The sequence below is a fragment of the Microbacterium sp. MEC084 genome (genome assembly GCF_004514465.2).
Lineage (GTDB): Bacteria > Actinomycetota > Actinomycetes > Actinomycetales > Microbacteriaceae > Microbacterium.
Genome location: NZ_MYFP02000012.1, coordinates 1 through 55,403, shown reverse-complemented (window position 1 = coordinate 55,403; position 55,403 = coordinate 1). Strand labels below are relative to the sequence as shown.

Here is a 55,403-nt window from a genome sequence, read left to right as displayed (position 1 = left end):
GACCAGTCTCGTCGCCGAAGACCAGTCGAAGGGCGGATCGGGCGCCTCGGGGTCAGAACAGCCGCGGGGCGCCCGACTCGATGCCCTTCATGTCGTCGTAGTCGAGCACGAGGCAGCGGATGCCGCGGTCCTCGGCGAGCACGCGCGCCTGCGGCTTGATCTCCTGGGCGGCGAACACGCCCTGGATGCCCGTGAGCAGCGGATCGCGGCCGAGCAGGTCGAGGTAGCGGGTGAGCTGCTCCACGCCGTCGATGTCGCCGCGGCGCTTGACCTCGACCGCGATCGGCACGCCGCCCGCGTCGCGCACCAGGAGGTCGACCGGGCCGATGGCCGTGGGGTACTCGCGGCGCACGAGCGTCGCGCCCTCGGCGATCAGGTCGACCTGCTCGGCGAGCAGGCGCTGCAGGTCGGACTCCACGCCGTCCTTGATGAGGCCGGGGTCGACGCCGAGGTCGTGCTTCGACTCGTGGATCACCTCGTAGATGTGCACCGTGAGCGCATCGCCCGTCTTCTGGTGCGTCACGCGCCACAGCTCGGTCACGCCGGCCTCCGCCAGCTCCTCGCTCGGCTGCTCGACGTCGAGCCGGCACGGCGGGCTCATCCAGTTGAGCGGCTTGTACGAGCCGCCGTCGGAGTGCACGAGCAGGCTGCCGTCGCCCTTGTGCATCAGCACCCGGGTCGCGAGCGGCAGATGCGCGTTGAGACGGCCGGTGTAGTCCACGGAGCAGCGGGCGATGACGAGACGCACCGGATGAGCCTAGCCGTCTCCCGCGGATGCTCTTGCCGCCCGCCTTTGGTTGCTCTATGGTGACGGTTACCGAAGAGGAACCGAAGGGATGCCATGGATGCCGAAGCCGCGCTCGACGCGCTGGGGGACGCCACGCGGCGCCGGATCGTGGAGGCCCTGCGGGCGGGGCCCATGCCGGTGGGCGCCCTCGCCGCGGCGCTGCCGGTCGGCCGCCCTGCGGTCAGCAAGCACCTGCGCGTGCTCGAGGACGCCGGCCTCGTCGAGCACCGCTCCGTCGGCACCCGCAACCTCTACGCCCTCGCGCCCGACGGGCTCGCGGCGGTGCAGACCTGGCTTGCGGGCCAGTGGGACACCGCGCTCGCGGCTTTCGCCGAGCGCGCCGCCGAGGCGGCAGCGTCCGAGCGGAGCGCGTCGTGAGCGTCCCGCCGCTGCGGCGGCAGGTGCTCGTGGCGGCCGATCCCGCGACGGCGTACCGGGTCTTCGTCCACGACATCGGCGCGTGGTGGCCGATCGCGTCGCACGGGTGCTTCGGCGCGAGGCGACCATCGCGTTCGACGGCGAGCGGTTCGTCGAGACGGCCCCGGATGGCCGCACCGCCGTCTGGGGGACCGTCACCGAATCGCGTGAGCCGTCCCGTGTGGCGTTCACGTGGCATCCCGGACGCGACGCCGGCGCGGCCACCCACGTGGAGGTGACCTTCGCTCCCGCGGGCGAGGGGACGCTCGTGACGCTCGTCCACACGGGCTGGGAGGCCTACGCCGATCCCGAGGCGGCGCGGAGCGACTACGGCCGGGGCTGGCCGAAGGTGCTGGGGCGGTTCACGGCGGTGGTCAGCGGCGTGTGACGTCGCCGGCGGGACCGTCCGCGACGCCGGGAGCGGACGGGTCCGACGACAGCGGGCGAGCCGCGCCCGACGCGAGACCCGATGCGACCGTCAGGGCGACGATGATCCACAGCGTGTTGAGCAGGCCGATCGCCTCGCTGATCGCCCCCAGCACGGGCGGGCCCGCCAGGAACGCGACGTAGCCGATGGTCGCCGCCGCGCTCACGCGCGCCGCGGCCCGCGCGGGGTCGTCCGCGGCCGCCGACATCCCGAGAGGGAAGCCGAGCGACGCGCCGACGCCCCACAGCGCCGCGCCGACGAGGACGAGCGGCAGGTTCGGCGCGAGGATGAACAGCAGCAGGCCGACCGCCGCGGTCGCCGACAGCACGCGGAGCACCGTCACGCGGCCGACGCGGTCGACGAGCGGCCCGCCGAACACGCGAACCACGGTCATGGCGACCGAGAACACCGTGAGGCCGGCCGCGCCCAGCGCCTCGTCGCCGCCGTGTCCCTCCACGATGCCGAGCGCCAGCCAGTCGTTCGCGGCGCCCTCGGCGAACGCCATCCCGAGCATGATCACGCCGAGCGCGTAGGTGCGCGGCTCGCGCCAGACCTCCAGCGAGGCCATCAGGCGCTCCCGCCAGCCGCGGCCGTGCTCGGCCGGGTCCGGATCCACGGTCGCGCGGCGCGGGACGTTCGCGATCGCCGCGATCGCGATGGCGGCGATGAGCACCGCGATGAACGCTGTGTGCCACAGCACGTCGACGCCCCAGCTCACGGCCACGGTGCCGATGGCCGCGCCGATCACGGTGCCGAAGCTGAAGAACGCGTGGAACAGCGGCAGGATCGTCTTGCTCTGGAGCTGCTCGATGGCCGTGCCCTCGACGTTCATCATCACGTCGAGCGAGCCGTTGCCCAGGCCGAACAGGATGAGACCCACGAGCACGAGCGGGAAGGACGCGAGCACGTCGGTCCCGATCCCGATCAGGAGCACGCCGAGCGCGAAGACGAACATCGACGCGAGCATGCCGCGGCGGGCGCCGAACCTCGCCAGAACGGGCGTGGAGAGCGACAGGCCCAGGATGGACGCCACGCCGGCGCCCATGAGCAGCGCGCCGACGCCGATGTTGTCGACCCCGAGCGCGTCCTTGATCGCGGGCACGCGGGAGGCCCACGTCGCGATGCTCAGGCCGCTGGTGAGGAAGATCGCGAAGATCGCGATCTTCCAGCGCAGGACGCGGGCGGGCGGGAGGGCGGTCTCCGGGGCCGTCACTCCTCCACCTCGGTCGCCGGTGCGTCGGCCGTGGGCAGGAGCTCGGCGACCGACGAGAGCACCTCGTTCGGCCGGAACGGGTAGCGCTCGATCTCGCGCTGGTCGCTGATGCCGGTCATCACGAGCACGGTGTGCAGGCCGGCCTCGATGCCCGCCACGATGTCGGTGTCCATCCGGTCGCCGATCATGCCGGTGTTCTCGGAGTGCGCGCCGATCCGGTTCAGCGCCGAGCGGAACATCATCGGGTTCGGCTTTCCGACCACGTACGGCTCGCGACCCGTCGCCTTGGTGATGAGGGCGGCGATGGCGCCGGTGGCGGGCAGCGGGCCCTCGGCGCTCGGGCCGGTCGCGTCGGGGTTCGTGACGATGAAGCGGGCGCCGCGGCCGATCAGGCGGATCGCCTTGGTGATCGCCTCGAACGAGTAGTTGCGCGTCTCGCCGACGACCACGTAGTCGGGGTCGGTCTCGGTCATGATGAAGCCGGCCTCGTGCATGGCGGTCAGGATGCCGGCCTCGCCGATCACGAACGCGGACCCGCCGGGTGCCTGCGACTTGAGGAAGTCGGCGGTCGCGAGCGCGCTGGTCCAGATCCGGTCCTCGGGAACCTCGATGCCCGACGCGCGCAGCCGCGCGGACAGGTCGCGCGGCGTGAAGATCGAGTTGTTCGTCAGCACGAGGAACGGCGTGCCGTCATCCCGCCACTTCGCCAGCAGCTCCGGCGCTCCGGGGATCGGCAGGTTCTCGTGGACGAGCACCCCGTCCATGTCGGTCAGCCAGCACTCGATCTCGTCGCGTCGCATGGTCCCTATTCTCACGCCCCGCGATCGGCTCGGGCGGAGTTTCTTTCAGAAGCGTCTCGCACGCTCGCGCCGACGTTCCGCGCCGGACACTCGCGAGCGAGGAAATCGAAACGGGCTGCGCGGGCGGAGCGAGTCGAAGCCGGTCGAAACGTCGCCGAGCCGGGGCGGGACCTGCGCGTATGGCCGGACGGGGATATGTTCGGGGTGTGATCGCCCGAGCACCCTGGGATCCGGCCGCCCTGCCGGACCTGTCAGGACGGCAGTACCTGGTGACCGGGGCCAACGCCGGCCTCGGGTACTTCGCGAGCGAGCAGCTCGCGGGCGCGGGCGCGCACGTCATCCTGAGCGGTCGCAGCCCGAACCGGCTCGCCGCCGCGCACGACGCGCTCGAAGCGCGCGTGCCCGGCGCCTCGGTGGAGACGCTGCTGATGGACGTCAGCAACCCCGGATCCATCCGGGCGGCGGCGGCGTCGCTCCGCGGCGGCCTCTTCTCCCGCTCGCGCCTCGACGGCGTGCTGCTGAACGCGGGCATCGTGCACACGCCGCGCAACCGCGAGCTGACGCGCGACGGCCGCGAGCTCGTGTTCGCGACCAACGCCCTCGGGCACTTCGTGCTGGCGGCCGAGCTGCTCACGACCCTCGCGAAGACCGCGTCGCGCCGCGAGCACACCCGGATGGTGTGGCTCGGCAGCATCTCGACCCACCTCGGCGTCGCCGAGCCGATCGACATCCAGAGCGAGCGCCGCTACGACGCGTGGCACGCGTACGTGCAGTCGAAGCTCGTGGTGCACGCGCTCGGCATCGAGGCCGACGCCCGCCTGCGCGCGGCGGACGTGCCGGTCGACAGCGTCGTGGCGCACCCCGGCTACTCGATCGGCGGGCGGACGCCGACGGTGCACGGCGTCAACGAGCCCGGAGCCTGGAAGCGCCTGCGAGACCGGCTGCAGCCCTTCGCGCAGAGCAAGGAGGCCGGTGCCGCGTCGCTCGTGCGTGCGCTGGTGGATCCGGATGTGCGGGGCGGCGAGTACTGGGGGCCGAAGCTGCGCACGCGCGGCGCGCCCGTGCGCCAGCGCCCCTCTCGCTGGGCCGCCGACCCGGACGTGCGCCGCCGGGTCTGGGCGGAGTGCGAGCGCCTCACGGGCATGGAGTGGCCCTTCCAGCGCGCCGCGCGCGCGGCCCGCTGACACGGCATCCGGCCGTCGAGACCGCACGGGATCGGCGAGACCGCCGCCGTCGGCGCCGGTCTCGCCGGCCGACCGCGGTCTCGCGGATCAGGCCGTCAGCCAGATGACCTCGGCGGCGCCGGCCGGGAGGGCGATGACCGCGCCGCCCGCCTCCACGCCGCCGCGCGCGACCCGCACGTCGAGGCCCACCGAGATGCCGGCCCGCTCGATGTCGCGCAGCAGCGCGGGATCCTGGTCGCTGACCCGCAGCACCCGGCCGGCGTGGCCGACCGTCGCCTCGGCGAGACGGACGAAGCGCTCGCGCTCGACGCGGCCGGAGGCATCCGGGATCGGATCGCCGTGCGGATCGAAGCGCGGGCGCCCGAGCCGCTCGTCGATCTTCTCGAGCAGGCGGTCGCTGATCGTGTGCTCGAGGACCTCGGCCTCCTCGTGCACCTCGTCCCACGCGTACCCGAACTCCTCGACCAGCCACGTCTCGATCAGCCGATGCCGGCGCACCATCTCGAGCGCGCGGCGCTCGCCGAGGGGCGTCAGCCGCACGGCCCGGTACGGCTCGTGCGCCACCAGGCCCTGCGCGCCGAGCTTCTTGACCATCTCGGTGACGCTCGACGGGGCGATCCCGAGCTTCGCCGCCAGCACGCTCGGCGTGATCGGGGCGTCCTGCCACTCGGTGTGGGCGTAGACCACCTTCAGGTAGTCGTCGATCGCGGGCGAGGGCACGTCTCGATCGTAGGCGGGCGACGCCGCGAGATCCCGGGCTAGCCTTTCGGAGTGAGCGAACCGACCCCCGGCACCCCGATGGACGAGGTGCGCGGGCACGGCGTCGGGCCGTGGCCGGGGGAGTGGCCGACCGATCCCCGGTACGACCCCGAGCTGCTCGCCCACGGCGACACCCGCAACGTGATCGACCGTTACCGCTACTGGCGCATGGAGGCGATCGTCGCGGATCTCGACACGCGGCGGCACCCGTTCCACGTCGCGATCGAGAACTGGCAGCACGACATGAACATCGGATCCATCGTGCGCAGCGCCAACGCGTTCCTCGCCGACACCGTGCACATCATCGGGAGGCGTCGGTGGAACCGGCGCGGCGCCATGGTGACCGACCGGTACCAGCACGTCGTGCACCATCCGGACATCGCGTCGTTCACGGCGTGGGCCGCGGGGGAGGGCATCCCGGTCCTGGCGATCGACAACGTCGGCGACGCGGTGCCCGTCGACCGCGCCGAGCTGCCCGCGCGGTGCGTGCTGCTGTTCGGTCAGGAGGGTCCCGGGCTGTCCGACGAGGCGCTCGCCGCGGCGTCCGGCCACATCGAGATCACCCAGTACGGCTCGACGCGCTCGATCAACGCCTCGGCGGCCGCCGCCATCGTGATGTACGAGTGGTGCCGGAGGCACGCGGGCTGACGCGCGCTCAGCCCGTGGGCGTCGGCGTCGGCGTCGGGGTCGGTGAGGGCGCGGGCTCCGGGGCGACGGTCTGCTCGGAGAGCGGATCGGTCGTCGGCACCGGTTCCGGCGCGGTCGTCACGAGCGGGGCCGGGGCCGTGGTCTGGACGGGCTCGGGGGCCGTGGTCTGTGTGGGTTCGGGGGCCGTGGTCTCCGTCGGCTCCGGCGCGGGTTGCTGCGTCGGGGTCGGTGTGGGCGTCGGGGTCGGTGTGGGGGTCGGCGTCGGTGTGGGTGTGGGTGTGGGTGTCGGCGTCGGTGTGGGTGTGGGTGTGGGTGTGGGTGTCGGCGTCGGTGTGGGTGTGGGGGTCGGCGTTGGCGTCGGCGTCGGCGTCGGGGACGGAGTGGGCTTCGGCGCGGGGCTCGGCTCGGGCTCGGCCGCGGGCTGGGGCTTGGGCGCGGGCTCGACCGAGGCGGTCGCGGGCTTGGCGGGCTCGGACGGCGGCGCGACCGGTGTGAGGGGAACCGGCTTGATCGACACGCGCCCGGTGAGGAACGGCATCGGGTCGACCGCGCGCCCGTTCACCCGCACCTCGAAGTGCAGGTGGTTGCCGAAGCTGCGGCCCGTGTTGCCCACGTGGCCGATCACGTCGCCCGCCTCGACCCAGTCGCCGACCTCCACACGGCGGCTCCCATGGGACATGTGCCCGTAGAGGGTCTGGCGGCCGTCGGCGTGCTGGATGATCACGGCGACGCCGTAGCCGTAGTAGCCCTCGCTCGACAGGATGACGATCCCCGGGGCCGCGGCGCCGATCAGCGTGCCGGCCGGTGCGGCGAGGTCGATCCCCATGTGGCGCCCGCCGCGGGCGGCGAACAGGTCCGTCAGGGCGACGTTCGTGAGCGGCCAGGCGAGGCGGCCGGCCATGAGCCCGCGGTCTCCGAGCGCGGCGAGCTCGGAAACGTCCACCGGGATGCCGGCGGCCAGGGCCGCGCGCACCAGCTTCGCGCGCTCCGCGCGGCGTCGCTCCTGCAGCTCGGCGGGCGTGCTCGCGGCGTACGCGCGAGGCTCCAGGGCGCCGTCGGCCGAGTAGGCCTCCATCGCTGCGAGGATCCCCGCCTCGCCGTCCGGGCGCACGCGGGAGTCCGCGCGGTGGAACGTCGTGAAGACCGGCCGCTCCGCCACCGGCGCCTGCCGGGGCTGGTAGCCGTGACCCGGGTCGATCGGCATGTCGTACTGCGTCTGCGCCACGTACGCCGCGGCCTGCACCGCCGGCTGCGCCACGCTCAGGCTGACGGTCTCGGGCGCCGGGGCCCCGATCGCGGCCACCGCGCCCGTGCCGGCGGTCGTCGCCGCCAGCATCGCGAGCGCGACGCTCGCACGCACCGCGCCCCGTGCGACCGCGCGGGATCCTCGCGCCACGGCGGCGCGGGGTCCGCGATCGGGTGTCTTGGGCTGCATGGGTCCCTCGCGCCCATACTGGGACATCCGCCATGCCGGGCGGAAGGGGTCGGGCCGTCTTTCCCGGCCCGCGGGAGCCATCTCACCCCTCGTGTCACCCGGACCGCCGGCGTAGCGTGGCCAGCGAAAAGGAGGCCGCAATGATCACCGCACCCCTGATCCGCCCGTTCCTCTGGTTCGACGGCAACGCCCGGGAGGCCATGCAGTACTACTGCGAGGTGTTCCCCGAGAGCCGCATCGACCGGATCGACGAGTACCCGGACGAGAGCATCGACCCGCACTTCGAGGGCATGGCCGGCAAGGTCATCAACGGCGAGTTCACCCTGGCGGGGACCGCGTTCGGCTGCCTGGACGGCGGCCCGTACTTCACGTTCAACGAGTCGATCTCGTTCGTCGTCGCGTGCCGCGACCAGGCCGAGATCGACTACTACTGGGAGCGCCTGTCGTCGGTTCCCGAGGCCGAGCAGTGCGGATGGTGCAAGGACCGCTTCGGCGTGAGCTGGCAGATCGTGCCCGTGGACTTCGACCGGTTCATGCGCACGCCCGAGCAGATCCAGGCGTTCATGAAGATGAAGAAGATCGTGATCGCCGAGCTCGAGGCCGCGTAGACGCGGGGCGGAGCGCGTCGTGCGCCCCGCCCCGCGTCCGCCGATCAGAGCGCGGGCACCGCGTTCTCGATGAGCTCCCGCGCCATCTCCGGGAACCAGCCGCCCGCGGCCGGCGCGACCATGCCGCGCGCCGGATCCTCGGGGCCGGCGGTGCCGCGCAGGCACTGTCCGTCGGACTCGCCGGGCACCTTGATCCACAGATAGGCGTCGAGCAGGTCGTAGCCCGTGTCGGTCGAGGGGCGCAGGCCCAGACCCCGGTCGAGCGGGTTGCACCAGTCCTCGTAGCCGGCTGCGACCTGCCAGGGGCCCTGGCCGTTGCGGCTCGTGTCGATCACGAAGTGGGTGGACGGCTCGATGTCGCCGAGCTGCGACGCGTAGCGGGAGTCGACGCCCGACGTGTTCAGCGCCGGGTCCGCGGCGTCCGCCGACCACTCGCCGTACGGATCCATGGACACGCCGCTCCAGCCGTTGGCGGGCCCGCCGTTCCAGTACTGGCTGCCGCAGTCGCCGAACGCGCCGCCCGCCTCGGTCACGAGCGCGATGCACGACGAGATCCAGGTGCCGTACGCGGTGAGGTTGGCCGTGTACTGGTAGTTCGAGGCGTTGAGGAAGAAGCCGTCCGCCTGCTGCACCCCGGCCTTCAGGAGACGGTCGCTGATGTCGCCGACGCTGAGCCACGCGCTGTGCGTGCCGTCGAGGTAGACCGCCGTGTTCGGCAGCGCCGACAGGGTCTCGACCGCGTGGCGCAGCATCGTGAAGCGGTCCTCCGCGGCCGTGGCGGGGTCGAGCTCGGCCGGGCGGCACCACTCCTGTGTGCCCTCGATGGTCGTGTAGTGGGGGATGATCCCGAGTCCGTCGGGCTCGAGGACGACGACCGCGTCCTTGCCGCCGATCCCCTTGGCGAACCCGTCGATCCACGCGGTGTACTCGGCGACGCTGGTGGCTCCGCCCGCCGAGTACTGCGCGCAGTCGCGGAACGGCACGTTGTACGCGACGAGCACGGGGACCTCGCCCTCCGCGTGCGCGTGGACGACGACGTCCTTGACCTCCTGCTTCACCTCGACGGGCGATCCGCCCGTGAACCAGGAGGCCGTGGGGAAGGGCGCGAGCGCGAGCGCGTCCTCCCGCGCCTGGCCCGTGAGGCCCTCGGCGGCCCGGTACGTCGTGCTGTCGGGGTCGGAGTAGAGGGTGGTCGTCGGATCGATCACGTCGTTCGCGGCGAACGCCGGTGCGGCGCCGCCGAGGCAGACGAGGACGAGGGCGGAGGCGGCCGCCGTGGCCGCTCCGGCACGCCTCATCGAGGCAGGGGACATCTGGGCTCCTTACGGTGCCGTCGGACCCGCCGACGGCGCTGTCGTGATGGGTCTGTGCAGAGCTGATCCCGATGTGTGGGAGCGCTCCCACGCCCGGGGTCAGATACCAACCTGGCGGGCGCGACGCGGCATGTCAAGGGCGATCGGCGCGCCCGTGCGCCGCTCACAGGACGAGCGGCCCGCGCGCAGGCTCATCCGCCCCGGAACGCGACGGGAGCCACATCCGGCCTGTGTCAGCGGGCGCGCGCGGCGCGCCGAGAGGCCGGAGCCGTGGCTCGCTCGCGCCCGGCGGAGACCCAGGCCGGGCTGAACGACCGGTGTCCGTGCACGCGCGACGCGAGAGCGTCGAGGCGCGAGACCTGCGCGGGATCGAGCCGGATGTCGACGGCCGCGAGGTTCTCGTCGACCCGCTCCGGGAAGCGCGTCCCGGGGATCGGCACGACCGGCAGGCCGAGCGCGCGGCCCTTCTCGTACAGCCACGCGAGCGCGAGCTGGGCGGGCGTCACGCCGGCCTCGGCGGCGGCGGCGAGGACCTCGTCGAGCACCGGCTGGTTCGCGGCGAGCGTGTCCGGGGCGAAGCGCGGGAACTTCGGCCGCCCGTCCTCCTCGCCCACCGCCGCCGGGTCGAACGCCCCCGTGAGCCACTGGCGGCTGAGGGGGGAGTACGGGACGAAGCCGATGCCCAGCTCGCGCGCGGCCGGCACGACGTGCGCCTCGACGTCGCGGCTCACGATGCTCCACTCGCTCTGCACGGCCGCGATCGGGTGCACCGATGCGGCGCGGCGCAGCTCGTCGCCCGTGGCCTCGGAGATGCCGATGTGCCGGATCTTCCCCTCGGCCACGAGCTCGGCGAGGGCGCCGACGGTCTCCTCGATCGGCACGTCCGGGTCCACGCGGTGCTGGTAGTAGAGGTCTAGATGGTCCGTGCCGAGGCGCTTCAGGCTCAGCTCGAGCTGCTCGCGCACGTACGGGCCGTCGCCGCGGATCCCGCGGTTCCCGATCCCGCCGCCTCCGACGATCCCGAACTTCGACGCGAGCTGCACCTCGTCGCGGCGCGTGCGCAGCAGGCGCGAGATGATCCGCTCGCTGCGGCCGTCGCCGTAGATGTTCGCGGTGTCGATGAACGTCACGCCCGCATCGACCGCGTGCGTCAGCGTCCGCAGCGCGTCGTCGTCGGTCACCGGTCCGTAGATGTCGCTCAGCGACATCCCGCCGTAGCCCTGGGGCGGCACCTCGAGGCCGTCGCCGAGGGTGATCAGGTCGGCAGGGCTGGGGGAGGTCCGCGTCGCGCTCACGCGTTCGAGCCTAGGGCGCTCCCGGACGCCGGGGGCCGCCCGCGATCGCGTGCGTCACGCGTGAGCGTGCATCCACGCGCCGCCGCGGACCCGCGTGCCGAGCGTGACCAGCCGCGCTCCCATGAACACCAGGAAGAACGCGGCCGACAGCCACGCGAGGCCGCCCCCTCCGGCGGGCGCGAGCCACGCGATCGCGCCGAGCGCGGGCAGGAACGGCACGAGGTTGAGCGCGCCGGCGATCGCGAGGTAGCGGGCGTCGCCCGCGCCCATCAGCACGCCGTCGAGCACGTAGACCACGCCCGCCAGGGGCTGCGTCAGCGCCATCAGCAGGAGCGCCGGCTGGATGACCGCGGCCAGCTCGGGGTCGCCCGTGAACGCCAGGCCCAGCACGCCGGAGAGGGCCGCGAAGAGCAGTCCGATCGCGAGACCGAACCACGCGCCCCACGCGGTCGTGCGCCGCAGCACGAAGCGCACCGCGTCGGCGTCCCCGGCCCCGAGGCTCTTGCCGATCAGCGCCTGCGCCGCGATCGCGAGCGCATCCAGGGCGAACGCCGCGGTCGACGAGATCGTGAACACGATCTGCCAGCCGGCGAGCTCCTGCGTGCCCAGGGCCGTGGCGACCGCGACCGTGAGCAGCAGCGCCAGGCGCAGGCTCACCGTGCGCAGGAACAGCCAGCCGCCCGCCCGCGCCGATCCGCCGATGCCCGCGCGCTGCGGCCGCACCTGCGCGTCGTGGCGCCGCGCGAGCCGCCCCGCGACGACGGCGTAGGCCGCGACCATGCCCCACTGCGCGACCACGGTGCCGACGGCCGAGCCCGCGATGCCCCAGCCGAAGCCGTAGATGAACAGCGCGTTCAGCGCGGCGTTCGCGACGAAGCCGAGCCCCGCGATCCACAGCGGTGTCACGGTGTCCTGCAGGCCGCGCAGCAGCCCGGTCGCGGCGAACACGATCAGCATCGCGGGAAGGCCCCACATCGAGATGCCGAGGTAGACGCCGGCCTCCGCGGCGACGTCCGGGCTCGCGCCGAAGGCGGCCACGAGCGCGGGCGTCGCGAACCATCCGGCCACGGCGAGCACCGCGCCCATCCCGAGCGCCAGCCACATCCCGTCGATCCCGACCGAGACCGCGCCGCCGGCGTCCCCCGCGCCGAACCGCCGCGCGACGGCGGGAGTCGTGGCGTACGCCAGGAACACCATGAGCCCGACGATCGTGCTCAGCACGGCGCTCGCGATGCCGAGGCCCGCGAGCGGCACGACGCCGAGATGGCCCACGAGGGCCGCGTCCACCATGAGGAACAGCGGCTCGGCGACCAGCGACCCGAGCGCCGGGATCGCCAGCCGCAGGATGTCGCGGTTCAGCGTCGCCGTGCGGGTCGTCACCCCTCGAGCGTAGGACGGGCCGCCGACGCGCCGCGCGCCGCACGGCGCCGATGTCACATGCCGTGCGCCGAGATCACCCGCGCTCGGCGAGATCATATGCGGTTGCGGGTGATCTCGCCGCGCGGATGTGATGTCGGTTCAGGCGGGGCCGGAGCCTCGTCCACAGGGGCGGATCGGCGCGGGTTTGCGCGGGATGGCCGGGGGTGGCCGCGTGCGGGGGCGGCGGGGTGTCCAGAGTGGCGGGCATGGAGAAGGTCAGGCTGCTCACCCTCGCCGAGCTCGACGCGCGGGGGCGGGCCGAAGCCGCCGTGCGGGCGGATGTCGCAGCGGGGCGGCTCGTGCGCATCCGGCTCCGCCAGGAGCTCGCCGATCCGCGACCACACGGGCCGCGTGACCCACGGCCTGTCGATCTCGTCGATCGCGCTCGAGCACCCCGGCCGCTCGATCGAGGAGATGGCGCCGCAGGCGATCGCGGCCGCGAACGAGATCTCGCGCCTGCTCGGCGCCGCGGTCTGACCTCGCCCCCGTCCGTGTGGTCGTGGTTCATGACGCGCCACGGCTCCAGCCGCGACCCGCCGCGCGCCCGGCCGAACCCGGGATCGGAGAATCGGGTCCGGATCACCCGGTCCTCGCGCGCGCCGCGGCACCCCGTGCTTAGGGTGGAGCCATGACCGACGCCGCTCCCACGACCGCCCTCCGCTCCGGCATCGCCATCGAGGAGCTGAGCGACGAGATCCGCCCGCAGGACGACCTCTACCGCCACGTGAACGGCGCGTGGATCGAGCGCACCGAGATCCCCGGCGACAAGGCCCGGTGGGGCTCGTTCCACCTGCTCGCCGAGCAGGCAGAGAAGGACGTGCGCGCGATCATCGAGGAGTCGCAGCAGGCCGAGCCCGGCACCGAGGCCCGCAAGGTCGGCGACCTCTACGCCAGCTTCATGGACGAGCAGCGCATCGCCGAGCTCGGCGCCGCGCCCCTCGCGGAGCCCCTCGCCCAGGCCGACGCCGTGACCGACGTGGCCTCCTTCCTCGGCACGGTCGGATCGCTCGACCGCCAGGGCGTCGCGAACGTCATCGGCGTCTTCGTCGAGCCCGACCCCGGCAACCCCACCCGCTACGTCCCCTTCCTGGTGCAGTCCGGGCTGTCGCTCCCCGAGGAGAGCTACTACCGCCTCGAGTCCTTCGCCGAGGTGCGCACGCAGTTCCGCGCGCACGTCGAGCGGATGCTGGCGCTCGCCGGCATCGCGGACGCCGCCGGCCAGGCCGACCGGATCGTCGCGCTCGAGACCGAGATCGCCTCGCACCACTGGGACAACGTGCGCAGCCGCGACGCGGTCGCCACCTACAACCTGAAGACGTGGGACGAGATCCAGGCGCTCACCGGTCTGGACCTGACCCCGTGGCTCGAGGGCGTCGCGCCCGGCCGGCCCGAGGCGTTCGCCGAGGTCGTGGCGTACCAGCCGTCGTTCCTCGAGGGCCTCGGCACGCTGCTCACGGACGAGCGGATCGAGGACTGGAAGGCGTGGCTGCGGTTCAAGATCGTGCGGGCCGCGGCGCCGTACCTGTCCGACGACTTCGTGAACGAGAACTTCGACTTCACCGGCACGACCCTCACGGGCGTGCCCGAGATCCGCGAGCGCTGGAAGCGCGGCGTCGCGCTCGCCGAGGGCGCGCTGGGCGAAGCCGTCGGCAAGGTCTACGTCGAGCGGCACTTCCCGCCGGCCGCCAAGGCCGCGATGGACGACCTGGTCGCCAACCTGATCGAGGCGTACCGGCAGAGCATCACGACGCTCGAGTGGATGGGTCCCGAGACGCGCGAGCGCGCGCTGAAGAAGCTCGACTCGTTCACGCCGAAGATCGGCTACCCCGTGACCTGGAAGGACTACGGCGCACTCGAGATCGACGCGACCGACCTGCTCGGCAACGTCCGCCGCGCGAGCGCGTTCGAGCACGACCGCCAGATCGGCAAGGTCGGCAAGCCGATCGACCGCGACGAGTGGTTCATGACGCCGCAGACCGTCAACGCGTACTACAACCCGCTGATGAACGAGATCGTGTTCCCCGCGGCCATCCTGCAGTACCCGTTCTTCGACCCGGAGCGCGACGACGCCGCGAACTACGGCGGGATCGGCGCCGTGATCGGCCACGAGATCGGCCACGGGTTCGACGACCAGGGCAGCCGCTACGACGCCGACGGCAGCCTGACCGACTGGTGGACGGACGCCGACCGCGCCGCGTTCGAGGAGCGCACCAAGGCGCTCATCGCCCAGTACGACGCGCTCACGCCCCTCGGCCTGGAGGAGTCGTACAAGGTGAACGGCGCCCTCACGATCGGCGAGAACATCGGCGACCTCGGCGGCCTCGGCATCGCGCTCAAGGCGTATCAGCTCTCGCTCGGGGGCGAGCCGGCGCCCGAGATCGACGGGTACACCGGCGTGCAGCGCCTGTTCCTGTCGTGGGCGCAGGTGTGGCAGCAGAAGGGCCGCGAGGCCGAGACCATCCGCCTGCTGACGATCGACCCGCACTCGCCCAACGAGTTCCGGTGCAACCAGATCGTCCGCAACATCGACGCGTTCTACGACGCGTTCGGCGTGACCGAGGCGGATGCGCTCTGGCTGCCGGAGGAGCAGCGCGTCACCATCTGGTGAGGCTCAGGAGCGCCGAATGTCCGCGTGCTGACCGTTACGAAAGTGCGCGGGTCGGGAGTGAGCTCGGTCAAGGCGTGACACTGCGAGCGCCGTAGATCTGTATGTCCCCCAGAAAGGCTACATGCCCGCGCGATTCTATTGTGAGACGATCCCATTGATTCGACACCAAAAGAAAGTGGGTTCCCGATGAAGCGGCTGAAGACTGCAGGAATTGTCGCGCTAGCCGTGCTGGTCTCGCCGTTGCTAATGGGAGCCGCAGATAAAGATTCGAAACCACCGAAGGATGAAGGATTCTACATCCTTCATGTCGCTTCCGGGGAACGGATCAACTCGTCCGAGATCCAGGATCTCATCCCCGAGCCGCGCTCGTCAGAGCCCGGCGCGAGCCCGTATCTGATAAATGACCCGGCCGCCTGGACCGCATGCTTTGGCCCCACCTTCAATGCGAACTACCCCCTTCGTTATCCCACAACCAGTCAAGACTGCAGCAGGCAAGCAGCATGGGCATTTTGACTGTGGACCTCGGAGTGCCGTACAGCGGCTGGCCACTCCGCCTCGGAGGCGACTACCAGTTCGGTATCGGCCAGCTCGATCCTAAACTCGTACGGGAACTCCAAGACTGGGCGGCAGAATTCAACGCCAATTTTGACGAAGAATTCGGATGGTCATCACCGAGCCAAAGAGAAGAGCATGCTCGAATAGGATTCGAGTTGCTCCAGAAAGTGCAGGATCAACTCGGGTCGGATTACGATGTTGTGCTTGATCCGATTGGTGGCGGCCTCACGCCGTAGCAGTCCTCGGACCGACCCGCACTCGCCCAACGAGTTCCGGCGCAAGCAGATCGTGTGCAACATCGATGCGTTCTACTACGCGCTCGGCGTGACGAGGCAGATGCGCGCTGGTCTCCGAGGGGTTTCGCGCGAGAAGGCTCACATGATTTCCCCTCGAAGGAGCCGCGCCCGCCAGTGGCCGAGGGAGGTCACCGCGCGGGCCGAAGTGCCACGCCCGAGTGGGCGACTGCCGCGTGCAGTACCGGATTGAAGACGGTTGGCTAATCGTGGTCATCGTGCACGCGGGTCGCCGCCGCGAGGCGCACGACCATCGGCGGTGTCGGGCGTCCCGCTTAGGCTCGGGGGGTGCCGTTCGTGCTGAGCCCCGCGGACCTCCCGCGGATCCTGCCCGTGTGGATGGTTCAGCACGGTGCGCACCTCGCCGAGCAGGGCGTGGCGCGCATCGTCGAGCGGTACGACCTGGGCGGCACCACCTCGTACGAGGGGCGCGTCGCGCGGTGGACCGTCTACGTCGACCTGGATGAGCGCACCGGCCCGCGGATGGACTGCACGGAGTGCGGCGCCGTCGGATGCGTGCACGCGGCGGCCGTCCTGCACCTGATCGCGCACGGTGCGACGTCCGGGGCGACGCTCGCACGCGGCCCGGGCGCGGGCGCCGGAACCGGCACCGGCCTCGTCGAGCCGTGGCGGCGCGCACTCGAGCGCGCGCTCGACGAGGGCCACCACAGCGAGACGGTGGACGTCGCCCTGCTGATCGGGCTGGATCGCGACGGGGTGCAGATCCGCCCGGCGCTGCGCGGCACGCGCGGCACGTGGATCCGCACCGGCATCGGCTGGCGCGACCTCGACGGCAAGGGCCTCACGGCGGATCAGCGTCGCGCGCTCGGCGAGCTCGAGGCGCTGTTCGAGGCGCGCGAGCACTTCCCTGGCGCCGCAGCCGACCACCGCCCGGTGCACCGCAGCCGCTGGGGGTCGTACGACCGCGCGCCGCAGTGGATCCGCCTCGACGAGCTCCCGAGCCGCGGCCTGTGGGACGTGCTCGTCGAGCTGCGCGACGCCGGCGTGCATCTCGTCGCCGACACCAGGGCGCAGCCGGCCGTGACGCTGCGGGCCGAGCCGGCGGCGCACTTCCTCGCGCTCGACCGCCGCGACGACGCGCTGCACGTGCAGCCCGTGATCGACCTGGCCGACGCCGCGGATGCGCGCATCCTGCCGGTCGGCGTGCCCGTGGCCGCCATGGCGCTGACCGACGACGAGCGCGTGCGCGAGCTGGTGCCGCTGCGCGAGCCCCTGGCCGACTCCTTCACCCGGCTGATGCAGGGCGAGCCGTTCGCGGTCCCCGCCGAGGCCGTCCCGGACTTCGAGCGCGAGTACCTGCCGAAGCTCCGGGGCATCGCGGCGCTGCGATCGCCCGGCGGCACGTACGACATCCCGGCTCCGCCGCGGCCGGCGCTCATCCTGACCGTCGCGCACGACGAGGCGCGTGCGCGGCTCGCGTGGCGGTGGGAGCAGCCGCCGGGAGCGCCGCGGGTGCCCGCCGAGGAGCGCCGCATCGGCGACGCGGTCGCGGATGCGGCGGGCGAGCGCGCCGACCTGCTGGGCGTGCGGCAGGGCACCGGGTTCGGGGCCGCGTGGCTCACACGCGACGAGACGGTCGAGTTCTTCGCGGCCGTGCTGCCCGCGCTGCGCGGGGTCGAGGGACTCCGGATCGAGGAGACCGACGAGCTCCCCGAGTACCGCTTCGCGGGAGAGCTGCCCGTCGTGCACGTGTCGGCCCAGCCGCACGGCAACGACTGGTTCGACCTCGAGGTCAGCGTCGACGTCGGCGGCGAGCCCGTGCCGCTCGGCACGCTGCTCGCGGCGCTCGTGGCGCGCGACCGCTATCTCGTGCTGCCGAGCGGCGCGGTGTTCACGCTGCGCTCGGAGCGCTTCGAGCCGCTGCGGCAGCTGCTCGACGAGGCCCGCGGGCTGCAGGACCGCTCGACCGGCCCGCTGCGGATCAGCCGCCTGCAGGTGGACCTGTGGACCGAGCTCGTGCAGACCGGCGTGGTCGAGGCGCAGGAGCAGGAGTGGCTGCAGTCCCTCCGCGCGCTGTCGGACGCCGACCGCCTCGAACCCGTCGCGGCGCCGGACGGCTTCCGCGCCACGCTGCGCGAGTACCAGAAGGTCGGGCTCGCGTGGCTGGACTTCCTGCGCGTGCACCGGCTGGGCGGCATCCTGGCCGACGACATGGGCCTCGGCAAGACCGTGCAGGTGCTCGCCGCACTCGAGCGGGCGCGCGCGGATGAGCCGGATGCGCGGTTCCTCGTCGTCACGCCGACGAGCGTCGTGGGGCACTGGGTGTCGGAGTCGGAGCGCTTCGCGCCCGGGCTGCGAGCGGTCGGCATCGAGGAGACGTCGGGCAAGCGCGGCACGCCGCTCGCCGAGGTCGCGGCCGCCGCGCGCCTCGTGGTCACGAGCTACGCGCTGTTCCGCCTCGACTTCGCGGAGTACGAGGCGCTCGGCTTCCGCGTGCTCGTGCTCGACGAGGCGCAGCAGATCAAGAACCACCGGTCGCAGGGCTACCGGTGCGCGCGGCTGCTCAGCGCGCCGACCAAGTTCGCCATCACGGGCACGCCGCTCGAGAACAACCTGCTCGAGCTGTGGGCGCTCGTCTCGCTCACCGCGCCCGGCCTGCTGGGCGGCGAGAAGTCCTTCACGGACCACTACCGCAAGCCGATCGAGCGGGAGCGCGACGGCGCCCGGCTCGCGCGGCTGCGGCGGCGCATCCGGCCGTTCCTGCTGCGGCGCACCAAGGACCGGGTCGCGGCCGACCTCCCGGAGAAGACCGAGCAGCTGCTCGAGGTCGAGCTGCACGGCGCGCACCAGCGGATCTACCAGGTGCGGCTGCAGCGCGAGCGGCAGAAGGTCATGGGGCTGCTCGACGACGTCAAGGCCAACCGGATGGAGATCCTGCGCTCGCTCACGACGCTGCGGATGCTGGCCCTCGATCCGGAGCTGGTCGGGGAGGCGCCCGCGCCGTCCGCCAAGCTCGAGAAGCTCGGCGACCTGCTCGACGAGATCGTCGGCGACGGGCACAGCGCGCTGGTGTTCAGCCAGTTCACGACCTTCCTCGGCCGCGCCGCGGGCGTCGCCGAGCGCCGCGGCATCCCGTTCGCGTACCTCGACGGATCCGTCACGGCGCCGCAGCGGCGCCGGATGATCGACCGCTTCACGTCGGGCGACGTGCCGGTCTTCTTCATCTCGCTCAAGGCCGGCGGGTTCGGGCTCAACCTCACCCAGGCGGACTACTGCATCCTGCTCGACCCGTGGTGGAACCCGGCCGCCGAGCTGCAGGCCACCGACCGCGCGCACCGCATCGGCCAGACGCGTCCCGTGGTGGTCTACCGGCTGATCTCGAAGGGCACGATCGAGTCGAAGGTCGTCGCGATGCAGGAGAAGAAGTCGCGGCTGTTCCGGGATGTGCTCGCGGGCGACGAGGATCCGGCCGCGATCGGCGGGCTCACGGCCGACGACTTCCGCGCCCTGGTGCAGTAGGCCGCCGGCGGCTTGGGGCGTTTCGACTCCGCTCGCTGGCGCTCGCTCCGCTCAACGACCGGCGGGCCGCGCCGGAGGCTTCACGCGTTTCGACTCGCTTCGCTCGCTCAACGAGCATTCCCCCTTGTTCGTTGAGCGACCGAGCGAAGCGAGGGAGTCGAAACGGCCCGAGCCTCCCCTCGAGGCCCGGCTCCGCTCAGGCGGCGAGGATGCGGCGGATGGCGCGCACCGACGCCGGGCGGCAGCCCGCCTCCGTGAGTCGGCCCACGATGACCGGCTCCAGGCGCGCGAGCATCAGGCCGCGGCGCACGAGGAAGGCCGGGGCCTTGCGGCGCTCGCGCAGGTCGCGCGTGAGGCGCAGGCCCATCGTCAGCCAGCGCGAGCGGCGCACGCACAGCGCGTCGGCCAGGATGCCGCGGCGCCGCGCCTCGGCCACGACCTCGCCCACGAACACGCCCTCCGCGACGAACCGCGTGGCGCCGCCGAGCTCGATCGTGCGCGTGCCGACGGGGCCGTTCGCCGCGATGTCGTAGACGGGGACCTCGGTGCGCCCGGTGCGGGCCAGCTCCTCGAGGGCCGCGATCGCGCGATCGGCGTGCCAGGACGCGGGGTGGTCCCAGTCGACCTCGCCCGTGGCGAGGCGCGGCAGGGCGGGGTCGTCCCCCGAGCGGTAGAAGTCGTCGAGGCGCAGCAGCGGAAGGCCCGAGGCCTCGGCCAGGCGGGACTTGCCGGATCCGCTCGCTCCGCCGATCAGCACGACCTGCGCGAGTGGCGGGACGTCGGAGGGCATGGGGAAGATTCTGCCCGAGCGGGGCTGGGACGACGATGAACCCCGGGCCCGCCGTGCCGGCATCGATTCTTCACCGATCCGTTGCCTGATCGACCGCGGCGGGACCGCCGCGGTGAGGCACAATCGAGGAGGGGGAGTCTTCGGAGGATCGACGATCGACGTGCCCGCACATCCCTCACACCGCGCAGACCTGCGCGCCGCCGCTCCCGCGACCCGCGGCGGCCGCGCGCGGTCGAGCACGCGCCGGTTCCGCTCGACGGTGGAGGCGCTCGAGGCCCTGTCGCTCGAGGGCGCCCGCGTCTCGGTGCACGTGATCGAGCTCGACCGCGGCGAGGCCGTGCTGGCCGGCGACGACCACATGCCGCTGCCGGTCGGCGGGCTCGGCGTCGTGCCGCTGCTCGTCGAGGTGGCCGCGCAGTTCGACGCCGGCACGCTCGACCCGTTCGAGCTCTCCGATCGCTCCGACCTCGACGACGCGGGCGCGACCGGCGTCTGGCGCCTGCTCGCCGCGCCGACCCTGCCGCTCGCCGACCTGGCCGTGCTGGCCTCGTCGTCGGGCGACGCGCTCGCCGCGAACGCGCTGCTCGACCGCGTGGGGCACGAGCAGGTCACGCGCCGGCTGGTGTCGCTCGGGATGCCGCGCTCGGCGCTGCTCGACCGCTTCCGCGAGGAGCGCGGGCCGGACGACGCCCCGCACGTCGCGCTCGGCACCGCGCGCGAGTACGCCGCGCTGTTCGCCGCGCTCGCGGCGCGCACTGTGGTCAGCCGCGACGTCAGCACGCGCGTCACCGACTGGCTCACGCCGTCGGCCGACGCGGGCCTGGTGGGCGCGATGCTCGGGCTCGACCCGCTCTCGCACGGTGAGGACGAGCACGGCCTGGTGCACTTCGGGCGCACGGGCCGTGAGCCCGGCGCCCGCGCCGAGGCCGGCGTCATCGCGGGCCGCCGCGCGGCGTTCGCGTACGCCATGATCATCGCGTTCGACGACCTGTCGCCCCTGCACCGGCACCGGGCGCACAGCGCGTTCCACGCGCTCGGCAACGACCTCATGGAGTACGCGGTCTGAGCCGCGCGCCGGCCGCCGGTACGCTCGTGCCATGGCCTACGCGAACGTCACGCTGGATCCCGCCGCGAACATCTACTTCGACGGCAGGTGCGTGAGCCACACCTTCTTCCTGGCCGACGGCACGCGCAAGTCGGCGGGCGTCATCCTGCCCTCCGAGCTGACGTTCGGCACCGGCGCCCCCGAGGTCATGGAGCTCCACACCGGGTCGTGCCGCGTGCGCCTCGCCGGCTCGGAGGAGTGGACGGCGTACGGCGCGGGCGACTCGTTCGAGGTCCCCGGCGACTCGTCGTTCGACATCGTGGTGACCGAGCCCGTCTCGTACGTCTGCCACTACGGCTGACCGGGCGCCCTCCAGAGGGCCCCGCTCAGGACGCGGAGTGCGCGTCCTCGGGGCCGTAGAGGTCGTCCAGCAGCGCGAGGCCGCGCTCGGCCCACGCGATCTCGGTGCGCGCGCGGTCGACCAGCCCCTCGTAGCCGAAGCGCTTGAACGCGACCGTGCGGTCGTGGTCGTGCTCCGGCGTGGCGGCGAGCCGGCGCACGAGCATGGGGTTGATGCGCGCGTCGATGCGGCCGAGCTCGGCCTCCCACTGCTCCAGCTCGCCGCGCCAGTGCCGGATGTGGTCCTCGAGGAACGCGCGCGCGGCGTCCGGTGAGGCGGCCTCGAGGTAGGCGGCCTTCAGGTTCGCGGGCTCGCGCACGCGGGCGTAGGGGAGCGGCTCCTCCATCCAGCGGATGTAGGCCCGGTCGCCCTCCGCGGTGAGGTGGTAGACGCGGCGGGTGCCGCGCTCGCCGCGCGTCTGGTCCTCGCCGACCACGAGGCCCTCGGCCTCCATCTTTCGCAGCTCGGGGTAGATCTGGCTGTCGGGCGCGTGCCAGAGATGGCCCACCGACACCTGGAACTGCTTCTGCAGGTCGTAACCCGACAGCGGTCCGACGCGCAGAAGCGCCATCAGCGCGTATCGAAGGCTCATGCGTTCATCCCCCTGTCGTGTCCTCCCGTTGTATCGGACGCGGGGCCCGGTCGGCGAACCGACCGGGCCCCGCGCGACGGATCAGGCCTTGTAGCCCGTGCGCCATCCGCCGTGGTACTCCTGGCGGGCGACCGTCGAGTACGGCACGGGGCTCACGACCACGCGCACCTCGGTCTGCTCGTGCGGCTCGACCGAGGCCTTGCGGCTGCCGCCGTCGGGCTCGCCCCACACGACCTTCAGCTCCGTGCCCTCCGGCACGTCGGCGTCCACGGTCGCGAGCGAGAGCCCGCGCTTCTCGTTCGCGCTGTAGCCGGTGAACATCGAGAAGCCCACGACCGTGCCGTCGGCGTCGACCACCTTGTCGTAGTTCGCGGATCCGTAGTTCGCCAGCGGCAGGTCGAAGAACTTGTACTGCGGTCCCTCGACGTCCAGCAGCGACGTCCACACGCGTCCGAGATCCTCGGCGTTCCACGCGAGCGTCACCTTCTTGCGCTGCGTCGCCGGGTCGATCTTCTCGAGCGCGTCGCGGCCGATGAAGTCGTGGTCGAACTTCACGAACGAGCCGTAGCCCAGGGCCCACGGCGTGAGCTCGTAGTCGGCGATGTCCTGCGAGACGAACGATCCCGCGAGCGTGCCGGTCGCCTCGTAGCTGTCGGCGGGCAGCCACTCGCGGTACGCGCGCTCGGCCTCGCCCGAGTAGATCGCGGGCAGCGGCGACGGGATCCAGCCGGACTCGAGCGTGTTCGACGGGTACGCGCGCGAGCCCACCGGCACGAGCCCGAACTCCGCGCCCGCCTCGACGATCGCGTCGCGGATGCGGTGGTGGTCGGCGTACGGGCCCCAGATCTCCAGGCCCGGGGCGCCGGCCATGCCGTGCCGCAGGGTGCGCACGGTGGTCCCGTCGATCGTCATGGTCGACATGTTGAAGAACTTGAGCTGCTCGAGGGGCCCGCCGTTGAGCTTCTCGATGACCTCCCATGCGCGGGGGCCCTGGATCTGGAACCGGTAGTACTTGCGCGAGACCGCGTCGCCGTAGGGGCGCGACGGTGAGCGGCGGTCGACCTCGATGTCGAGGTTCGAGTACCCGCCGGTCTCGCCGTGGAACAGCAGCCAGTTCGCGGCGGGCGCGCGGCCGACGTAGACGTACTCGTCCTCGCCCTCGCGGAACAGGATGCCGTCGCCGACGACGCCGCCGGTCGAGCTGGTCGGCACGTACTGCTTGGCCTTGTCGACCGGGAAGTTCGCGACCGAGTTGACCGCGGTGTCGCTGATCAGCTTGATCGCGTCGGAGCCGCTCAGGAACAGATTGTCCATGTGGTGCGACTGGTCGTACAGGACGGCCGTCTCGCGCCATGCGCGCTGCTCCTTGATCCAGTTCTGGAAGTCGGCCGGCACGACGGGGTAGATGTACGAGCCTATCTGCGAGTTGCGAAGCAGGTCGACGGCCGATCCGGCCTGGTCGATGACCTCCTGCAGATTCCTGGGTGCCACGGTGAACCTCTCTCTGTGGGGGTGGGTGTCGGAAAGACGGTGCTAGAAGACGATGGTGTGGTTGCCGTGCCGGATGACGCGGTCCTCGGCGTGCCAGGCGACCGCGCGCGACAGCACGGCGCGCTCGACGTCGGCGCCGCGGCGCTGAAGCTCGGCGACGGTCTCGGAGTGGGTGACGCGCACGACGTCCTGCTCGATGATCGGGCCCTCGTCCAGGTCCTCGGTCACGTAGTGGGCGGTCGCGCCGATCAGCTTCACGCCGCGCTCCTTGGCCTTGCGGTACGGGCCGGCGCCGATGAAGGCGGGCAGGAACGAGTGGTGGATGTTGATGACCGGCACGCCGACCTTCTCGAGGAAGCCGCCCGAGATCACCTGCATGTAGCGCGCGAGCACCACGAAGTCGACGTTGCCCGCCAGGAGCTTCAGGATCTCGGCCTCCGAGCGGCTCTTGTCCGGGCCCTCCTGCGACGGCACGTGGAAGAACGGCACGCCGAACGAGCGCACGTCCTCGGCCGTGTTCGTGTGGTTCGAGATGACCATCGGGATGGTCACGGGCAGCTCGCCGCGGCGATGCCGCCACAGCAGGTCGAGCAGGCAGTGGTCGCTCTTGGACGCGAGGATGGCCATCCGCTTCGGGATGGACTGGTCGCGCAGCGACCACGTCATGCCGAACGGCTCGAGGGTCTGCGCGAGATCCGCCTCGATCTCGGCCTGCGCGACCGCCAGATCCGGCCGGTGGAACACCACGCGCTGGAAGAAGTCGCCGCCCTCCGGATCGGAGGAGTACTGGTCGAGCGAGATGATGTTGCCGTCGTTGCGCGTGATCAGCGCCGCGACCGCCGACACGATCCCGGGCTGATCCGGGCCGTGCACGATGAGCACCGCGTGGTCGAGCAGGGCCGGGTCGTGCAGCGTCATGCCGAGACCCTGTGCCGGTAGTCGCGGGCCCACTCGGCCGTGGCGCGCAGCCCGCCGAACGCGTACATGTGCAGCTTCACGTCGCCGCTCGAGGGGTCCGCGGCGAGCAGGTCGGCCAGCTCGGTGACGAATCTGTCGGGGCCCGCGGTGCCCATCAGGTTGGTGAGCGAGAAGCCGTACTTCTTGACGATCATGGCGTTCGCGCCGATCCCGAAGCGCCGCGCGAAGTTCAGCAGCCGCTTGATGCCGGCCGGCCCCGGCGTGCCGATCCGGATGGTGGCGTCGATGCCGCGCTCCCGCACGTCCCGGATCCAGGTCGTCACGGGGTCGGTGTCGAACGCGAACTGCGTCAGGATCACGGCGCCGAGGCCCTGCTCCGCGAGCGACGCGGCCTTGTTCTCGAGGTGCTCCCAGAGCACATCCGTCGGGATGTCGGGGTGTCCCTCGGGGTAGCCCGCGATCGAGACCTCGCGCACGCCGTACTTCTGCAGCACGCCCGAGCGGATGACGTCGAAGGAGCTGTCGTACGGTCCCTCGGGCGTGGCCGGGTCGCCGCCCACGGCGAACACGTGCTCGGTCGCGCCGACCTGCTGCAGGCGGTCGAGGAACTCCTCCAGCTGCGCCTGCGACGCCAGCCGTCGCGCCGAGATGTGCGGCACGGGGACGAACCCCGCCTCCTTCACGGCCTGCGCCGCGGCGACGCGCATCTCGAGGTCCTCGTTGCCCAGGAACGTGACGTTCACGCGCGTCCCCGGCGGGATCGCATCCTGCGCCTCGTGCAGCCCCGGCACGTCCTTGCCCGTCATCTCGAGCGAGTAGTCGTCGGCGAGCTTCGCCTGCGGCGAGGTGGTGTCTGCCACGGGATCGGGTCCTTCCGCTCCGGTGCGCGCCATCGCGCATCCGTGACGGACTTTACCTATGGCGATAGGGAATGTCCATAGGTCGTCTTGCCGCCTGGGCGCGACGTCGCGTCAGCGCTCGAAGACGCGGCGATCGCGGCCGACCAGGATGCCCAGGATCGCCTGGGTCGCCAGGATCGCGGCGAGGAACAGCATCGGGGCGGTCCAGCCACCCGTCGCGGTGTGGAGCAGGCCGAAGGCGATGGGCGGGAGAGCCGCGAAGGCGTAGCCGACCGACTGCGCCATGCCCGACAGCGCCGACGCGGTGTGGTGGTCCCGCGAGCGCGAGGCCATGAGCGTGAACGACATCGCGAGGGACGCGCCGCTTGTGAGGCCAGCGAGCACGCTCCACGCGAGGATGCCGTCCGGCGCCAGCAGGAACCCCGCGACGCCGACGATCGCCAGGGCGGGAAGCAGCGCCGGCGCCCACCGCTCGAGGCGTCCGCGCAGGGCGAGCGGCAGCGCGAGCGAGCTGACCACGCCGGCGAGCTGGTAGATCATGACGTCCACGCCGGACTGGGCCTCGCCACGGCCGATCGACAGCGCGAACGGCGCGAGCCACGTCAGCAGCACGTAGAAGTGCGAGGCCTGGACCCCGAAGTACATCCCGACCTGCCACGCGACGCGATCGCGCCAGACCGTCTCTCCCCGACGGGCGTCGTCCGGGCGCGCCGCGGCGGCGCCGTGCCCGGCGCGGCGATGGTGGGCGAGCCAGAGACCGAGCGCGATGGGCAGCGTCGCGCACACCGCGATCAGCGCGACCCGCCAGCCCCACGGCTCGGCGCCGGTGCGGACGTGCGAGATCGGCACGACCACGCCGGACGCGAGCGCGCCGCACCCGGCGAGCAGGGCCGTGTAGAGCCCGGTCACCGCCGGGACGCGCGTGCCGAAGGCGCGCTTCACGATCGCGGGGACGAGCACGTTGACGGCGGCGAGGGCGACGCCGATCACGGCCGAGCCGATCCAGAGGCCCGCGATCGGGCCGGGCAGAGACCGGATGACGGTGCCCGCCGCGAGCAGCGCCAGCGCGAGCGTCATGACGCGGTTGATGCCGAACCGCTGCGAGGCGGAGTGGGCCAGCGGCGAGCACAGCGCCCACGCGATCAGCGGCACCGAGGTGAGGCCGCTCAGCGCCGCGATCGGCACGCCGGTGTCGGCGGTCATCTGCTCGAGCAGCGGGCCGATGCCCGTGATCGTGGCGCGCATGTTCACCGCGACCAGGCAGAGCGTGAGCAGCAGGAACCCGGTCCGGACCCCTCGATCTCGCGCGTCGACGCTCACGAGGCGCGACTCTATCGCGGTGCCCATCGGCTTCGGCTCGCTCCGCTCGCTCAGCGACCGAGAGCAACCCCCCGGTCGTTGAGCGGAGGCGAGGAACGAGCCGGAGTCGAAACGCGGCCGGATCATCCCGGCCGGCCGGGGAGGAGCGGCTCTTCTAGAAGACGATCGTGTGGTTTCCGTGCCGGATCACGCGGTCCTGGGAGTGCCAGAGCACGGCGCGGGAGAGGACCGCGCGCTCGACGTCGGCGCCGCGGCGGCGGAGCTCGGTCGTGGAGTCGGCGTGGGTGACGCGAGCCACGTCCTGCTCGATGATCGGGCCCTCGTCCAGGTCCTCGGTCACGTAGTGGGCCGTGGCGCCGATGAGCTTGACGCCGCGGTCCTTCGCCTTCTGGTAGGGGTTCGCGCCGATGAAGGCGGGCAGGAACGAGTGGTGGATGTTGATGACCGGCACGCCGACCTTCTCGAGGAAGTCGCTCGAGAGGATCTGCATGTAGCGTGCCAGCACCACGAAGTCGACCTTGCCCGCCAGGTGCTGGAGGATCGCCGCCTCCGAGGCGCTCTTGTCGGGTCCCTTCTGCGAGGGCACGTGCACGAACGGCACACCGAACGAGGCGACGTCCTCGGCCGCGTTCGTGTGGTTCGAGATGACCATCGGGATCTCGACGGGCAGCGCGCCGCGGCGGTGGCGCCACAGCAGGTCGAGCAGGCAGTGGTCCTCGGTCGACGCGAGGATCGCCATCCGCTTCGGCACGGAGATGTCGCGCACGGTCCACGTCATGCCGAAGGGCTCGAGGGTCTCGGCGAGATCGGCCTCGATGGCCGGAAGCGCGCTCGTGAGCCCCTCGCGGTGGAACACCACGCGCTGGAAGAAGTCGCCGCCGACGGGGTCGCTCGAGTGCTGGTCGAGCGAGACGATGTTGCCCTCGTGGCGGGCGACGAGCGCCGCCATCGCGGCGACGATCCCCTTCTGGTCGGGACCCGAGACGATGAGGCAGGCGTGGTCGGTGAGGCCGTCGATCCGCATCCGACGATGGTATCGCCGCGGGGCGTCCGATCCGTGCCGCGGATACCCGCCCCCGTTCCTGGGAATCTCCCGAAGGCTGGGACCTTCTTGCGTGACTTCCGCGGAAAGTCAAGACCCTGTGGTCCGCTCGCGACGGTTGGCTACGTTTGGGCCATGTCAACCGCAACCATTCGCGAGATCGCCCCGACCACCGTGGACGCCGACGGAATGCTGTCGCGGACCATGCGCATCCTGGGCTGCTTCACGGCCGATGAGCCGGAGTTGTCCGCGTCCCGGCTGGGCGTGCTGACGGGGCTGTCCTCGTCCACGCTGCACCGGATCCTGGCCCAGATGCTCGAGCTCGGGCTGCTCGCCCGCACGCCCGGTCGCCGCTACGCGATCGGCGCGCGCCTGTGGGAGCTCGGGGAGCTCTCGCCCCTGGCCCTGCGGCTGCGCGAGACCGCGCTGCCGTTCATGTCGCGCCTGTACGAGGTGACCGGCGAGAACGTGCACCTCGCGGTGCTGGACGGCCCGTCGCCGGAGCGCGCGACGGCGCTGTACGTCGGGCGCCTCACCGGCCGCACGTCGATCCCGACGCTGAGCCGGATGGGCGGCCGCCAGCCGCTGCACACCACCGGCGTCGGCAAGGCGCTGCTGGCCACGCAGAGCCGGGAGTGGCTCGACCGCTTCCTGTCGCGCCCGCTGGATCGCGAGACCACCCACTCGATCACGGACCCCGAGGCGGTCCGCGCCGAGATCGACCGCGCGCGGATGCGCGGCTATGCCACGACGCGCGAGGAGATGACGCTGGGCAACGTCTCGGTCGCGGCCCCCGTGGGCACGGTGGCGGGGCTGCCGCCGACCGCGATCGGCGTCGTGACGCGCATCGAGGGCGCCGACGTCCGCCGCCTGGGCGCGCTCGTCGTGCAGACGGCGTCGGAGCTCGGTCGCGCGCTCCGCGCGGCCTGAGGGGCTTGAATTCTCACTGAGTGAGAGAATCGGGCGCCGTGCTCCGCGCCCGGTGTCAGCCTGGTGACTCCCGCACGTCGAAGGAGACGCCATGACCGACACCGCCCCGCAGGCGGCCGCTCCGGAGTCGCTTCTCAGGTCGCACGACTTCCCGCCCCAGTCGCAGATCACCGCCGAGATCGAGCAGCTCCACGCCGAGTACGCGCAGCGCGTCGCGGGCGGCGAGGACCTGCCGCGCACCGTCCGCGACTTCGCCCCGTACCGCTCGAGCATCCTGCGCCACCCCACGAAGAACCCGCGCCTGGTCGACCCGGAGACGATCGAGCTGCACTCGCCGGCGTTCGGCCAGCGCGACGTCGCGGCGATCGAGTCGGACCTGACGCTGCAGCACAGCGGCGATCCGCTGGGGGAGCGGATGACCGTCACCGGACGGCTGCTCGACGGCTGGGGCCGCCCCATCCGCAACCAGCTGATCGAGATCTGGCAGGCCAACGCCGCCGGCCGGTACATCCACCAGCGCGATCAGCACCCGGCGCCGCTGGACCCGAACTTCACGGGCGCGGGCCGCACGATCACGAACGACGCGGGCGAGTACACCTTCACGACGATCAAGCCGGGTGCCTACCCGTGGAAGAACCACGTCAACGCGTGGCGCCCCGCGCACATCCACTTCTCGGTGTTCGGCTCGGGCTTCACGCAGCGCATCATCACGCAGATGTACTTCCCGGGCGACCCGCTGTTCCCGCTCGATCCGATCTACAACTCGATCCGGGACCAGAAGGACCGCGACCGCCTGATCGCCACGTACGACCACGACCTCACGGTGCCCGAGTTCTCGATGGGCTACCGCTGGGACATCGTCGTGGACGGCCCGGATGCGACCTGGTTCGAGCCCGAGGAGGGGGAGCACTGATGCGCGGCGACAAGACCCTGGAGCCGACCGCGGGCCAGACGATCGGCCCCTTCTTCAAGTTCGGGCTCGAGTACGAGCGGATGAACGAGGTCGCGTTCCCGCACAGCCCGGGCGCGATCGTCCTGTCCGGAGCCGTGTACGACGGCGCGGGTGCGCCGATCCCGGACGCCGTGGTCGAGATCTTCGGCGCGGACGCCGACGGCACGGTCCCGACCGCGCGCGGCACGCTGCACCGCGACGGGTACTCGTTCACGGGCTTCGGGCGCGCGATGACGACCGACGACGGGCGCTTCCACTTCTGGACGCGCGACCCCGGCCCCGTCGACGGCAAGGCGCCGTTCTTCGCCGCGATCGTCTACGCGCGCGGGTTGCCGGACAAGCTGCACACCCGCATCTACCTGCCGGAGCACGAGGAGCTGCGGGCCGCGGATCCGTTCCTGTCGGGGCTGACCGAGACCGAGCGCGCGTCGCTCATCGCGGAGCGCACACCCGAGGGATACCTTCGCCACGACATCCACCTGCAGGGCGACAAGGAGACCGCCTTCATTGCCTTCGGATAGGAGTGCATTGCCTTCTGACGCGTCGGGGTTCGATCTCGGGCTGCTGTCGCCGGTGACCGCCGGCCATGAGGGGCCGGTGTCGGACGATGCGGTGCTGGCCGCGCTGGTGGCAGCCGAGGCGGCGCTGGTCGAGGCGTACGGCGCGGTCGGCGGGCTGGACGACGTGCCCGATCGCGGCGCCGTGCTGGCCGAGGCGCGGGCTCTGGGCGCCGCCCCGATGGACGCGCGGGAGCTCGCGCTCGCCGGGGTGGCGGGAGGCAACCCCGTCATCCCGCTCGTGAAGCGGCTCAGGGCCGTCGCCGGGCCGGCCGTGCGCCCGTGGGTGCATCGCGGCGCGACGAGCCAGGACATCCTGGACACCGCGCTGATGATCGTCGCGAAGGATGCCGTCGGCACCGTGCTGGGGCGGCTGGACGTCGCGATCGACGCGCTCGGTCGCTTCGCCCGGGAGCACCGCGACGAGGTCGCCGCCGCGCGCACGCTCACGCAGCACGCCGTTCCGACCACGGTCGGACTGCGCGCGGCCACCTGGCAGCGCGGCCTGCGCCGCGCCCGGGCGCGCCTGGCCGACGCGCGCGACGCGCTGCCCGCGCAGCTCGGCGGGGCGGGCGGCACGCTGGCGTCGTTCGTCCAGATCCTCGGCGCGGAGCGCGCCGCGCGGCTCCCGGCCGCCTACGCCGACGCCACCGGGCTCGCCGCGCCGGACGCCCCGTGGCACACGACCCGCTGGCCCGTCACGGAGCTCGGCGACGCGCTCGTCCAGACGCTGGACGCCCTGGGCGTGCTCGCGGCGGACGTCGCGACCCTGTCGCGCACCGAGATCGGCGAGCTCGCCGAGGGCACGGGCGGCGGATCCTCCGCCATGCCGCAGAAGCAGAACCCCGCACGCTCCGTCCTGATCCGGTCGGCCGGGATGCGTGCGCCGCACCTGGGAGCGACGCTGCACACCGCGGCGGCGCTCGCCGTGGACGAGCGCCCCGACGGCGCCTGGCACGCCGAGTGGCCCGCGCTGCGCGAGCTGCTGCGCCTCGCGGTCGGCGCGTCCGCGCACGCCGCCGACCTGGCCGAGGGCCTGCGCGCGGACGCGACCGCGGTCGCGCGCAACCTCGCCGCCACGCGCGGCCTGATCGTCTCCGAGCGGCTGTCGATCGTGCTCGGACCGATCCTCGGCGCCGAGAAGGTGGCCGAGATCGTGCGCGCCGCCGGGCTCGGCGCCGACCTCGGACTGCTCGTCCACGGCGCCCTCGAGGCCGCGGACGCCACCGTGCCCGAGGGGCTCGACGACCTGCTGGACCCCGCCGCCTACACCGGGCTCGCCGCCCGCCTGGTGGACGCGGACCCGGCGGCCGCCGCGCCCGACCCGTCGCGGGCGCCGGCCGGGCCCCTCGACCCGGCCGCCGAGGCGCCGGGACCGTATGATCCGTTCGACGACGGGTCGCGCCTGCCCGAGCCGCGCGAGACGAAGCGCGGATTCGATCCGTTCGATGAGCTGTTCGGCGACGCCCCGCGCGCCGGAGAGGACCGCCCGTGACCCAGCCCGCCCTGACCTTCACCGCGCCCGCCGGACCCGACGGCGCGCCCCTGCTCGTGCTGGGGCCCTCGCTCGGCACGTCGGGCATCCTGTGGGAGGACGTGATCCCCCACCTGACCGGCCGCTTCCGCGTCACCTGCTGGGACCTGCCCGGCCACGGCGCGTCGAGGCCGGCGACCGAGCCGTTCACGGTCGGCGAGCTGGCCGACGCGGTGGCCGACGGCATCCGCGAGCTCGGCGCCCCCGCGCTCTACGCCGGGGTCTCGCTCGGCGGCGCGACCGGTCTCGAGCTGCTGGTGCGCCATCCGGACGTCGTGAGCGCCGCCGCCATCGTGTGCGCCTCGCCGAAGTTCGGGGAGCCCGAGATGTGGGCCGAGCGCGCGGCGCAGGTGCGCGCGCAGGGCACCGCATCGCTCGTGGTCGGCGCGGCGCAGCGCTGGTTCGCGCCCGGCTCGATCGAGCGCCGCCCGGTGCTCACGGGGCGCCTGCTCCACAGCCTGCGCGACGCGGACGACGCCAGCTACGCGCTGTGCTGCGACGCGATCGCGCAGTACGACGTGTCCTCGCGGCTGGGGGAGATCGCGACCCCGGTCCTGGCCGTCTACGGCGAGCACGACGGCGTCTCGCCGGAGGAGCACGCGCGCACGATCGCCGACGGCGTCCAGGACGGGCGGATGATCCGCATCGACGACGCGTCGCACCTGGCGCCGGCCGAGCGCCCCGACGAGGTCGCGCTCGTGCTGAACGACTTCTTCGGGGGGAACGCATGAGCCGGCCGATGGGCCAGGGCCTGAGCGACGGGGAGCGCTACGACCAGGGCATGACCGTGCGCCGTGAGGTGCTGTCGGACGCGCACGTGGACCGCGCCACGGCGAACCAGACCGAGCTCAGCGCGGACTTCCAGGACTTCATCACCCGGGTCGCATGGGGCGACGTGTGGTCGCGCCCCGGCCTCGACCGTCGCTCCCGCTCCGTCGCCGTGCTGTCGTCCCTGATCGCGCACGGTCACCACGAGGAGCTCGCGATGCACCTGCGCGCGGCCATCCGCAACGGCCTCACGGTCGACGAGATCCGCGAGGTCATCCTGCAGTCCGCCGTCTACTCGGGCGTCCCGGCGGCCAACACGGCCTTCCGCATCGCGAACGAGGTGTTCGGCCCCGAGGCCTGACGGTACGACGCGGCGGCCGGAGGGAGCACCCCGGCCGCCGCGCGTGTCCGATCAGTACCCGACGGGGATGACGCCCGTGTCGGTCTGGTAGCCGGTGACCGGGGCGTGCGGGATCTCGTCCCAGCGCTCCGGGTCCTCCTGCTGCACCTCGCCGGTCGCCATGCCGAGCAGCAGCGCCTTCATGGCCTCGACGTTCTGGTTGACGCCCTTGCCGCGGCCGAGCCGTCGGGGTTGTACATCGGGATCACGTGGAACGTGTACGTGTCGCGTAGCAGCTCCCCACTCCGCCGAGCCGTTCGTGCCGAGCTCCTTGAGCACCGCGAGCGTCGAGTCGACGCCGTAGGGCTCGTTGCCGTGGATGCGACCCTGCAGTCCGGTTCCTCGGCGGGTCAAGATTTCGATATGCCGCAGAATGCGCGGACGAGCGTCGATTCTGCTGACGATCGGACGGAACCTGCGTCAGGCGCCGAGCGGGATCGCCGCGTCGCCGGGCGCGACGTCGGCGGCGCGGTGGGAGACCAGCAGCACGATGCGGTCCTCGGTCGCGCGGCGGACGTCCGCCATCACGGCGGCGGCGGTCGGGGCGTCGAGGTGGGCCGTCGGCTCGTCCAGCAGGATGACGTCCGCGCGCGTCAGCAGGGTGCGCGCGATCGCGAGGCGCTGACGCTCGCCGCCCGAGAGCGCCGCGCCGCAGGGGCCGACCCGGGTGTCGAGCCCCTCGGGGAGCCGGCGCAGCAGCGCGCCCAGTCCCGAGCGCTCCAGCACGGCGCGCATCTCGCCGTCCGTGGGAGCGTCGTCCCGGCCGCGCGCGAGGAGGAGGTTGGCGCGCAGAGTCGAGTCGAACACGTACGCGTCCTGCGGGCACCACGCCACCCGCGCGCGCCAGGCCGCCAGGTCGAGCTCCGTGAGCGGCACGCCGTCGATCCGCACGGCGCCCGCCGCAGCGGGCAGCGCGCCCATCACGACCGACAGCAGGGTGGACTTGCCGGAGCCGCTCGGGCCGCCGACCGCGAGCCACTGGCCCGTGCGCACCGCGCCGTCGATTGGCGCGAAGACCGGCGCGGGGGCGCCCGGGTAGCGGGCGGCGACGCCGTCCAGCCGGAGCTCCCACACCGGCGAGGCCGGAGTCGCGGTGCCGGTCGACACCGGCGCGGGCTCTGCGAGCACGGGCGCGAGGCGGTGGCGCACTTCGGTGAGGGCGGGCAGCCGGTGGGCGGCCGCGACGAGGTCGGTCAGCGGCTCGGCCGCCGCGAGCGACAGCAGCGCGATCACGCACGCGAGCTCGGCCGGAGCCCCCGGCGCCCAGACCGGGACGAGGAACGCGAGCGCCGAGCACGCCAGCACCACCGCCGCGGTGCCAGCGCCGGATGCCCAGGCCACGCGGCGCTCGGCGTCCGTCAGGCGCGCGTCGGCCTCGGCCAGCACGCTCAGCGCCGCGTCGGCGGCCGCGTTCGCGCGCAGGTCGTCCGCGGCCGCGGCGAGCGAGGCCGTCCCGCGCACGAGCGCGGACCGTTCCCGGATGCGTGCCCGCTGTGCCGCGCGCGACGTGGTGATCGCCAGCAGGGAGCCGATCGCGACCGCGGAGACGACGACGAGCAGCACCCGTCCCGCCACCTCGGGGAGCACGAGCGCGGCCGTGACGCCGATGCCGGCCACCGTGAGCACGCCCGAAGCCAGCGGAGGGATGACGCGGGGCAGCAGGTCGCGCAGCTCGCCCGAGAGCGTCACGAGGTAGTCGACGGGGGAGCCGCCCTCCAGCAGGCGGCGGGACCCCGCGCCCCGTGCCGCGATCGCCCGCCAGAGCCGCAGGCGCAGCGCATCGACCACGCGGAACGCCGCCTCGTGCGTCGCGAGCCGCTCCGCGTAGCGCGCGACCGACCGGCCGATGCCGAAGAAGCGCACCCCGACGATCGCCACGAGGAGGTACATGATGTGCTCCTCGACGCTCGCCCGCACGATCAGCCATCCCGATACGGCGCTCAGCGCCAGGCCGAGCGCGACCGCGGCGAATGCGAGCGCGATCCCGGCGACCCAGGGGCGGGCGGGGGAGGCGGGGGCAGGCGCCGTGGGCGCCACCGCCGTGGGGCGCTTCGGCTCGTTTCGTCTCCGCTCGCTGGCGCTCGCTCCGCTCGACGACCGGGGCACGGGGCCGGACGAACCCCCGGCGCCGCCGACCTCGATGCGCGTCCCGGCGAGCGCGAGGGTCTCGGGCTCGTGGGCAGCGAGCACGACCGTGGCGCGCTCGGCGCGCGCGAGGATCGCAGCGCGGACGCGATCGGCCGACGTGCGGTCCAGGTGCGCGGTCGGCTCGTCGAGCACGAGCAGCGGCGCGCCCTGGTCGACGCGCGCCAGCGCCCGCGCGACCGCGAGGCGGCGCAGCTCGCCCGGGCTGAGCTCCGCTACCTGCGCGTCCGCGACGTGCTTCAGGCCCAGCTCCGCGAGCGCGGCGGCGGGATCCGCCGCACCGTGAAGCGCGAGCTCCTCGCGCGGGGTCGCGGCGAACGCCCGGGGCGCCTGCGCGGCGTAGGCCACGCCATCCGGGGCGACGCCGCGGATCGTCCCCGACACGTCGGCGTCGGCGGGCAGGACGCCCGCGAGCGCCGCGAGCAGCGTCGACTTGCCCGCGCCGCTCGGGCCCGTGACCGCCACGATCCCCGCGACGTCCGCGTCGAGGCCGTCGACCGTGGGCGTCTCCCGGCCCGCGTATCGCACGGTGAGGTCGCGGAGGGAGAGTCGTCCCGCGGGGGAGGCACCGCGGACGTCCGCGCGCCGCGGACGGGCGAGGATCCCGCGCACGCGCTGCAGCGCCGACAGGCCGTCCTGCGACGCGTGGAACGCGGTGCCCACGTCGCGCAGCACCGCGTAGCACTCGGGCGCGAGGATCAGCACGAGCAGGGCGGCCTCGAGCCCGACGGAGCCCTGCATGAGCCGCAGCCCGAGGAACACGGCGACCACGGCGACCGAGATGGTCGCGATCAGCTCGAGCGCGAGCGACGAGAGGAACGCCCACCGCAGGGTCTCCTGGGTGCGGGCACGGTACGCGCGCTGGATGCCGTCGAGCGCCCGGGACTGCTCGTCGACCCGGTTCAGGCCGACCAGCACCGGCAGGCCGCGCGCGAGCTCGGTGAGGTGGTCGGCCAGCCGCGCGAGCGCGCCGAGCGCCTCGTCGGTGCGGGCCTGCGCGTGCCGCCCGATCAGCACCATGAAGAACGGGACGAGGGGCACGGTCACGACCACGACGAGCGCGCTGACCCAGTCCGCGCCCAGGATGCGCAGCCCCACCACGGCCGGCACGACGACCGCCGCGATCATCGCCGGCAGGCTGCGCACGTAATAGTCGTCCAGGTCCTCCAGCCCGTCGGTGGCCAGCACGGCCACCGAGCCGTCGCGCCCCGCGTCGCCGTCGGCGATCCGGCGCCACAGTCGCGAGCGGAGCGTGCTCTTCACCGTGATCGCGAGCCGCCGGGCGACCGCGTCGACCGCCCATCCGGAGCCGGCGCGCAGGACGGCTCCGAGCGCGCCCAGCAGGACGATGGACCGCCCGTCGAGCGTCCCGGCCTGCAGCCCCGCGACGCCCGCGGCAACGGCACCGGCGACCAGCACGAGCCCGAGCGCACGCAGCGCCGCGAGCAGGCCGAGGGCGAGGATCGCGCCCGGCCCGACCGGGCCGAGCTCGGGGCGCTGCGCGGGCGCCTTCGGGCGCGCGGCCTCGAGGAGCCAGGGGTCGAGGTCGCGGGGAGGCTCGGTCGGTTTCGACTCCCTCGCTTCGCTCGGTCGCTCAACCACCACAGTGGTGCTGGTTGAGCGAGCGAAGCGAGTCGAAACCCCTGAAGCGGTCACCGGCGTCAGTCCTTCGTCCGGAGGATGGCGGGCACGAAGCCGTGGGCGTCGGGGATGGCGCCCGGAGTGATGCGTCCGCGGAAGATCCAGTAGGACCACGCCTGGTACGCGATCACGAGCGGCAGTCCGATGGCCGCGACGACCGTCATGACCGTGAGCGTGTAGCTGCCGCTCGCGGCGTTCCACACCGTGAGGCTGTGCGCGGGGTCGAGCGTGGATGGCAGGACGTTCGGGAACATGGCCGCGAAGATGGCGCCCGCGCCGCCGACCAGGAAGGCGGCGTACCCGAGGAACGCGAAGCCCTCGCGCCGCGCCCGCGCGTTCACCCAGCCGAACGCGGCGCCGCCGACGGCCAGCGCGACGAGCGACCACGACAGCGCCGTCCCGCCCTGGGTGAGCTGCACCCACAGTGCCCACACCGCGGCGGGGGCCAGGCACAGCGGCGACCAGGTGGCGGCGAACCGACCCGCGCGCTCGCGCACCGGCCCGTCGCTCTTCAGCGCCAGGAACGTCGCGCCGTGCACGAGCGCGAACCCGACGACCGCGAGCCCGCCGATGACCGCCGGGGGCGTCAGCCACACGAACGGGTGCCCGACCCGGTCGCCGTTGGCGTCGATCGGCAGGCCCGTCGACGTGATCGCGAGCGCGGCGCCGATGCAGAACGCGACCACGAGCGATCCGACGCCCAGGGCCCACGTCCAGAACGCCGCCCAGCGCGGATCCGCCATCTTGCCGCGGTACTCGATGCTCACGGCACGCGCGATGAGCGCCAGCAGCGTGATCGTGAGCGGCACGTACAGCGCCGAGAACAGCGAGGCGTACCACATCGGGAACGCCGCGAAGAGGGCGGCGCCGGCCGTGATCAGCCACACCTCGTTGCCGTCCCAGACCGGGCCGATCGTGTTGAGCATCACGCGGCGGTCGTTCTCCTTCGCGGCGCGGTCGCCCCGGGCGCTGAGGAGCATGTGCATGCCGACCCCGAGGTCGAAGCCCTCGAGCAGCAGGAAGCCGGTCCAGAGCACGGCGATCGCGACGAACCAGACGATGGGGAGAGTCTCCATGGCGCTGTCCTTCGGTCTCAGTAGGCGAACGCGAGCACGTCGTCGCGCTTGTCCGGGTCGTCATCGCCGGGGGCGTCCGCGTCGTGCCGGTGCGCCAGCTCGGGCATCGCGCTCACGGTGCCGCCGCGCACGTACTTCACGAGCAGGAACACCTCGATCACGAGCAGCACGGCGTAGATCGCGGTGAGCGAGATGACCGAGAACAGCAGCTCGCCGACCGTGGCCCCCGGCGAGACCGCGGCGGCCGTGAACATGAACACGCCGTCGATGCCGCTCGGGTCGGGGTTCGGCGCCACGACGAACGGCTGCCGTCCCATCTCGGTGAAGATCCAGCCGGCGATGTTCGCGGCGAACGGGGCCGTGATGCCGAGCACGGCGAGGCGCATGATCCAGATCGACCGCGGCACGGTGCCCTTGCGCGTGAGCCAGAGCGCCACGACCGCCGCTCCGGCCGGGATCGCGCCCAGGCCGATCATGAGGCGGAAGCCCCAGTAGGTGATCCACATCACGGGCACGTACGTGATCTCGGCGCCCGCGCGCTCGCCGTAGAGGGCGTCGTCGGGCAGCGTGGCGCCGTACGCGTCGACGTACTGCGGCTCGAGGTCGTGGATGCCGGGCATCTCGGCGCCGAAGTCGCCCTTGGCGAGCCAGCCCAGCACGCCGGGCACCTCGACCAGGGTCACGACGGAGTCGCAGTCCGTGGCGCCGGGGTCGCCGATCGAGAGCACGGAGAACGACGACCCCGTGTGGCAGGCGGCCTCCGCGGCGGCCATCTTCATGGGCTGCTGCTCGTACATGAGCTTGCCCTGGATGTCGCCGGTCCCCGCGACGGCGAGGAAGCCCACGACCGCGGCGACCGCGCCGATGCGCAGCGAGCGGAGCCACACGCCGTGGTCCTTCTCGTCGCGGCCGGCGACATCCGGGTGGGAGCCGACGACCACGCGCCCGGAGGCGTCCACCGTGTCGATGCCGTCGGCGCGCCGGCGCCACAGGTGGTGCCAGCTGATGCCGAGCAGGAACATGCCCGCGACCATGACGGCGCCCGCGATCGCGTGCGAGAACGCGGCGATCGCCGTGTTGTTGGTGAGCACCGCCCAGATGTCCGTCATGACGGGCCGCCCGTCCGGTCCGAGCTCGACGCCCACCGGGTGCTGCATCCAGGAGTTGGCGACGATGATGAAGTACGCCGAGACCCAGCTCGCCATGGCCGCCAGCCACAGCGCCGCCAGGTGCACGCCCTTGCGCAGGCGGCCCCAGCCGAAGATCCAGACGCCGAGGAAGGTCGACTCGACGAAGAAGGCGAGCAGGCCCTCGAGCGCGAGCGGGGCGCCGAACACGTCGCCGACGAAGCGGGAGTACTCGCTCCAGGCCATGCCGAACTGGAACTCCTGCACCAGGCCGGTCGCGACGCCGACGATGAAGTTGATCAGGTAGAGCTTTCCCCAGAACTTCGTCATGCGCAGCCAGCGCTCGTCGCCCGTGCGCACCCACGCGGTCTGCAGGATCGCGACCGCCGGGCCCAGGCCGAGCGTGAGCGGCACCATGAGGAAGTGGTAGACGGTCGTGATGCCGAACTGCCAGCGGGCGATGTCGAGGGGGTCCACGTGAGGGATTCTACGAGTCGTAGAAGTAGTTCTACAGGGGATCGAATTATTTCTCCTCGACGTCGAAGTAGTTCTACGCGCCTGCGAACTCGCGTACCCTGGAGGCAGAGGGATGCGCGCGGAGGAGGTGCAGGATGGGCAGTCTGGGTGAACTGGAGCGCTCCGTGATGGACGTGCTGTGGGATGCCGACGAGGTCGCGCTCACCGCATACGACGTGCAGGAGCACCTGGAGCGCGAGCAGGGCCGCCAGCTCGCGGCGACGACCCTGCTGACCGTGCTGTCGCGCCTCGAGAAGAAGGGCTTCGTCGCGTCCGACCGCTCGGCCCGGCCGCACCGCTATCGGGCGACCGCGAGCCGCGTCGACCACGTCGCGGAGCTCATGCACGAGGTGCTCGGCGACGCGGGCGACCGCAGCGCCGTGCTCGCCCGGTTCGTGGGCGGCGTGTCCGCCGAGGACGCCGAGGTGCTGCGCCGTCTCCTCGCCGGCGCCGCCTGACGCCATGCGCCCCGCTCGGGTCCGATGACGCTGGCCGAGCTCGCCGCGGCCGCGGCGCTGATCCTCGTCGCCGTGCTGCTCGCGTGGCCGGTGCCGATCCTGCTGTCGCGCGCCGCCTGGCCGGCGCGCGCGCCCGGATGGGCCCTGCTGCTGTGGCAGCTGATCGCCGTCGCGGGCGGCTTCTCGATGATCGGCGCGCTGTGGCTCGTCGGCCTCGCCCTGCTGCCGCAGTGGCCTCTGCTCGCCGCTCTTCCCGCGGCCGCGCTCGCCGCGTACCTCCTGGTGCACCTCGGCATCACGATCGTGCAGTTCGAGCGGCAGCGCCGCCGCCACCTGGCGCTCCTGCAGCTGCTGTCCGCGCCCCATCCGACCCATGCCCGCACGCGCGTGCTCGACGACGCAGCCCCGGTCGCCTACTGCCTGCCACGCGGCATCGGGTCGGTGACCGTCCTGTCGCAGGGGCTGCTCGACGGCCTCGATCAGGATGAGCTCGCGGCCGTGATCGCGCACGAGCGCGCGCACGTGGAGCAGCGTCACGAGGTGCTGCTGGTCGCCTTCAAGGCCTGGCGCGACGCGCTGCCGTGGTTCCCCATCGCGGCGCGCGCCGAGAGCGAGGTCGCCGCGCTCGTCGAGATGCGCGCCGACGACAGCGCGCGCCGCACGACGCGCGACGAGGTGCTCGCGCGCGCCATCCTGCGCGTCGCCGGCCCCGCGGGCCCGGCCGAGCACGCCTCGTCGCGCCGCGACCGCCACCGCGATCGCTTCCTGCGGCTGTCTTTTTAGGAGCGTCTCGCACGCTCGCGCCGACGCTCCGCGCCGGACACTCGCGAGCGAGGAACGTCGCTTCGCGCCGTTCGGCAGCGCTTCGCGCTGCGGTGTTCGCTTCGCTCAACGCTCGCTTCGCTCGCACGACGGTAGAGCTGGGCGTTGCTCTCGGTCGTTGAGCGGAGGCGACGGAGGAGCCGGAGTCGAAACGGGCTGAAGCCTCCTGCGTCAGGTGGCGGGATAGGGTGGCGACACGATGGGCATCTCGCGACGCACCCTGCTCGTCGGCGCCGGAGCCGGCGCCGTCGCCGTGCTGCTCGCCTCGTGCACGGGCGACCCGCAGCCGCGGCCGACCACGGCGGGACCGACCCCCACGTCGACGCCCGCCTCGCCGACCGCGAGCCCTGTTCCGGGTGCGCCCCGGCCCGCGGCGTTCCGGCGCAGCGCGTGGGCGACCGATCCCTTCTCGCGCGGCGCCGCGAGCTTCACCCCGCCGGGCGCCGCCCCCGCACAGCGCGAGGCGCTCGCGCAGCCGATCGGCGGACGGGTGTTCCTGGCGGGCGAGGCGACCGACCCCGACCGGCCCGGGACGCTGGCCGGCGCCCTGCGGTCCGGTCAGCGCGCGGCGCGCGAGGTCGTCGACGCGGCGGCCGGTCCGGACGAGCGGATCGCCGTCGTCGGGGCGGGCCTCGCCGGCGCGACCGCCGCGCGGCGCCTCGCCGAAGCCGGATTCGACGTGACCGTGATCGAGGCCAGGGACCGGATCGGCGGGCGCGTGCACGCCGTCGCGGACGATGAGTGGCCGGTCGCCCCCCAGCTCGGCGCCTGGCTGCTCACCGAAGAGGACGCCGAGATCGAGGCCCGGCTCGATGCGTTCGGGATCGAGCGCGAGCGGCTCGAGGGCGCCATCGCGCTCTCGAGCGAGGGCGAGGTCGACGTCCCCGGCGCCGAGCGGATCGCCGCGGCCATCGAGTGGGCCGCCGCGCGGCCCGCAGACGTCCCGCTCGCAGAGGCGCTCGCCGAGTCGGGCGCCGACCCGGAGGATCCGGCGCTCGCGGCCGCTGTGGCCGAGCTCGTCGCGCTCGCCGGCGCCGACCCCGATCGGCTGTCGAGCTGGTATCCGCCGCTCCTGCCCGGCACCGCCCTCACGGCCGCGCTCGGCGACCTGTCGGACCTGACCGCCCGGCCGCTCGAGGAGTTCCGGGTCAACCTCTCCACGGCCGTGGTCGGCGTCGCGTACGACGACACGGGCGTGTCCCTGCGCCTCGGCACGGGGGAGGCGCTGTCGGTCGACCGCGTCGTCCTGACCGTGCCGCTCGGGGTGCTGCAGGACGAGGGCGTCGAGTTCGAGCCTCCGCTTCCGTTCGCGCACCGCGGCGCGATCGCCGAGCTCGGGATGGGCCACCTCGAGACCGTCTGGCTGCGCTACGACGAGCCGTTCTGGCGCACGGATGCGGTGCTGTGGCACGTGGTCGGCGGCGACGCGCCCATCCGGACCTGGATCAACCTCGAGCCCCTCACGGGCGAGCCGGTGCTGGTCGGCCGGATCGGCGGCGAGGCCGCGCGCGCGTTCGCCGAGCTCGATGACGCCGCCGCCGTGGAGCGCGCGCTCGCGTCGCTCACGCCGTTCGTCGCCGCGGGCGACGCCGACTGACGCGGCGCCCCGTCCGCGCCGTCAGCGCCGGGGCGCGGTGATCCGCCTCCGGCTCAGCCAGATCAGCCCGGCCGACACCAGCGCGAACACCGCGAGCGCCGCGCAGCTGGTCAGCAGGAACTCCGCCGGCCCGCTCACCTGGCGCAGATCCAGGAAGTAGTACGGGTACCAGCCGATCAGCGAGCCGCGCCACATCGTGAAGGCGCCCCAGACCACCGGGTAGGCCAGCACGATCGACACGACGCGCCACGGCGCCGGTCGCCGCCCGGCCGCGAAGGCCCAGTCGACCAGCGCGAGCGCGGGCACCCAGAAGTGCAGCAGCTGATCCGACCACGGCACGTCGATCCGGATCGCGCGCTCGCCCGCCTGCCACACGAGGAAGCCGAACACGATGCCCGCCGTGGTCGTCCAGCTCAGCGCCACGGTGCGGGCGGAGGTCAGCCAGGGCGGGTCGGTCATCCGATGCAGCGCGTCGAACCCCGAGATCGCCCACACGCACGCGAACAGGATGTTCGACTGCATCGTCAGATACGCCAGGAAGTTCGACCCGGCGATGGTGTTCGAGCTGAGACCCCACAGCAGCCGGTGCACGAGCGCCACGACGCAGACGCCGACCACGGCCAGCCGCATCCATCCGGTGACGGCCGGATGCCACCAGTCGAGCGCAGCCAGGCGCTGCCACCTGCGTGCGGAGCGCGATGTCACCGTTGGGGCGCTCTCCCATCCGACGCGACCGTCGCGCGCCATCCGCCCGAGTCTACGAGCGGCCGTGCGGCGTCAGAGCGACGCGGCGGTCGCTCGCGCGTCGGTGAGACGCAGGTTCAGCACGTTGCCGGTCCGGGGATCGCGTGAAGCCGAAGGGACGGCTCAGGACGCCTGGTCCTGCGCCTCCAGCACGCGGAGGGCGAGGTGGGTCTCCAGGCGCCGGGGCGAGACGTCCCAGCCGGGGCCGAGCAGCGCGCCGATCCGCTCGAGGCGCTGGCGGACGGTGTTGCGGTGCAGGTGCAGCACGTCCGCGACCCGCGCGACGCTGCCGTCGCTCTCGAGGTACACCGACGCGGTGCGGACGAGGTCGGTGTCGCGCATGCGGTCGTACGCGCGCAGCGGGTCGATCGCGGCCGTGAGACTCACCGGCAGCTCGCCGCGGCGCGCCAGGTCGAGCAGCGCGCCGAGGAGCCCGAGCTCCGCGCCGTCGAGCACGCCCTCGCGTCCGAGCGCGACGAGCGAACCGAGCGCGAGCTGCGCGCGGCGATGCGCGTCGCCGAGCTTGCGCAGATCCTCGACCGGCCCGCCGATCCCGACACGCAGGGTCCACCCGCGCGACGCGAACAGCGCGCGCAGGGGCTCCTCCCAGCGGGCCTCGGGCGTGACCATGCACACGTGGTCGTGGTGCGTCGCCATCATGACCGAGCGCAGTCCGAGCGCGCGCACGGCCTGCATGCGCCGGCGCCGATCGGCCTCGGGCGCGTCGATCACGAGCGTGCGCAGCGGCTCGCCGGGCTGCAGGCCCCAGCGCTGCAGCAGGCGCTCGAGCCGCTCGCGCGACACGTCCGGGCGCTCGAGCAGGTCGTCGATCGCCTCGGACTGCAACCGCAGATCCGCGTCCTCCTCGGCGCGGGCGAACAGCAGCGCGAGCGCCGCGTGCACCGCCACCCGCTCGAGCAGGGCGGTCTCGGGCGCGTCGAGCCCGCGGCCGGCCACGATGCGGCCGAGCGGCTCGCCCGCGGCGGCGACCGGGACGACCGCGATCGGCACGGATCCGGCGTGCGGATCCGCGGGATCCTCCGTGGTCGCGGCGATCGGCGCCCCGTCCGGATCCTGCAGCCACAGCTCGCACGCCAGCACGCCGCTCCCGATCTCTAGCACGCGGCGCACGTCGGGCATCCCCATCACCGCGTCCATGAGGCGCTCGTCCAGCTCGAGCACGCGCGTGATGACGGACAGCTCCTCCGCGCTGCGCCGCTGCTGCGTCACGAGGTCCTCGACGAGCCGGCTCATCGCCTCGAAGCGCATGGAGTTGTCGAGCGCGACCGCCGCGTGCCGGCCCAGCGAGTCGACGACCGTGATCTCGTCCGGGCTGAAGACCCGTGGGCTGCGCTCGGCGACGACCAGGGCGCCGAGCACCCTGCCGCCCACGGTCAGTGGGACGCCCATGATCGCCCGCACGCCCTCCGCGCGCACGATCTCGTCGATCTCCGGCACATGCGTCAGCGTCGGATCCGAGAGGTAGTCGGAGGTCTGGTAGGGCGCGAGCCCCCGGCCCACCTGCCCCAGCACGCCGGTCCCGAGCGGCTGGCGCAGCGTGCGGTACGCCAGGGTCGCGACGCCAGCCGACTGGCGGATCTCGGTCTCGCCGCGGTCCAGGTCCGTGAAGCTGAGGTAGGCCATGTCGGTGCCCAGCAGGGCGCGCGTGCGGCGCACGATCGCCTGCAGCACGGCCTCCACGTCGCGCAGCGCCGTGATGTCGGTCGCGGTGTCGAGCAGCACCCGAAGCAGCTCCTCGCGTGGACGGCCGGCGACCGGCGGACGGGGCATGCGTGTGTGCTCCATAGACATATTCACTCACACTCGATGTGCGATCGCACGTGAGTGTCCGCCGAGCGGGCGGACTAGTCTCGTCACGCCGCGCCCGTGCCGCGGCACCCGACGAAGACGTCTCACATCGAGTCCAATGTCGGGCACAGAGAGGACAAGCCATGCGGATCACCGGAGCAGTGCTCGAGGAGATCGGGCGCCCGCGCCCCTTCGCCGAGTCGACGCCGATCAACGTCAGCGAGCTCGAGCTGACCGACCCGGGCCCCACCGAGGTGCTCGTGAAGATCGAGGCCGCGGGCCTGTGCCACTCCGACCTCTCGGTCGTCGACGGCAACCGCGTCCGCCGCACGCCCATGCTGCTCGGACACGAGGCCGCGGGCGTCGTCGTGTCCACGGGCGACGAGGTCTCCGACCTCGAGCCCGGCCAGCGCGTCGTCATGGCGTTCCTGCCGCGCTGCGAGGACTGCGCCGGCTGCGCCACGGGCGGCCGCCTCCCCTGCATCAACGGCACGAAGTCGAACAACGCCGGCACGCTGCTGCGCGGCACGCGCCACCTGTCGCGCGACGGCGAGGAGGTCTTCCACCACCTCGGCGTCTCCGGCTTCGCGACCCACGCGGTCGTCGACCGCGCCTCGCTCGTGCCGGTGGACTCGGACGTCCCGCCCGAGATCGCGGCCGTGCTCGGCTGCGCGGTCCTCACCGGCGGCGGCGCGCTCCTCAACGCCGTGCAGCCGGAGGAGGGCGACACGATCATGATCGTCGGCCTCGGCGGCGTCGGCATGTCGGCGCTCATCGCCGCCATCGCGGAGGGCAAGGGCGACGTCATCGCGGTCGACAACCTCGCCGACAAGCTCGAGCTCGCCCGCCAGCTGGGTGCCGCGGCGGCGTACACGCCGGCCGAGGTGGCCGAGCAGGGCATCAAGGCCGACCACGTCATGGAGTGCGCCGGCCACCCGCGCGCCTTCGAGACCGCGTTCGAGGCCACCAGGCCCGGCGGACGCACCGTCACGGTCGGCCTGCCCGATCCGTCCGCCCGCGCATCGATCTCGCCGCTGACCATCACTGGCGAGGCGCGCACGATCATCGGCAGCTACCTCGGATCGGCCGTGCCGGCCCGCGACATCCCGCGCTTCGCCGAGTGGTGGCGCGCCGGCCGCCTGCCGGTCGAGAAGCTGATCACCCGCAAGATCACGCTCGACGATATCAACCAGGCCATGGACGAGCTGGCCGAGGGCCGCGCCGTGCGCCAGGTGATCGTCTTCGACGGCGAGTGATCCGCCCCTGAACCCCACCCGCCCCGCGCATCGCACGGGGCGGGACCCTGATCCGGACGGCGCCGCAGCCGCCCCCGAACCGAGGACAACGAATGTCTCGCTCCTACGCCAAGCCCTGGAAGGCGGGTCCCTTCGACATCCGCCTGCCGTTCCTGCACTACCGCCTGGAGTGGCAGGACTACACGCAGGGCCTCGTCATGTGCGCCGTCGACCTGTCGGCGATCCCGCTCATGACCGAGCTCCTGGGCATGCCCTTCGAGGCGGCCCTGGCGATCGTCGTGCTGAACGGCCTGCTCTACCTCCTGCACCATCTGCTCGGCGACCCGGTGATCCCGGGCTGGATCACCCCGGCGATCCCGCTGCTGATGCTCTACGTGCAGGAGTTCCCGGAGGACCAGAGGGTGCACGCTCTCATCGCGTTCCAGCTGCTGCTGGGAGTGTTCTCGATCGTGCTCGGCGCGACCGGGCTCGCCGCCAAGGTGGTCAGGATCATCCCCAACGCGCTGCGCGCCGGCATCGTCGTGGGCGCCGGCTTCGCGGCGATCCAGGGCGTCTTCGCCGCGGGCGGGCGCTTCGACGCCTTCCCGTGGACGATCACGATCTGCGTGGGCCTGGCGTTCTTCCTGCTCTACTCGAAGGTCTTCCAGCGGGCCACGCACCGCAACCGCTTCCTCGGCTTCATCGGGAACCTGGGCATCCTGCCCTGCATCCTGCTCGCCGTGGTCGTCGCGCCGCTGTTCGGCGAGGCGCCCTGGCCGACGATCGAGTGGGGCCTCTCGACGCCCGACTTCGTGACGATGTTCTCGCAGTACACCGTGTTCGGCGTGGGCCTGCCGCCCGCCATGATGTTCGTCACGGCGATCCCGACCGTGCTCGCGGCGTACATCGTCGTCTTCGGCGACGTGCTGCAGTCGAAGGCCGTGCTGCACGAGGCGGCGGTCGTCCGCACCGACGAGAACGTGGTCTACAACCCGAACCGCGCCCACCTCATCTTCGGCGGACGCAACGCCGTGATGAGCGTCTTCGGCCCCGACACCACCATGTGCGGCCCGCTGTGGGCGGCCATGCACGTCGTCACGAGCGAGCGGTACAAGAAGGGCCCGAAGGCGATGCAGTCGATCTTCAGCGGTGCCGGATCCTTCCGCTGGGGCACCAACACGGGCCTGTTCCTGCTGCCGATCGTCTCGCTCGTCGAGCCGATCCTGGGTGTCGCCCTCGCGCTGACGCTGCTCGTGCAGGGCTTCGTGTCGATCAAGGTCGGCATCCTCGAGGCCCGCAGCAAGACCGAGCTCGGCGTCGCCGGCGTGATCGCCGCGATCCTCGCCCTCAAGGGCGCCGCGTGGGGCTTCGCCGCCGGCGTGATCCTGGTGGCCCTGGTCTACACGATCGACTTCTTCAAGGGAGAGGACGACGGCACCTTCGCGCCCGAGGCCCACCAGGCCGAGGACGAGGCCATCGACGAGCTGGAGCACCCTGCTCGCTGAGCCGTCGTCCGACACGACGCAGGACCGCTGCGGCGTCCCGGGGGTGTTCCGGCTGTCCCGCGGGTGGACACGCCGGTCGGGATCCGGAAGTCCTGCGTTGTGTCGGAGGGGATAACCCGGCTCCGTGCTCGGCGGCCTCCCTCTCAGCGCATCGGGTCGATCATCGTCATGCCGGCGCTGCGCGACCGGTCCATGACGGGGAGCAGGGCGGCGGCCTCCTCGAGGCCGACCACGCGTTCGATGAGCTTCTGCGGCTCGAGCGTGCCCGCCTCGATGAGCGCGAGCATGCCGGGGTAGTCGGCCGCCGCCATGCCGTGGCTGCCGAGCAGGTCGAGCTCCCAGCCGATCACGCGGTCCATGGGGAGGCGCGGGTGGCCCTCGCTCGCGGGAAGCAGGCCGATCTGCACGTGGCGGCCCCGACGGCGCAGGCTGCGGATCGCGTCCGCGGCGGTCGACTCGAGGCCGACGGCGTCGACGGCCACGTGGCTGCCGCCGCCCGTGATCTCGTGCACCCGCGCCGGGACGGCGGCGCCGTCCGAGAGGACGCCGTGGTCGGCGCCGAGCCGCTGCGCGAGCTCGAGCGCGGCGGGGTTGCGGTCGACCGCGATCACGCGCGCGCCCAGCGCGTGCGCGATCATGACGGCGCTGAGCCCCACCCCTCCCGCGCCGACGACCGTGACCCACTCGCCGGCCTGCACCTTCGCGCGCGCGGCGAGGCCACGGTACGCGGTGGCGAAGCGGCAGCCGAGGCTCGCGGCGGCCTCGAAGGAGATGCCGTCGGGGATCGCGACGAGATTGGTGTCGGCGGCGTGCAGCGCGACGTGCTCGCCGAAGGATCCCCAGTGCGTGAATCCGGGCTGCCGCTGGTCGGGGCACACCTGCGCATCGCCCTGCAGGCACCACTCGCACACGCCGCAGCCGCACACGAACGGCACGGTCACGCGGTCGCCGACGCGCCACCTCGCGACGCCCTCGCCGACGGCCGAGACGACGCCGGCGAGCTCGTGGCCGGGCACGTGCGGCAGTGCGATCTCGTCGTGGCCCGCCCACGCGTGCCAGTCGCTGCGGCACAGGCCGGTCGCGTGCACGCGCACGACGACGCCTCCGGCGGGGGCGACGGGGACCGGGACCTCGCGCACCTCGGGCGCGGCTCGGATCTCGTCGAAGATCACAGCTCGCATGGAAGGCCCCTCCCGGCGATGCGCTCGGGTCGCGTGCCGCTCATCCGTCCATTGTCCGGCAGGGGACGCCGGGATCTCTCTGAACGGGGCCAGGGGATCGGAGATCCGAACGTTGCCGCGGACGAGGGCCCGGTCGTCTCGGCCGGCCGCGTCGAGCTGCTGGCGTTCCCGGCGCGCCCCCGCCACAACGCAGGACCTCCTCCGCCGTCACGGCGTGCCTTCTCCCCGGCGCGCCGCCACGGTGCCGGAGGTCCTGCGTTGTGTCCGGACGGGGGCGCGTCAGACGCGGCGCCAGTCGTCCGACTCCAGGGCGGCGCCCGCCATGGGGCCCATCTGCAGCATGCCGCCGTCGACCGCCCAGGACGCGCCCGTCACGTAGGACGACGCGGGCGAGGCCAGGAAGGCGATCACGGCGGCGACCTCCTCGGGCACCCCGGGGCGGCCGATCGGGATGCCGGGCCGCCGCGTCTCGGGCGCGTCGGCGGGGTCGATGCCGGTCATGGGCGTCGCGATCAGGCCCGGGGCCACGGCGTTCACCGTGATGCCGTGCTCGGCCAGCTCGATGGCCATGGTCTTCAGCAGCCCGCCGAGGCCGTGCTTGGCGGCGTCGTACGCGCCCGATCCGGTCTTCGGCTGGTGCTCGTGCACGCTCGTGACGCCGATGATCCGGCCGCCGCGCCCGGCGGCGACCATCCGGCGGGCCGCGCGCTGCATCACGACGAAGGCCCCGTCGACGTCGGTCATCATGACGCGGCGCCAGCCCTCGAGGTCGACGTCCAGGAACGGCACGCTCTCGCCCGTGCCGGCGTTGTTGACGAACACGTCCACGCCGCCCAGGTCGTCAGCGAGGCCGTCGATCACGTCGCCGCAGCCGACGAGATCCGTCACGTCCAGGCGGGCGACGACCGCGCGGCGGCCCTCGGCCTCCACGAGGCGCGCCGTCTCGCGGGCGCCCTCCTCGTCGGAGTGCCACGTGACGCCGACGTCGAGGCCGTTCCTTGCGAGCGCGACGGCCGTGGCGCGGCCCATCCCCGAATCCGAGGCGGTGACGATGGCGGTGGCGGGCTGGAAGCTCTGGGGGTGAAGCATCTGGGTCTCGGTCATGGGGGCAGTCCACCCGGCGCAGCCGCTCCACGGAACTCCCTTGACAGCGACGCCGGGCGGTTGTCCCGCGGCCCCGTCCCGCGGTACAGTATTCGCAGAACGCACATACGTTCGCACAGCGAACACGCGAGATCCCCGGATCCGCGGATGCCAGCGAGGAGGCCGGATGATCGACAAGACCGTCGCGAGCGTCGAGGACGCCGTGGCCGGGATCGAGGACGGCGCGACGATCATGATCGGCGGCTTCGGCCGCGCCGGGCAGCCGGTCGAGCTGATCGACGCGCTCATCGCGCAGGGCGCGAGCGGGCTCACGATCGTGAACAACAACGCCGGCAACGGCGACACGGGCCTCGCCGCGCTTCTCGCGGCCAAGCGCGTGCGCAAGATCATCTGCTCCTTCCCGCGCCAGAGCGACTCGTGGGTGTTCGACGGCCTGTACCGCGCGGGGGAGCTCGAGCTCGAGCTCGTCCCGCAGGGCAACCTCGCCGAGCGCATCCGCGCGGCGGGCGCCGGCATCGGCGCCTTCTTCTCGCCCACGGGCGTCGGCACGCAGCTGGCGGAGGGCAAGGAGGAGCGTGAGATCGACGGGCGCCGCTACGTGCTCGAGTACCCGATCAAGGCCGACTTCGCGCTGATCAGCGCCCTCAAGGGCGACCGCTGGGGCAACCTCGTCTACCGCGAGACCGCGCGCAACTTCGGGCCGATCATGGCCACGGCCGCCACGACGACGATCGTCCAGGTCGACGAGACCGTCGAGCTCGGGTCGCTGGACCCCGAGACGGTCGTGACGCCCGGCATCTTCGTCGACCGCGTCGTCGCGGTCGGGCAGCGCGCCTGGCTGCGCGACGGCGATTTCGTCGGCGGCGTCGACATCGAGGGCCGCCCGCTCGCGGCGGCCGAGGGAGAGAGCGCATGAGCACCCGCATCAGCCGTGACGACCTCGCGGCCCGCATCGCCGCAGACATCCCCGAGGGCTCCTACGTGAACCTCGGCATCGGCGCGCCCACCCTGGTCGCCAACTTCCTGCCGGCCGATCAGGAGATCATCCTGCACACCGAGAACGGCCTGCTCGGGATGGGCGAGGCTCCCGCGCCGGACAGGATCGATCCCGACCTGATCAACGCGGGCAAGCAGCCGGTCACCGCGCAGGCGGGTGCGGCGTACTTCCACCACGCCGACTCGTTCGCGATGATGCGCGGCGGCCACCTCGACGTGTGCGTGCTGGGCGCCTTCCAGGTGTCTCAGGGCGGCGACCTGGCGAACTGGTCGACCGGTGCGCCGGGCGCGATCCCGGCGGTCGGCGGGGCCATGGACCTCGCCATCGGCGCGAAGTCGGTGTACGTGATGACCGACCTGCTGACCAAGCAGGGAGAGTCCAAGCTCGTCGCCGAGTGCACGTATCCGCTGACCGGCGTCGGCTGCGTCACCCGCGTCTACACCGACCACGCGGTGTTCGACGTCACGCCCGGCGGCTTCCGCGTGCGGGAGCTGTTCGGCGACAACACAGTCGAGGGGCTCGAGGAGCTCACCGGCCTGAAGCTGCAGGACTGACGAGAGAGGACCCTCATGAGCGCATTCGTGTACGACGCCGTTCGGACGCCGTTCGGACGCAACGGCGGCGCCCTCGCCGGCGTCCGCCCCGACGACCTCGCAGCGGTCGTCATGAAGGCCACGGTCGAGCGGCTCGGCCTCGACCCGGCCCGGATCGCAGACGTCATCTTCGGCGACGCCAACCAGGCCGGCGAGGACAACCGCAACGTGGCGCGCATGGGCGCGCTGCTCGCGGGCTTCCCCACGACGGTGACCGGCGTCACGGTCAACCGCCTGTGCGCGTCGAGCGTGGAGGCGGTGCTGCAGGGATCGCGCGCGATCGAGGCCGGCGACGCCGACGTCGTCCTGACCGGCGGCGTGGAGTCGATGAGCCGCGCGCCGTTCATCGTCGAGAAGTCGAGCAAGCCGTGGCCCGCGATCGGCAACCAGACGATGTGGAACACCTCGATCGGCTGGCGGATGGTCAACAGGGCGCTCCCGTCCGAGTGGACGATCTCGAACGGCGAGTCGGCGGAGAAGGTCGCGCAGCTGAAGGGCATCACGCGCGAGGAGCAGGACGAGTTCGCCGCGCGCAGCCACCGCCTCGCCGCCGAGGCGTGGGCGGCGGGCGTCTACGACGACGAGATCGTGCAGGTGCCGGGTCACGAGCTCGCGCGCGACGAGGGCATCCGCGACGACTCCACGGTCGAGAAGCTCGCCGGCCTCAAGCCGCTGTTCGGCAAGGACGGCGGCGGCACCGTGACCGCCGGCAACTCCTCGTCGATCAACGACGGCGCCTCGGCCGTGCTGCTGGGCGCCGAGGGCGCGATCGACGCCGAGCCGCTGGCCCGGATCGCGGGCCGCGGCGTGCACGGCACGGATCCCGATGTGTTCCCGCTCGCGCCGATCGAGGCCGCGAACAAGGCGCTCAAGGCGGCCGGGCGCACCTGGGCCGACGTCGACTTCGTCGAGCTCAACGAGGCGTTCGCGTCGCAGGCGCTGTCGAACCTGCGCGGCTGGCCGGAGCTCGACCCGGAGAAGCTCAACATCCACGGCGGCGCGCTCGCGATCGGCCACCCCCTCGGCGCTTCGGGCGGCCGCATCGTCGGCCACGCGGCCCACGAGCTCACGCGCCGCGGCGGCGGCGTCGCGGTCGCCGCGATCTGCATCGGCGTGGGCCAGGGCCTCGCGGTGGTGCTCGAGCGCTGAGAGGCCAGACGCACCGGGACGCTTCGGCGGTTTCGACTCCCTCGCTGCGCTCGGTCGCTCAACCACCACGGGGCTCCGACCTCGTGCTGGTTGAGCGAGCGAAGCGAGTCGAAACCGTCCAAGCGCACCCACGACCTCGACCATCGTGCGAGCGTCCCCGTGCGCTTCTCCGTCCGTCGCATTCGCGACGGACGGAGCCTCGGCGCCGGGGCCCAGCGAGCGTGCGAGACGCTTCTGAAAAGAGATGAGAGGCTGAGCGGATGACCGAGCCGCAGCACCGCGAGTACGTGCAGTCGTTCGCGCGTGGGCTTGCGGTCATCCGGGCGTTCGACGCGGACCATCCGCATCTCACGCTGAGCGAGGTCGCCGTGCGGGCCGACGTGACGCGCGCCGCGGCGCGGCGGTTCCTGCTCACGCTCGAGGAGCTCGGCTACGTCCGCGCGACCGGCCGCGACTTCGCGCTCACGCCGCGCGTGCTCGAGCTGGGCTTCAGCTACCTCTCGGCGCTGTCCCTGCCCGAGGTGGCGCAGCCGCACCTCGAGCGGCTCTCGCGCGAGGTCGACGAGAGTGTCTCGGCGGCCGTGCTCGACGGCGAGGACATCGTGTACGTCGCCCGTGTGCCCACGCGCCGGATCATGAGCGTCGCCATCACGATCGGCACCCGGTTCCCGGCCGTCCGCACGAGCATGGGCCGGGTCCTGCTGGCCGCGCTCGACCCGTCCGAACGCCCGGACGTCGGGCCCGAGCTCTCAGACGAGCTGGACCGCGTCGCCGAGCAGGGCTGGTCGATCGTCGAGGGCGGCCTGGAGCAGGGGCTGCGCTCGGTCGCCGCGCCGCTGCACGGTCGCGACGGCGCCGTGGTCGCCGCCGTGAACATCTCCACGACCGTGACGCGGGTGTCTCTCGAGCGCCTGCGTTCCGAGCACCTGCCCGCGCTGCTCGACGCGACGCGGGCGATTGACGCCGAGATCCGCCACCTCTGAGGCGCCGCGACCGTCAGGCGGTGCCCGGGTCCTCCAGCCGGAAGCCGACCTTCAGGGTGACCTGGAAGTGCAGCACCGAGCCCTCGTCCGCGTGGCCCCGCACGGAGACCATCTCGAACCACTCGATGTGCCGCACGGTGGCCGACGCGCGCTCGAGTGCGCTCCGGATGGCCGCGTCGATCCCATCCGGCGACGAGCCGACGATCTCGCTGACGCTGTAGGTGTGAGACATCCTCGTCCTCTCCTTCGGCCGCCCGGGTGGCGGTGAGGTCCAGTCTGCTCGGCGAGCCGGGCGAGCGATAGGGCGCCGCCCCGGGTCGGCCGCCCGAACCGCGCCGGGCACCGCGGTCAGGCAGACTGATGCCATGCGAACCATCCGCGATCTGGACACCGTCGAACTGGTCATCGAGGCCCAGGACCTGCTCGACTCGCTGCGCCGGTCGGAGCGGACGATCGACGCCGGCACCCTCCGCGCGCTGCAGCAGGCCGGCAACTACGTCGTCGGCCTGTTCGACGAGGACCGGATGGTCGGCGCCTCCATCGCGTTCTTCGGGGCTCCCGCGCGCCGCACCATGCACTCGCACATCACGGCGCTGCTGCCGGAGTACCGCGGCCGCGGCTGGGGCCGTGAGCTCAAGGAGCACCAGCGTCAGTGGGCGTTCTCGCGCGAGGTCGGGAACATCACCTGGACGTTCGATCCGCTCGTCGCCCGCAACGCGCACTTCTTCCTCACCGTGCTGGGCGCACGCGTGACCGGCTACGCCGTGAATCAGTACGGCATCTTCGGCGGCGGCGACGCGGGCGACGAGAGCGACCGCCTCGACGTGGAGTGGGCCCTCGCCGACATCGCCAAGCCGCCGGCCGACGATGCCGTCGTCCAGACGCTCGAGATCCCGACCGACATCGAGCTGATGCGGGTCGACGACCCCGACGCGGCGCACGAGTGGCGCCTCACGCTGCGTGCGCAGATGGAGGAGCTGCTGGGCCGCGGGCTGCGGATCGGCGGATTTGAGGCGTCGCGCGGCTACCTGTTCGTCCAGGCCTGATCAGGTCCGGGCCACCAGGGGTGGTCGTGCTCTGCCGCGTGCTCTGCGGCGTGTGAGGGCGCAGGGTGCGGGGCGGTGGGTGCCGCGGCTGTCGATCCACGGCGGGGCTTTGACTTCGGGGACGCCGTTGCGCATCCGGATGTCCCATCCGGAGCGTTCGAGGTTGTGGTGGTGCCACCAACAGAGGAGCACGCCGTTGTCGGTGTGGGTGGGGCCGCCTTTGGCGTGGTCTTGGACGTGGTGGATCTCGCACCAGGCGGCGGGGATGGTGCATCCGGGGATGATGCAGCCGCCGTCGCGGGCGGTGATGGCTTTGCGCTGGTGGTGGTTGAACAGGCGTTCTTTGGTGCCGAGGCGGACGATGCGTCCGTTGCGGTCGAACACGACTTTCTGCACGGCGCCGGTGCAGGCGATGCGGTGGGCGAGGTCGGCGGGGGCGGGCACGTCGATGCCGTCGATGGTGGCGACGCCGGTGGGGGACTGGAGGTCTTCGAGGGCGACGTGCACGAGGAGGGTGGGGGCGTCGCCGCCGAGGGTGGGGGTCTCGAGGGAGCGGGTGGCGGCGTGGAGGGCGGCGACGAGCACGTGGGTCTGCTGAACGAATAGGTGACACCTGATCTGTGGTGCCTGAGGGTGCCGCTGGGAGGATGTCATCATGCCCAAGCCCTATCCGCGCGAGTTCCGTGAGGACGTGGTTCGCGTTGCTCGTGGTCGGGATGCCGGGGTGCCGTTGCGGAAGATCGCGGCGGACTTCGGGATCAGCGAGACCTGCCTGCAGAACTGGATGCGCCAAGACGACGTCGAAGCCGGGGTCAAGCCCGGCGTGACGAAGTCG

54 protein-coding genes are annotated in these 55,403 nt (G+C 72.8%); 29 read left to right on the top strand and 25 right to left on the bottom strand.

The annotated features are described in order from the left end of the window. Window positions 1-52 precede the first annotated feature (52 nt). Window positions 53-748, bottom strand: coding sequence for an endonuclease NucS (gene nucS, locus B5M43_RS10845; RefSeq protein ID WP_055988602.1), 696 nt, complete (start codon window positions 746-748; stop codon window positions 53-55). A gap of 93 nt (window positions 749-841) precedes the next feature. Here nucS and B5M43_RS10840 point away from each other — a divergent pair, with 93 nt between their 5' ends. Continuing rightward, entirely contained in the window at window positions 842-1,165 is a 324-nt protein-coding gene (locus B5M43_RS10840) for a helix-turn-helix transcriptional regulator (RefSeq protein WP_134747098.1), read from the top strand. Window positions 1,166-1,271: 106 nt separating this feature from the next. Next, a complete protein-coding gene (locus B5M43_RS15360; RefSeq protein WP_167626832.1) occupies window positions 1,272-1,592 on the top strand; it encodes an SRPBCC domain-containing protein in 321 nt (106 codons plus the stop codon). On the opposite strand, the gene B5M43_RS10830 is transcribed toward B5M43_RS15360, so the two are convergent. Then, window positions 1,579-2,844, bottom strand: coding sequence for an MFS transporter (locus B5M43_RS10830; protein WP_134747102.1), 1,266 nt, complete (start codon window positions 2,842-2,844; stop codon window positions 1,579-1,581). The genes B5M43_RS15360 and B5M43_RS10830 overlap by 14 nt on opposite strands. After that, window positions 2,841-3,644 (bottom strand): HAD-IIA family hydrolase, encoded by an 804-nt coding sequence (locus tag B5M43_RS10825; protein WP_055988611.1) that lies wholly within the window; start codon window positions 3,642-3,644, stop codon window positions 2,841-2,843. Before B5M43_RS10825 ends, B5M43_RS10830 begins: the two co-directional genes overlap by 4 nt. Before the next feature lie 206 nt (window positions 3,645-3,850). On the opposite strand from B5M43_RS10825, the gene B5M43_RS10820 reads away from it, so the two are divergent. After that, complete coding sequence (locus B5M43_RS10820; RefSeq protein ID WP_230667969.1) at window positions 3,851-4,828, top strand: SDR family NAD(P)-dependent oxidoreductase; 978 nt, start codon at window positions 3,851-3,853, stop codon at window positions 4,826-4,828. Between the two features lie 87 nt (window positions 4,829-4,915). On the opposite strand, the gene B5M43_RS10815 is transcribed toward B5M43_RS10820, so the two are convergent. Next, on the bottom strand, window positions 4,916-5,548 hold the full coding sequence (locus tag B5M43_RS10815; protein WP_134747106.1) for a metal-dependent transcriptional regulator: 633 nt from the start codon (window positions 5,546-5,548) through the stop codon (window positions 4,916-4,918). Between the two features lie 78 nt (window positions 5,549-5,626). Between B5M43_RS10815 and B5M43_RS10810 the strand changes: the two genes are divergently transcribed. After that, window positions 5,627-6,235 carry a TrmH family RNA methyltransferase gene (locus tag B5M43_RS10810; protein ID WP_134747108.1) on the top strand — a complete coding sequence of 203 codons (609 nt, stop codon included), beginning with the start codon at window positions 5,627-5,629 and terminating at the stop codon, window positions 6,233-6,235. Between the two features lie 7 nt (window positions 6,236-6,242). Here the strand turns inward: B5M43_RS10810 and B5M43_RS15170 are convergent, their stop codons facing one another. After that, window positions 6,243-7,670, bottom strand: coding sequence for a peptidoglycan DD-metalloendopeptidase family protein (locus B5M43_RS15170; RefSeq protein ID WP_268993318.1), 1,428 nt, complete (start codon window positions 7,668-7,670; stop codon window positions 6,243-6,245). Between the two features lie 140 nt (window positions 7,671-7,810). Here B5M43_RS15170 and B5M43_RS10800 point away from each other — a divergent pair, with 140 nt between their 5' ends. Beyond that, window positions 7,811-8,278: a VOC family protein gene (locus B5M43_RS10800; protein ID WP_055988618.1), complete on the top strand. Its 468-nt coding sequence runs from the start codon at window positions 7,811-7,813 to the stop codon at window positions 8,276-8,278. 44 nt (window positions 8,279-8,322) lie between these two features. On the opposite strand, the gene B5M43_RS10795 is transcribed toward B5M43_RS10800, so the two are convergent. The 3 genes from B5M43_RS10795 to B5M43_RS10785 all read right to left on the bottom strand — a co-directional run bounded on the left by B5M43_RS10795 (window position 8,323) and on the right by B5M43_RS10785 (window position 12,362). Next, window positions 8,323-9,576 carry a glycoside hydrolase family 6 protein gene (locus tag B5M43_RS10795; protein ID WP_055988620.1) on the bottom strand — a complete coding sequence of 418 codons (1,254 nt, stop codon included), beginning with the start codon at window positions 9,574-9,576 and terminating at the stop codon, window positions 8,323-8,325. Between the two features lie 248 nt (window positions 9,577-9,824). Then, complete coding sequence (locus B5M43_RS10790; RefSeq protein ID WP_308068346.1) at window positions 9,825-10,886, bottom strand: aldo/keto reductase; 1,062 nt, start codon at window positions 10,884-10,886, stop codon at window positions 9,825-9,827. Window positions 10,887-10,940: 54 nt separating this feature from the next. Continuing rightward, a complete protein-coding gene (locus tag B5M43_RS10785) occupies window positions 10,941-12,362 on the bottom strand; it encodes an MATE family efflux transporter (RefSeq protein WP_134746852.1) in 1,422 nt (473 codons plus the stop codon). A gap of 294 nt (window positions 12,363-12,656) precedes the next feature. On the opposite strand from B5M43_RS10785, the gene B5M43_RS15165 reads away from it, so the two are divergent. The 5 genes from B5M43_RS15165 (at window position 12,657) to B5M43_RS10765 (ending at window position 19,241) form a co-directional block, all read left to right on the top strand. Beyond that, entirely contained in the window at window positions 12,657-12,782 is a 126-nt protein-coding gene (locus B5M43_RS15165) for a hypothetical protein (RefSeq protein ID WP_268777922.1), read from the top strand. Between the two features lie 151 nt (window positions 12,783-12,933). Then, complete coding sequence (locus B5M43_RS10780; RefSeq protein WP_134746850.1) at window positions 12,934-14,913, top strand: M13 family metallopeptidase; 1,980 nt, start codon at window positions 12,934-12,936, stop codon at window positions 14,911-14,913. Window positions 14,914-15,099: 186 nt separating this feature from the next. Next, complete coding sequence (locus B5M43_RS10775) at window positions 15,100-15,426, top strand: hypothetical protein (RefSeq protein WP_134746848.1); 327 nt, start codon at window positions 15,100-15,102, stop codon at window positions 15,424-15,426. Beyond that, entirely contained in the window at window positions 15,414-15,704 is a 291-nt protein-coding gene (locus B5M43_RS10770) for a hypothetical protein (RefSeq protein ID WP_134746846.1), read from the top strand. The genes B5M43_RS10775 and B5M43_RS10770 overlap by 13 nt, the downstream gene beginning before the upstream one ends. Window positions 15,705-16,049: 345 nt before the next feature. Beyond that, on the top strand, window positions 16,050-19,241 hold the full coding sequence (locus B5M43_RS10765) for a DEAD/DEAH box helicase (RefSeq protein WP_205829541.1): 3,192 nt from the start codon (window positions 16,050-16,052) through the stop codon (window positions 19,239-19,241). Between the two features lie 196 nt (window positions 19,242-19,437). On the opposite strand, the gene B5M43_RS10760 is transcribed toward B5M43_RS10765, so the two are convergent. Beyond that, window positions 19,438-20,031, bottom strand: coding sequence for a uridine kinase (locus B5M43_RS10760; protein WP_134746843.1), 594 nt, complete (start codon window positions 20,029-20,031; stop codon window positions 19,438-19,440). A 160-nt stretch (window positions 20,032-20,191) separates the two neighbouring features. Between B5M43_RS10760 and B5M43_RS10755 the strand changes: the two genes are divergently transcribed. Together B5M43_RS10755 and B5M43_RS10750 are read left to right on the top strand one after the other, a co-directional pair. After that, a complete protein-coding gene (locus B5M43_RS10755) occupies window positions 20,192-21,097 on the top strand; it encodes a serine hydrolase (RefSeq protein WP_230667963.1) in 906 nt (301 codons plus the stop codon). Between the two features lie 31 nt (window positions 21,098-21,128). Further along, window positions 21,129-21,437: a pyrimidine/purine nucleoside phosphorylase gene (locus tag B5M43_RS10750; RefSeq protein WP_055988634.1), complete on the top strand. Its 309-nt coding sequence runs from the start codon at window positions 21,129-21,131 to the stop codon at window positions 21,435-21,437. A 25-nt stretch (window positions 21,438-21,462) separates the two neighbouring features. On the opposite strand, the gene B5M43_RS10745 is transcribed toward B5M43_RS10750, so the two are convergent. From B5M43_RS10745 to purU (B5M43_RS10720), 6 genes are all read right to left on the bottom strand, one after another. After that, window positions 21,463-22,068, bottom strand: a complete 606-nt coding sequence (locus tag B5M43_RS10745) for a PadR family transcriptional regulator (RefSeq protein WP_134746839.1) — start codon at window positions 22,066-22,068, stop codon at window positions 21,463-21,465. 81 nt (window positions 22,069-22,149) lie between these two features. Then, entirely contained in the window at window positions 22,150-23,559 is a 1,410-nt protein-coding gene (locus B5M43_RS10740) for an aminomethyl transferase family protein (protein ID WP_230667960.1), read from the bottom strand. 42 nt (window positions 23,560-23,601) lie between these two features. Continuing rightward, window positions 23,602-24,477 (bottom strand): formyltetrahydrofolate deformylase, encoded by an 876-nt coding sequence (gene purU, locus B5M43_RS10735; RefSeq protein ID WP_134746194.1) that lies wholly within the window; start codon window positions 24,475-24,477, stop codon window positions 23,602-23,604. Further along, window positions 24,474-25,283, bottom strand: coding sequence for a methylenetetrahydrofolate reductase (locus B5M43_RS10730; protein ID WP_230667976.1), 810 nt, complete (start codon window positions 25,281-25,283; stop codon window positions 24,474-24,476). Before B5M43_RS10730 ends, purU (B5M43_RS10735) begins: the two co-directional genes overlap by 4 nt. A gap of 165 nt (window positions 25,284-25,448) precedes the next feature. Then, window positions 25,449-26,684 (bottom strand): MFS transporter, encoded by a 1,236-nt coding sequence (locus B5M43_RS10725; protein ID WP_134746196.1) that lies wholly within the window; start codon window positions 26,682-26,684, stop codon window positions 25,449-25,451. A 127-nt stretch (window positions 26,685-26,811) separates the two neighbouring features. Then, window positions 26,812-27,681: a formyltetrahydrofolate deformylase gene (gene purU / locus B5M43_RS10720; protein WP_134746197.1), complete on the bottom strand. Its 870-nt coding sequence runs from the start codon at window positions 27,679-27,681 to the stop codon at window positions 26,812-26,814. Between the two features lie 153 nt (window positions 27,682-27,834). Between purU (B5M43_RS10720) and B5M43_RS10715 the strand changes: the two genes are divergently transcribed. The 6 genes from B5M43_RS10715 to pcaC all read left to right on the top strand — a co-directional run bounded on the left by B5M43_RS10715 (window position 27,835) and on the right by pcaC (window position 32,801). Beyond that, window positions 27,835-28,629, top strand: coding sequence for an IclR family transcriptional regulator (locus tag B5M43_RS10715; protein WP_055988646.1), 795 nt, complete (start codon window positions 27,835-27,837; stop codon window positions 28,627-28,629). A gap of 91 nt (window positions 28,630-28,720) precedes the next feature. After that, the gene (pcaH, locus tag B5M43_RS10710; protein ID WP_134746198.1) at window positions 28,721-29,542 is read left to right on the top strand and encodes a protocatechuate 3,4-dioxygenase subunit beta; all 822 of its coding nucleotides are present in this window, start codon (window positions 28,721-28,723) and stop codon (window positions 29,540-29,542) included. Further along, on the top strand, window positions 29,542-30,102 hold the full coding sequence (gene pcaG, locus B5M43_RS10705; protein WP_134746199.1) for a protocatechuate 3,4-dioxygenase subunit alpha: 561 nt from the start codon (window positions 29,542-29,544) through the stop codon (window positions 30,100-30,102). Before pcaH ends, pcaG begins: the two co-directional genes overlap by 1 nt. Before the next feature lie 7 nt (window positions 30,103-30,109). Further along, window positions 30,110-31,633, top strand: coding sequence for a lyase family protein (locus tag B5M43_RS10700; protein ID WP_230667957.1), 1,524 nt, complete (start codon window positions 30,110-30,112; stop codon window positions 31,631-31,633). Continuing rightward, on the top strand, window positions 31,630-32,403 hold the full coding sequence (locus B5M43_RS10695) for an alpha/beta fold hydrolase (protein WP_134746200.1): 774 nt from the start codon (window positions 31,630-31,632) through the stop codon (window positions 32,401-32,403). Before B5M43_RS10700 ends, B5M43_RS10695 begins: the two co-directional genes overlap by 4 nt. Further along, window positions 32,400-32,801 carry a 4-carboxymuconolactone decarboxylase gene (pcaC, locus tag B5M43_RS10690; RefSeq protein ID WP_205829510.1) on the top strand — a complete coding sequence of 134 codons (402 nt, stop codon included), beginning with the start codon at window positions 32,400-32,402 and terminating at the stop codon, window positions 32,799-32,801. Before B5M43_RS10695 ends, pcaC begins: the two co-directional genes overlap by 4 nt. 51 nt (window positions 32,802-32,852) lie before the next feature. On the opposite strand, the gene B5M43_RS10685 is transcribed toward pcaC, so the two are convergent. From B5M43_RS10685 to B5M43_RS10670, 4 genes are all read right to left on the bottom strand, one after another. After that, entirely contained in the window at window positions 32,853-33,194 is a 342-nt protein-coding gene (locus B5M43_RS10685) for a hypothetical protein (RefSeq protein ID WP_230667954.1), read from the bottom strand. Between the two features lie 66 nt (window positions 33,195-33,260). Next, window positions 33,261-36,587: a thiol reductant ABC exporter subunit CydC gene (gene cydC / locus B5M43_RS10680; protein ID WP_167626793.1), complete on the bottom strand. Its 3,327-nt coding sequence runs from the start codon at window positions 36,585-36,587 to the stop codon at window positions 33,261-33,263. A 59-nt stretch (window positions 36,588-36,646) separates the two neighbouring features. Then, a complete protein-coding gene (gene cydB / locus B5M43_RS10675; protein WP_134746202.1) occupies window positions 36,647-37,702 on the bottom strand; it encodes a cytochrome d ubiquinol oxidase subunit II in 1,056 nt (351 codons plus the stop codon). Between the two features lie 17 nt (window positions 37,703-37,719). Beyond that, on the bottom strand, window positions 37,720-39,306 hold the full coding sequence (locus tag B5M43_RS10670) for a cytochrome ubiquinol oxidase subunit I (protein WP_055988661.1): 1,587 nt from the start codon (window positions 39,304-39,306) through the stop codon (window positions 37,720-37,722). Between the two features lie 134 nt (window positions 39,307-39,440). Here B5M43_RS10670 and B5M43_RS10665 point away from each other — a divergent pair, with 134 nt between their 5' ends. From B5M43_RS10665 to B5M43_RS10655, 3 genes are all read left to right on the top strand, one after another. After that, a complete protein-coding gene (locus B5M43_RS10665; protein WP_055988662.1) occupies window positions 39,441-39,803 on the top strand; it encodes a BlaI/MecI/CopY family transcriptional regulator in 363 nt (120 codons plus the stop codon). A 24-nt stretch (window positions 39,804-39,827) separates the two neighbouring features. Next, window positions 39,828-40,586, top strand: coding sequence for a M56 family metallopeptidase (locus tag B5M43_RS10660; RefSeq protein WP_055988664.1), 759 nt, complete (start codon window positions 39,828-39,830; stop codon window positions 40,584-40,586). Window positions 40,587-40,824: 238 nt separating this feature from the next. Further along, window positions 40,825-42,222, top strand: a complete 1,398-nt coding sequence (locus tag B5M43_RS10655) for an NAD(P)/FAD-dependent oxidoreductase (protein WP_055988666.1) — start codon at window positions 40,825-40,827, stop codon at window positions 42,220-42,222. A 21-nt stretch (window positions 42,223-42,243) separates the two neighbouring features. On the opposite strand, the gene B5M43_RS10650 is transcribed toward B5M43_RS10655, so the two are convergent. Next, window positions 42,244-42,969 (bottom strand): Pr6Pr family membrane protein, encoded by a 726-nt coding sequence (locus B5M43_RS10650; protein ID WP_082542929.1) that lies wholly within the window; start codon window positions 42,967-42,969, stop codon window positions 42,244-42,246. Between the two features lie 120 nt (window positions 42,970-43,089). Beyond that, window positions 43,090-44,757 (bottom strand): GAF domain-containing protein, encoded by a 1,668-nt coding sequence (locus B5M43_RS10645; RefSeq protein ID WP_162246643.1) that lies wholly within the window; start codon window positions 44,755-44,757, stop codon window positions 43,090-43,092. Window positions 44,758-44,918: 161 nt separating this feature from the next. Here B5M43_RS10645 and B5M43_RS10640 point away from each other — a divergent pair, with 161 nt between their 5' ends. Together B5M43_RS10640 and B5M43_RS10635 are read left to right on the top strand one after the other, a co-directional pair. Next, a complete protein-coding gene (locus B5M43_RS10640) occupies window positions 44,919-46,031 on the top strand; it encodes an alcohol dehydrogenase catalytic domain-containing protein (protein WP_134746203.1) in 1,113 nt (370 codons plus the stop codon). Window positions 46,032-46,123: 92 nt separating this feature from the next. Continuing rightward, window positions 46,124-47,515, top strand: coding sequence for a hypothetical protein (locus B5M43_RS10635; protein ID WP_200941044.1), 1,392 nt, complete (start codon window positions 46,124-46,126; stop codon window positions 47,513-47,515). 143 nt (window positions 47,516-47,658) lie between these two features. Here the strand turns inward: B5M43_RS10635 and B5M43_RS10630 are convergent, their stop codons facing one another. Further along, window positions 47,659-48,696: a zinc-dependent alcohol dehydrogenase family protein gene (locus B5M43_RS10630; protein ID WP_055988672.1), complete on the bottom strand. Its 1,038-nt coding sequence runs from the start codon at window positions 48,694-48,696 to the stop codon at window positions 47,659-47,661. 279 nt (window positions 48,697-48,975) lie between these two features. Continuing rightward, a complete protein-coding gene (locus tag B5M43_RS10625) occupies window positions 48,976-49,800 on the bottom strand; it encodes an SDR family oxidoreductase (protein WP_134746204.1) in 825 nt (274 codons plus the stop codon). Between the two features lie 166 nt (window positions 49,801-49,966). Between B5M43_RS10625 and B5M43_RS10620 the strand changes: the two genes are divergently transcribed. The 4 genes from B5M43_RS10620 (at window position 49,967) to B5M43_RS10605 (ending at window position 53,522) form a co-directional block, all read left to right on the top strand. After that, entirely contained in the window at window positions 49,967-50,716 is a 750-nt protein-coding gene (locus tag B5M43_RS10620; RefSeq protein WP_134746205.1) for a 3-oxoacid CoA-transferase subunit A, read from the top strand. After that, on the top strand, window positions 50,713-51,351 hold the full coding sequence (locus B5M43_RS10615) for a 3-oxoacid CoA-transferase subunit B (RefSeq protein ID WP_134746206.1): 639 nt from the start codon (window positions 50,713-50,715) through the stop codon (window positions 51,349-51,351). The genes B5M43_RS10620 and B5M43_RS10615 overlap by 4 nt, the downstream gene beginning before the upstream one ends. 15 nt (window positions 51,352-51,366) lie before the next feature. After that, on the top strand, window positions 51,367-52,539 hold the full coding sequence (locus B5M43_RS10610; RefSeq protein ID WP_134746207.1) for a thiolase family protein: 1,173 nt from the start codon (window positions 51,367-51,369) through the stop codon (window positions 52,537-52,539). 260 nt (window positions 52,540-52,799) lie between these two features. Further along, on the top strand, window positions 52,800-53,522 hold the full coding sequence (locus tag B5M43_RS10605) for an IclR family transcriptional regulator C-terminal domain-containing protein (protein ID WP_055988676.1): 723 nt from the start codon (window positions 52,800-52,802) through the stop codon (window positions 53,520-53,522). Window positions 53,523-53,535: 13 nt separating this feature from the next. On the opposite strand, the gene B5M43_RS10600 is transcribed toward B5M43_RS10605, so the two are convergent. Then, complete coding sequence (locus B5M43_RS10600; protein WP_055988677.1) at window positions 53,536-53,754, bottom strand: dodecin; 219 nt, start codon at window positions 53,752-53,754, stop codon at window positions 53,536-53,538. A gap of 133 nt (window positions 53,755-53,887) precedes the next feature. On the opposite strand from B5M43_RS10600, the gene B5M43_RS10595 reads away from it, so the two are divergent. Beyond that, window positions 53,888-54,568 (top strand): GNAT family N-acetyltransferase, encoded by a 681-nt coding sequence (locus tag B5M43_RS10595; RefSeq protein ID WP_134746208.1) that lies wholly within the window; start codon window positions 53,888-53,890, stop codon window positions 54,566-54,568. Here the strand turns inward: B5M43_RS10595 and B5M43_RS10590 are convergent, their stop codons facing one another. Then, on the bottom strand, window positions 54,569-55,153 hold the full coding sequence (locus tag B5M43_RS10590) for an HNH endonuclease signature motif containing protein (RefSeq protein WP_230667951.1): 585 nt from the start codon (window positions 55,151-55,153) through the stop codon (window positions 54,569-54,571). It abuts the gene before it with no gap. A 70-nt stretch (window positions 55,154-55,223) separates the two neighbouring features. On the opposite strand from B5M43_RS10590, the gene B5M43_RS10585 reads away from it, so the two are divergent. Next, on the top strand, window positions 55,224-55,403 hold a 180-nt coding region (locus B5M43_RS10585), incomplete at its 3' end, for a transposase (protein ID WP_374198164.1).

Bases quoted from the DNA above. Each gene is read 5' to 3' on its own strand.
- B5M43_RS10840 (WP_134747098.1), top strand. From the start codon at position 842: ATGGATGCCGAAGCCGCGCTCGACGCGCTGGGGGACGCCACGCGGCGC.
- B5M43_RS10825 (WP_055988611.1), bottom strand. From the start codon at position 3,644: ATGCGACGCGACGAGATCGAGTGCTGGCTGACCGACATGGACGGGGTG.
- B5M43_RS10810 (WP_134747108.1), top strand. From the start codon at position 5,627: ATGGACGAGGTGCGCGGGCACGGCGTCGGGCCGTGGCCGGGGGAGTGG.
- B5M43_RS15170 (WP_268993318.1), bottom strand. From the start codon at position 7,670: ATGCAGCCCAAGACACCCGATCGCGGACCCCGCGCCGCCGTGGCGCGA.
- B5M43_RS10800 (WP_055988618.1), top strand. From the start codon at position 7,811: ATGATCACCGCACCCCTGATCCGCCCGTTCCTCTGGTTCGACGGCAAC.
- B5M43_RS10795 (WP_055988620.1), bottom strand. From the start codon at position 9,576: ATGAGGCGTGCCGGAGCGGCCACGGCGGCCGCCTCCGCCCTCGTCCTC.
- B5M43_RS10785 (WP_134746852.1), bottom strand. From the start codon at position 12,362: ATGATCTCGCCGAGCGCGGGTGATCTCGGCGCACGGCATGTGACATCG.
- B5M43_RS10780 (WP_134746850.1), top strand. From the start codon at position 12,934: ATGACCGACGCCGCTCCCACGACCGCCCTCCGCTCCGGCATCGCCATC.
- B5M43_RS10775 (WP_134746848.1), top strand. From the start codon at position 15,100: ATGAAGCGGCTGAAGACTGCAGGAATTGTCGCGCTAGCCGTGCTGGTC.
- B5M43_RS10770 (WP_134746846.1), top strand. From the start codon at position 15,414: ATGGGCATTTTGACTGTGGACCTCGGAGTGCCGTACAGCGGCTGGCCA.
- B5M43_RS10760 (WP_134746843.1), bottom strand. From the start codon at position 20,031: ATGCCCTCCGACGTCCCGCCACTCGCGCAGGTCGTGCTGATCGGCGGA.
- B5M43_RS10750 (WP_055988634.1), top strand. From the start codon at position 21,129: ATGGCCTACGCGAACGTCACGCTGGATCCCGCCGCGAACATCTACTTC.
- B5M43_RS10745 (WP_134746839.1), bottom strand. From the start codon at position 22,068: ATGAGCCTTCGATACGCGCTGATGGCGCTTCTGCGCGTCGGACCGCTG.
- purU (WP_134746194.1), bottom strand. From the start codon at position 24,477: ATGACGCTGCACGACCCGGCCCTGCTCGACCACGCGGTGCTCATCGTG.
- B5M43_RS10730 (WP_230667976.1), bottom strand. From the start codon at position 25,283: ATGACGGGCAAGGACGTGCCGGGGCTGCACGAGGCGCAGGATGCGATC.
- B5M43_RS10725 (WP_134746196.1), bottom strand. From the start codon at position 26,684: ATGGGCACCGCGATAGAGTCGCGCCTCGTGAGCGTCGACGCGCGAGAT.
- purU (WP_134746197.1), bottom strand. From the start codon at position 27,681: ATGCGGATCGACGGCCTCACCGACCACGCCTGCCTCATCGTCTCGGGT.
- B5M43_RS10715 (WP_055988646.1), top strand. From the start codon at position 27,835: ATGTCAACCGCAACCATTCGCGAGATCGCCCCGACCACCGTGGACGCC.
- pcaH (WP_134746198.1), top strand. From the start codon at position 28,721: ATGACCGACACCGCCCCGCAGGCGGCCGCTCCGGAGTCGCTTCTCAGG.
- pcaG (WP_134746199.1), top strand. From the start codon at position 29,542: ATGCGCGGCGACAAGACCCTGGAGCCGACCGCGGGCCAGACGATCGGC.
- pcaC (WP_205829510.1), top strand. From the start codon at position 32,400: ATGAGCCGGCCGATGGGCCAGGGCCTGAGCGACGGGGAGCGCTACGAC.
- cydB (WP_134746202.1), bottom strand. From the start codon at position 37,702: ATGGAGACTCTCCCCATCGTCTGGTTCGTCGCGATCGCCGTGCTCTGG.
- B5M43_RS10665 (WP_055988662.1), top strand. From the start codon at position 39,441: ATGGGCAGTCTGGGTGAACTGGAGCGCTCCGTGATGGACGTGCTGTGG.
- B5M43_RS10660 (WP_055988664.1), top strand. From the start codon at position 39,828: ATGACGCTGGCCGAGCTCGCCGCGGCCGCGGCGCTGATCCTCGTCGCC.
- B5M43_RS10655 (WP_055988666.1), top strand. From the start codon at position 40,825: ATGGGCATCTCGCGACGCACCCTGCTCGTCGGCGCCGGAGCCGGCGCC.
- B5M43_RS10650 (WP_082542929.1), bottom strand. From the start codon at position 42,969: ATGGCGCGCGACGGTCGCGTCGGATGGGAGAGCGCCCCAACGGTGACA.
- B5M43_RS10645 (WP_162246643.1), bottom strand. From the start codon at position 44,757: ATGCCCCGTCCGCCGGTCGCCGGCCGTCCACGCGAGGAGCTGCTTCGG.
- B5M43_RS10640 (WP_134746203.1), top strand. From the start codon at position 44,919: ATGCGGATCACCGGAGCAGTGCTCGAGGAGATCGGGCGCCCGCGCCCC.
- B5M43_RS10635 (WP_200941044.1), top strand. From the start codon at position 46,124: ATGTCTCGCTCCTACGCCAAGCCCTGGAAGGCGGGTCCCTTCGACATC.
- B5M43_RS10630 (WP_055988672.1), bottom strand. From the start codon at position 48,696: ATGCGAGCTGTGATCTTCGACGAGATCCGAGCCGCGCCCGAGGTGCGC.
- B5M43_RS10625 (WP_134746204.1), bottom strand. From the start codon at position 49,800: ATGACCGAGACCCAGATGCTTCACCCCCAGAGCTTCCAGCCCGCCACC.
- B5M43_RS10620 (WP_134746205.1), top strand. From the start codon at position 49,967: ATGATCGACAAGACCGTCGCGAGCGTCGAGGACGCCGTGGCCGGGATC.
- B5M43_RS10615 (WP_134746206.1), top strand. From the start codon at position 50,713: ATGAGCACCCGCATCAGCCGTGACGACCTCGCGGCCCGCATCGCCGCA.
- B5M43_RS10610 (WP_134746207.1), top strand. From the start codon at position 51,367: ATGAGCGCATTCGTGTACGACGCCGTTCGGACGCCGTTCGGACGCAAC.
- B5M43_RS10605 (WP_055988676.1), top strand. From the start codon at position 52,800: ATGACCGAGCCGCAGCACCGCGAGTACGTGCAGTCGTTCGCGCGTGGG.
- B5M43_RS10600 (WP_055988677.1), bottom strand. From the start codon at position 53,754: ATGTCTCACACCTACAGCGTCAGCGAGATCGTCGGCTCGTCGCCGGAT.
- B5M43_RS10595 (WP_134746208.1), top strand. From the start codon at position 53,888: ATGCGAACCATCCGCGATCTGGACACCGTCGAACTGGTCATCGAGGCC.